At 41.7% G+C, this 57671-nt stretch carries 46 protein-coding genes and 5 pseudogenes (1 of these 51 running past the window's edge); 30 read left to right on the top strand and 21 right to left on the bottom strand.

Annotated features, from left to right (window positions below; all coding sequences use genetic code 11):
- The 4 genes in view from ABLU95_RS25220 to ABLU95_RS25205 are tightly spaced (each overlapping or abutting the next) and all read left to right on the top strand, a layout consistent with a single transcriptional unit that may run on beyond the window.
- On the top strand, window positions 1-398 hold the 3' end of the coding sequence (locus ABLU95_RS25220) for a metallophosphoesterase (RefSeq protein ID WP_154922449.1). Its footprint begins 406 nt before the window's first position; 398 of the gene's 804 nt are visible here — the last part of the coding sequence; its start codon lies off the left edge, out of view; the stop codon is at window positions 396-398.
- Entirely contained in the window at window positions 388-1104 is a 717-nt protein-coding gene (locus ABLU95_RS25215) for a hypothetical protein (RefSeq protein ID WP_348880488.1), read from the top strand. Before ABLU95_RS25220 ends, ABLU95_RS25215 begins: the two co-directional genes overlap by 11 nt.
- Window positions 1091-1591, top strand: coding sequence for a hypothetical protein (locus ABLU95_RS25210; protein WP_042927276.1), 501 nt, complete (start codon window positions 1091-1093; stop codon window positions 1589-1591). The genes ABLU95_RS25215 and ABLU95_RS25210 overlap by 14 nt, the downstream gene beginning before the upstream one ends.
- Entirely contained in the window at window positions 1566-1979 is a 414-nt protein-coding gene (locus ABLU95_RS25205) for a trhZ (protein ID WP_348880487.1), read from the top strand. Before ABLU95_RS25210 ends, ABLU95_RS25205 begins: the two co-directional genes overlap by 26 nt.
- 28 nt (window positions 1980-2007) lie before the next feature.
- Here the strand turns inward: ABLU95_RS25205 and ABLU95_RS25200 are convergent, their stop codons facing one another.
- From ABLU95_RS25200 to ABLU95_RS25155, 10 genes are all read right to left on the bottom strand, one after another.
- Entirely contained in the window at window positions 2008-4725 is a 2718-nt protein-coding gene (locus ABLU95_RS25200; RefSeq protein WP_348880486.1) for a TraC family protein, read from the bottom strand.
- Window positions 4726-4773: 48 nt separating this feature from the next.
- Complete coding sequence (gene traV / locus ABLU95_RS25195) at window positions 4774-5508, bottom strand: type IV conjugative transfer system lipoprotein TraV (RefSeq protein ID WP_072046535.1); 735 nt, start codon at window positions 5506-5508, stop codon at window positions 4774-4776.
- A gap of 9 nt (window positions 5509-5517) precedes the next feature.
- Window positions 5518-6369, bottom strand: coding sequence for a disulfide isomerase (locus tag ABLU95_RS25190; RefSeq protein ID WP_044349324.1), 852 nt, complete (start codon window positions 6367-6369; stop codon window positions 5518-5520).
- Window position 6370: 1 nt separating this feature from the next.
- Complete coding sequence (locus tag ABLU95_RS25185) at window positions 6371-6835, bottom strand: hypothetical protein (RefSeq protein ID WP_044349322.1); 465 nt, start codon at window positions 6833-6835, stop codon at window positions 6371-6373.
- A gap of 2 nt (window positions 6836-6837) precedes the next feature.
- Window positions 6838-8205 (bottom strand): TrbI/VirB10 family protein, encoded by a 1368-nt coding sequence (locus tag ABLU95_RS25180; protein WP_348854463.1) that lies wholly within the window; start codon window positions 8203-8205, stop codon window positions 6838-6840.
- A complete protein-coding gene (locus tag ABLU95_RS25175; protein WP_348880485.1) occupies window positions 8165-8683 on the bottom strand; it encodes a hypothetical protein in 519 nt (172 codons plus the stop codon). Before ABLU95_RS25175 ends, ABLU95_RS25180 begins: the two co-directional genes overlap by 41 nt.
- Entirely contained in the window at window positions 8676-9833 is a 1158-nt protein-coding gene (locus tag ABLU95_RS25170; protein ID WP_348880484.1) for a type-F conjugative transfer system secretin TraK, read from the bottom strand. The genes ABLU95_RS25175 and ABLU95_RS25170 overlap by 8 nt, the downstream gene beginning before the upstream one ends.
- 1 nt (window position 9834) lies before the next feature.
- Entirely contained in the window at window positions 9835-10698 is an 864-nt protein-coding gene (locus ABLU95_RS25165) for a TraE/TraK family type IV conjugative transfer system protein (RefSeq protein WP_348880483.1), read from the bottom strand.
- A gap of 16 nt (window positions 10699-10714) precedes the next feature.
- The gene (locus ABLU95_RS25160) at window positions 10715-11035 is read right to left on the bottom strand and encodes a type IV conjugative transfer system protein TraL (protein ID WP_042927287.1); all 321 of its coding nucleotides are present in this window, start codon (window positions 11033-11035) and stop codon (window positions 10715-10717) included.
- A gap of 81 nt (window positions 11036-11116) precedes the next feature.
- Window positions 11117-11485 (bottom strand): pili assembly chaperone, encoded by a 369-nt coding sequence (locus tag ABLU95_RS25155; RefSeq protein WP_348880482.1) that lies wholly within the window; start codon window positions 11483-11485, stop codon window positions 11117-11119.
- 1359 nt (window positions 11486-12844) lie between these two features.
- Here ABLU95_RS25155 and ABLU95_RS25150 point away from each other — a divergent pair.
- From ABLU95_RS25150 to ABLU95_RS25110, 9 genes are all read left to right on the top strand, one after another.
- Complete coding sequence (locus tag ABLU95_RS25150) at window positions 12845-13624, top strand: hypothetical protein (RefSeq protein ID WP_348880481.1); 780 nt, start codon at window positions 12845-12847, stop codon at window positions 13622-13624.
- A gap of 205 nt (window positions 13625-13829) precedes the next feature.
- Window positions 13830-14414, top strand: a complete 585-nt coding sequence (locus ABLU95_RS25145) for a hypothetical protein (protein WP_348880480.1) — start codon at window positions 13830-13832, stop codon at window positions 14412-14414.
- A 126-nt stretch (window positions 14415-14540) separates the two neighbouring features.
- On the top strand, window positions 14541-15731 hold the full coding sequence (locus ABLU95_RS25140) for a hypothetical protein (RefSeq protein WP_009652508.1): 1191 nt from the start codon (window positions 14541-14543) through the stop codon (window positions 15729-15731).
- Between the two features lie 41 nt (window positions 15732-15772).
- Complete coding sequence (locus ABLU95_RS25135; protein WP_255299947.1) at window positions 15773-15901, top strand: hypothetical protein; 129 nt, start codon at window positions 15773-15775, stop codon at window positions 15899-15901.
- Between the two features lie 251 nt (window positions 15902-16152).
- Complete coding sequence (locus ABLU95_RS25130) at window positions 16153-16611, top strand: YuiA family protein (protein ID WP_348880479.1); 459 nt, start codon at window positions 16153-16155, stop codon at window positions 16609-16611.
- Window positions 16612-16771: 160 nt separating this feature from the next.
- On the top strand, window positions 16772-19210 hold the full coding sequence (locus ABLU95_RS25125) for an Ig-like domain-containing protein (RefSeq protein ID WP_348880478.1): 2439 nt from the start codon (window positions 16772-16774) through the stop codon (window positions 19208-19210).
- Window positions 19211-21654: 2444 nt separating this feature from the next.
- Entirely contained in the window at window positions 21655-22902 is a 1248-nt protein-coding gene (locus ABLU95_RS25120) for a ParA family protein (RefSeq protein WP_348880477.1), read from the top strand.
- A complete protein-coding gene (locus tag ABLU95_RS25115; protein ID WP_348880476.1) occupies window positions 22902-23912 on the top strand; it encodes a ParB family protein in 1011 nt (336 codons plus the stop codon). Before ABLU95_RS25120 ends, ABLU95_RS25115 begins: the two co-directional genes overlap by 1 nt.
- 527 nt (window positions 23913-24439) lie before the next feature.
- Window positions 24440-25462 (top strand): hypothetical protein, encoded by a 1023-nt coding sequence (locus ABLU95_RS25110; RefSeq protein ID WP_348880475.1) that lies wholly within the window; start codon window positions 24440-24442, stop codon window positions 25460-25462.
- A 307-nt stretch (window positions 25463-25769) separates the two neighbouring features.
- Here the strand turns inward: ABLU95_RS25110 and ABLU95_RS25105 are convergent, their stop codons facing one another.
- From ABLU95_RS25105 to ABLU95_RS25090, 4 genes are all read right to left on the bottom strand, one after another.
- On the bottom strand, window positions 25770-28172 hold the full coding sequence (locus ABLU95_RS25105; RefSeq protein ID WP_348854450.1) for an Ig-like domain-containing protein: 2403 nt from the start codon (window positions 28170-28172) through the stop codon (window positions 25770-25772).
- A 137-nt stretch (window positions 28173-28309) separates the two neighbouring features.
- The gene (locus tag ABLU95_RS25100) at window positions 28310-30724 is read right to left on the bottom strand and encodes an Ig-like domain-containing protein (RefSeq protein ID WP_348880474.1); all 2415 of its coding nucleotides are present in this window, start codon (window positions 30722-30724) and stop codon (window positions 28310-28312) included.
- 115 nt (window positions 30725-30839) lie between these two features.
- Window positions 30840-33269, bottom strand: coding sequence for an Ig-like domain-containing protein (locus ABLU95_RS25095; protein ID WP_348880473.1), 2430 nt, complete (start codon window positions 33267-33269; stop codon window positions 30840-30842).
- 174 nt (window positions 33270-33443) lie between these two features.
- Entirely contained in the window at window positions 33444-33863 is a 420-nt protein-coding gene (locus ABLU95_RS25090) for a hypothetical protein (RefSeq protein ID WP_348880472.1), read from the bottom strand.
- A gap of 925 nt (window positions 33864-34788) precedes the next feature.
- On the opposite strand from ABLU95_RS25090, the gene ABLU95_RS25085 reads away from it, so the two are divergent.
- From ABLU95_RS25085 to ABLU95_RS25065, 5 genes are all read left to right on the top strand, one after another.
- Window positions 34789-35487: a hypothetical protein gene (locus ABLU95_RS25085; protein WP_348880471.1), complete on the top strand. Its 699-nt coding sequence runs from the start codon at window positions 34789-34791 to the stop codon at window positions 35485-35487.
- A gap of 10 nt (window positions 35488-35497) precedes the next feature.
- Window positions 35498-35788, top strand: a complete 291-nt coding sequence (locus ABLU95_RS25080) for a hypothetical protein (protein ID WP_348880470.1) — start codon at window positions 35498-35500, stop codon at window positions 35786-35788.
- Window positions 35789-36039: 251 nt separating this feature from the next.
- A complete protein-coding gene (locus ABLU95_RS25075; RefSeq protein ID WP_348880469.1) occupies window positions 36040-36444 on the top strand; it encodes a hypothetical protein in 405 nt (134 codons plus the stop codon).
- Entirely contained in the window at window positions 36441-36986 is a 546-nt protein-coding gene (locus ABLU95_RS25070) for a hypothetical protein (RefSeq protein WP_348880468.1), read from the top strand. Before ABLU95_RS25075 ends, ABLU95_RS25070 begins: the two co-directional genes overlap by 4 nt.
- Before the next feature lie 51 nt (window positions 36987-37037).
- Window positions 37038-37616, top strand: coding sequence for an HNH endonuclease (locus ABLU95_RS25065; RefSeq protein ID WP_348880467.1), 579 nt, complete (start codon window positions 37038-37040; stop codon window positions 37614-37616).
- Here ABLU95_RS25065 and ABLU95_RS25060 read toward each other — a convergent pair.
- The gene (locus tag ABLU95_RS25060; protein ID WP_042927299.1) at window positions 37613-37921 is read right to left on the bottom strand and encodes a hypothetical protein; all 309 of its coding nucleotides are present in this window, start codon (window positions 37919-37921) and stop codon (window positions 37613-37615) included. The two genes, ABLU95_RS25065 and ABLU95_RS25060, sit on opposite strands and share 4 nt — an antisense overlap.
- Before the next feature lie 124 nt (window positions 37922-38045).
- Here ABLU95_RS25060 and ABLU95_RS25055 point away from each other — a divergent pair, with 124 nt between their 5' ends.
- Window positions 38046-38624 (top strand): DNA-binding protein, encoded by a 579-nt coding sequence (locus tag ABLU95_RS25055; RefSeq protein WP_348880466.1) that lies wholly within the window; start codon window positions 38046-38048, stop codon window positions 38622-38624.
- Between the two features lie 15 nt (window positions 38625-38639).
- On the opposite strand, the gene ABLU95_RS25050 is transcribed toward ABLU95_RS25055, so the two are convergent.
- The gene (locus ABLU95_RS25050; RefSeq protein ID WP_009652398.1) at window positions 38640-38999 is read right to left on the bottom strand and encodes a hypothetical protein; all 360 of its coding nucleotides are present in this window, start codon (window positions 38997-38999) and stop codon (window positions 38640-38642) included.
- A 143-nt stretch (window positions 39000-39142) separates the two neighbouring features.
- Here ABLU95_RS25050 and ABLU95_RS25045 point away from each other — a divergent pair, with 143 nt between their 5' ends.
- Window positions 39143-39784, top strand: coding sequence for a DNA-binding protein (locus ABLU95_RS25045; protein WP_348880465.1), 642 nt, complete (start codon window positions 39143-39145; stop codon window positions 39782-39784).
- Between the two features lie 37 nt (window positions 39785-39821).
- Here the strand turns inward: ABLU95_RS25045 and ABLU95_RS25040 are convergent, their stop codons facing one another.
- Complete coding sequence (locus ABLU95_RS25040) at window positions 39822-40529, bottom strand: RES family NAD+ phosphorylase (protein WP_154975275.1); 708 nt, start codon at window positions 40527-40529, stop codon at window positions 39822-39824.
- Between the two features lie 270 nt (window positions 40530-40799).
- Here ABLU95_RS25040 and ABLU95_RS25035 point away from each other — a divergent pair, with 270 nt between their 5' ends.
- The 5 genes and pseudogenes from ABLU95_RS25035 (at window position 40800) to ABLU95_RS25015 (ending at window position 46583) form a co-directional block, all read left to right on the top strand.
- The gene (locus tag ABLU95_RS25035; RefSeq protein WP_348880464.1) at window positions 40800-41243 is read left to right on the top strand and encodes a hypothetical protein; all 444 of its coding nucleotides are present in this window, start codon (window positions 40800-40802) and stop codon (window positions 41241-41243) included.
- A 534-nt stretch (window positions 41244-41777) separates the two neighbouring features.
- Window positions 41778-42212 (top strand): hypothetical protein, encoded by a 435-nt coding sequence (locus tag ABLU95_RS25030; protein ID WP_348880463.1) that lies wholly within the window; start codon window positions 41778-41780, stop codon window positions 42210-42212.
- Between the two features lie 133 nt (window positions 42213-42345).
- A pseudogene (gene dcm / locus ABLU95_RS25025) lies at window positions 42346-43479 on the top strand (DNA (cytosine-5-)-methyltransferase); the annotation flags it as partial.
- A 323-nt stretch (window positions 43480-43802) separates the two neighbouring features.
- Entirely contained in the window at window positions 43803-45242 is a 1440-nt protein-coding gene (locus tag ABLU95_RS25020) for a DNA cytosine methyltransferase (RefSeq protein WP_114267510.1), read from the top strand.
- 87 nt (window positions 45243-45329) lie between these two features.
- The gene (locus ABLU95_RS25015; protein ID WP_114267509.1) at window positions 45330-46583 is read left to right on the top strand and encodes a type II restriction endonuclease; all 1254 of its coding nucleotides are present in this window, start codon (window positions 45330-45332) and stop codon (window positions 46581-46583) included.
- Between the two features lie 159 nt (window positions 46584-46742).
- Here the strand turns inward: ABLU95_RS25015 and ABLU95_RS25010 are convergent.
- The 3 genes and pseudogenes from ABLU95_RS25010 to ABLU95_RS25000 all read right to left on the bottom strand — a co-directional run.
- Window positions 46743-47189: pseudogene (locus ABLU95_RS25010) on the bottom strand (integrase core domain-containing protein); the annotation flags it as partial.
- A gap of 34 nt (window positions 47190-47223) precedes the next feature.
- A pseudogene (locus tag ABLU95_RS25005) lies at window positions 47224-48429 on the bottom strand (IS3 family transposase).
- Between the two features lie 459 nt (window positions 48430-48888).
- Window positions 48889-49803: a hypothetical protein gene (locus tag ABLU95_RS25000; RefSeq protein ID WP_335272418.1), complete on the bottom strand. Its 915-nt coding sequence runs from the start codon at window positions 49801-49803 to the stop codon at window positions 48889-48891.
- A gap of 698 nt (window positions 49804-50501) precedes the next feature.
- On the opposite strand from ABLU95_RS25000, the gene ABLU95_RS24995 reads away from it, so the two are divergent.
- The 5 genes and pseudogenes from ABLU95_RS24995 to ABLU95_RS24975 all read left to right on the top strand — a co-directional run bounded on the left by ABLU95_RS24995 (window position 50502) and on the right by ABLU95_RS24975 (window position 56589).
- Window positions 50502-51863: an FRG domain-containing protein gene (locus ABLU95_RS24995; RefSeq protein ID WP_114267507.1), complete on the top strand. Its 1362-nt coding sequence runs from the start codon at window positions 50502-50504 to the stop codon at window positions 51861-51863.
- A 714-nt stretch (window positions 51864-52577) separates the two neighbouring features.
- Window positions 52578-52992 (top strand): annotated as a pseudogene (locus ABLU95_RS24990) (transposase); the annotation flags it as partial.
- Window positions 52993-54635: 1643 nt separating this feature from the next.
- Entirely contained in the window at window positions 54636-54794 is a 159-nt protein-coding gene (locus ABLU95_RS24985; RefSeq protein ID WP_335272419.1) for a hypothetical protein, read from the top strand.
- Window positions 54795-55466: 672 nt separating this feature from the next.
- Window positions 55467-55805, top strand: a pseudogene (locus ABLU95_RS24980) (transposase); the annotation flags it as partial.
- 166 nt (window positions 55806-55971) lie between these two features.
- Complete coding sequence (locus ABLU95_RS24975) at window positions 55972-56589, top strand: hypothetical protein (RefSeq protein WP_114267506.1); 618 nt, start codon at window positions 55972-55974, stop codon at window positions 56587-56589.
- Between the two features lie 390 nt (window positions 56590-56979).
- Here ABLU95_RS24975 and ABLU95_RS24970 read toward each other — a convergent pair.
- On the bottom strand, window positions 56980-57671 hold a 692-nt coding region (locus ABLU95_RS24970; protein ID WP_348880462.1), incomplete at its 5' end, for a hypothetical protein.

Here is a 57671-nt window from a genome sequence, read left to right as displayed (position 1 = left end):
AAATAGACTACCCATTGGTTATTAATGTAAAAACAAAGCACGGTATTTACATAATTGGTTCGTCTGATATCCCCCAGGATGGAAGGGAATGGAAAGACATAATAGATACCCTAAACAAAATGGACAGTCAAAAACTGCGCATTATGGCAAGTAATATCACCAGGAGTCGCTATTTTCTTGATTCTGGCAAAGTAATAGACAACGTTTCGCTTGTAGTGTTAGGTGCGCACCAGCCTAAAGAAATTGCATATGGACAAAAGTCTAACGCAGTGATTAATAAACAAATCACTTGCCTCTTCCCTAATGACTGGAATGGTTTATCCTCTGCTCCTTTGGATTTTAAAATAAGAATTCTTGATATCACGGATACAGAACTGGGGCGTTTATATGAAGTTTAAAATAGTATCCTGCCTGCTATGCTTACTGATGCCTGCGACTTATGTTCTAGCTGATTCACAAATTTATCTTAGTGCTGATATCCATGTAGAGCAAAATAACAATATGTTAAATTCTAAGGTAGGGTATTTCAAAAGTAAAGATGAAAAAACAAAATTCATAAGAATCACAAATGAAACGGTCATCACACCATTAATGTTAACATTCCCAGACATTGATTTTTCAATTGCCGCAAAAAATGGACATGGTACCATTGCATCAATAGGTAAAAATTTTGTGTGGGTTGAGCCTGGAAGTGACGTAGTTCTCCGTATTAATGAGGGTGTGAAATTTTACGATTTCATTCCTGTAGTTTATATGGTTGGGAAGAAGAAACCTAAAGTTCTAACAGTTGTGACGGGTAAAGAAATAAATGCAGCTAAAGAGTCCATTATTATCACCTATAAGGACTCGCCTGAATTTATTCGAATTACTAATAATGATGTTGTAAACAGTGTATCTAATTTTGATGAAGTCAGTAAAATTAAAAGTGGATTTTCTAATGTAAAAGTTAGCAGGTTTACATCAATAAATCTCGACAAAGAGGTGTATATAATTTCGAGAAATGGGATGTTAGGAGGTTCACAGTATTTCACAAAGAACCTTATTGCCTACCCTAACGAAAATCTTATAATAAAAGCCACCGGGGTGACTCATGTTAAAAAATAGCTTAATTCTATTTGTAACATTGCTACTTTCTGCTTGTCAGCAGCCTTTAGATTGGCACAGGAATCTACCTGCGATAAGCTACACACCTGTTAAAACCATCGATGTACCGGGTAAACTTACAGCTAAATACACGGTTCACGTAGTGAATGCAGGTTTAGAAGTATATGTAATTATAGATAATGGATATAATGAGTTTATGATGATTGATAAACTCGCTTTATATGGGAATCGTTGTGGATATGAATCTCAGAATGAAATTATAGTTCCACCATCATCGGTCAGTACATTTATGGTCCCGAATATCGCATTATTAGGATTGTGCTATACAGATGATATTAAAATGGTTTTTGTAAGCAAAAAGTTCAATGGTTTATCTAGTGAGAACAAAAAAATGGCCGTTCCTGTAGAAGTGGCGATGCGGTTTAAGCTTACTTCAACTAAAAAATATGAGGAGTATGTTAATGTTATTTATAGCCAGTGGGATTAAAAATTCTTGTTTCGCTCTATTCACTTTATTTTTTACAACTGGGATTACATGGGCCTTTTCCTACACTATAGATACGAATCCTCCTGGGGCAATAATCATTAACGTTGTCACAAAACAAAAAATAGGGGTAACTCCTGTGAAAGTAGAAATACCAGATACACAGGAAGGAAGAACATTTGGTATCTCATATAAGGACTACCGGAACGTTGCCCTCATGATATACAAACCAGCTCCAACGCCTGAGAGAGCCTTTACGAATAACCCCCCCGTTGTCGTCACAAGTGCCCTTCCGGGAGAATATCCGTTGGGCGTTAACATTGATGAATTACAGGATAAAGTCATTGTAGAATTGAGGCCGGTAATGTCTGAACGCGTAAATATCCAATGAATAAAGGGGCGTTAGCCCCTATATTCATTTATGCAACTAATTTTTTGGAAAGCCCTAATTGAATTTGTTCCTGTTCATACACTCTGTCGATAGCCTCTGCGTAGGTAAATCCGTCCTCAATAAGATTCCAGATTTTACGCCTGTCAGCAGGGTCTGTAGTAAAGCAAAGTTCCATTTTACGGTCTACATATAGACGTACTATCTGCTGTACGTTTTCGAAACGAATCATGATTTCAGAAAAAACAAATTTTTCAGTTCTTATCAACTTCATTCTTTCATATTCAGATGCTGTTGCAGAGATATATTTGTTCTTTTGCATTGAATCGATCGCTTCCGGAGATTGCTTCATGATGAACTTCCATGGTGAGTTGTTCGCGATTGCAATTCCTATTGGAGACTTGTAGAAGTCTTCAAAACTCTGTGTAATACAGATGCCTGCACAGTTAGTTTTTCGGAAGCGACGCCACGCAGCTTCAAGGAATTTAGTGAAGAATGTGACTGCAGCATCATCACCATTACTTTCACCTATGTATTCCCATGCCTCATCAAGAATAAACAGTCTGCGTCGACCATCTTTCTTAATAAACATAGCGTGTTGTGCAGCTTGAATAATTGACATTAAAACAACCCACTGAAGATGAGGGGTCGGTTTAAGTTCTTCCAGCTCTAATACAATAAACCGGCTATCAAAATCAATTGGTGGTAAGGAAGTTGTAAATCTTTTCCCGTAAATACCTCCTTCACACCATGGACCGAGTTGGACGCCGATATCTTTAATTTCCTGTTTATCTTGCTTTTTGCATTTTTCTGCAAACCCAGTAACAGAAGGAAGATAATTATCTTCCGGGTTTTTTGCTTCTTCAACAATAAGTCGAATCATTTCGGCTTCTTGGTAAGAACTAATATTACCGTTGCTTGATGCCATTAGCTTTATTTGATTCAAGACCATGATTGTCTGAGATATAATGTCTGATTCCTTATTTGATCCTTCTGAATTCCCCGTTACTCCCTCCAATGATTCATCATCGGTGTATTTTTTAACCATGAAAGCGAAAGGGTTAAGAGAAAACTTAGCATCAACACCGAAGTCAATAAACTGAGAGTCTTCAAATTGCTCAGCAAGCCCCTGATATGAACGTCCGATATCAACTACAAACACTTGAGCACCATCGGCAGAAGCATTAAATTTACCGCTTAAATCAAGTGGAGGGGAAAATTTATCGTTTGTAAGCTGTTCTCTAATATCATCAAAATGATACAAAGGATTTATATGTTCACCTGAACACAGATAGTTAAGAATGATATTGTTAGCTGCAAATGATTTTCCCGCTCCCGATGTTGCACCAACGCAGACATTATAAGATGCAGAAGTCTCAAAAATATCAATCATAACCAATTGCCCTTCACGAGTGACAAATGGTATCACCGGGTTTTGTGTGTTGCCTTTCCATGGGCCAAAAATAGGAGCTAAATGAGCTGCCCCCGTATTTGTCATCACATCACCACGATCCATATCTCTGAATGTGGGAGGGTCATTGCAGAGAGGTAAAGCTGACATGACACCGGAAAAGCAAATATAACTATCGTCAACAACAGTGATTTTTTTTTCACTGTAGTAACTTATAAGGCTTTTCGCAGCAACTTTGACTCTATCCAAAGTGTTATCCATAACAATAAATGTCATGTAGGTTCTTAATAATTTTGCTTTGTCTTCTAACTCTCTGGTTAATGCCGAATAATCTTTATCCATATCAGCAAGACGTGGAAGGTATTTCAACACGATCGGGATTTTGGATTGGTTATCTGTGATTGCTTTATAACGCAGATACTCTTTTTGAATTTTCTTTTGATACGGAAACTGAATGCAGAAATTAATTATAAATGGTGAGAATATAGTTTTGCTTCCTGTCATCCAGTCAACAACTAATTCATATATAGCCCCAAAATTCACATACTCAGGGAACTTTGTCATAGACAGGTGTTTAAAATATCGTTGAGCTGTTTCCTCGCCATCAGCAGTAAGTGAAGCGAAATAATCTTCACCGACTTCAAACTTTCTTCCCGGAACGTTTACCTGCTGATTTAATGGCTGAAGTGAGTTCGATTCCAGTCCACCATACTTCCAGCGAGCATCTTTTCCAGGGTTAATAACTTTATCTACGCTGTACAACCACATATCAGCATCACCAGTAACCGGTGATAGACTAAGCCCTTTCAATTTAGCCAGTAAATCTTTATAAATTGCATCCAGCCTAATTGATTCTGATTCATTTGGCACAAAACTATTGATTGGTATTCTGATAGTTATCCAAAGCTCAAAGTTCCTGAGTTTTAAATCATCGGCATGGGTAATTTTTACACCATCAGCAACTTTCAACGGGTCATACTGACTCTTAGAAAGATAATCAAGTGAATATACGGTCAACAGGTCTGCTTTTTCATTGTCGCGACCTCCCATTCGATTACCGCGACGACGCAACCAACGTGAAAGTGACGTATTAACATCAGGCAATGCTACCAACGACATCTGCATAATGGACTCAGCAGGGAAATCCATTTTAAACAAATCAGTCATCAGGTTTTGTTGGTTGTCATACAATCCTGGAGATGGGTTACAAATGAAAAACATGCCCACCGCATTATCTTCCAGTAAAAAATATGGAACGTCTACCATTCTGTCCACTACAGGAATGAAGTGTCCAAGATTTAATCTTTCCAGTTCTTTTGCAAGACGAGAATTGTTCATACGTTTACCTTACATTCCGTGGTGCTATTCATTTCTTCATGGAACGAGCTAGAATGAGCCGGTGACTCCAGCAGCCGTTACACCTTTAGCGCTGCGTTGCTGCTGCTGCATGTTATCGCGAGCACGATCCTGAACTTCCAAAGGTACAATTCGGGCGGGATTTTTCAGTGCTGAATCTCCAGCGACCCATGTTTGTGGTTTGACATTGACATATACATAACCAGGTAGGTTTAACGCGTCGTTATCGTCAGTGTAGGGTGCGATAAGAACACGCATAACTTTGCCTTGTCGCAACACAGCCAGAGGCTCTGGCGCAATCACTGCTTGTTTGGTGCCCTGCACCTGGTACTGACGCTCTTGATAAGCGCTAAGTGTTGGGTTAACAGGTTTACCATCAAATTCTGAATACAACCCTTTACCCGCCGGAACATGTTGCTGAGATACATAGCTTGCGGTTGTAAGTGGTTTAACCGGCTGCGGAGTGCCTGAAAATAACGGTTTTGGCCCAGTATTCACAACAGGTTTCTTAGGATACTGTACGCCCGGAGGAGGTGTTAATGTAGTTGGATACTGACTATCCGCAATATCCTGCTTTCCCACATCACCTTCCTTCTTTAAATATTTGAGATCGTCATGATTGTTGGTTGCTTCCATAATAGCCCTAGGACCCATGCACAGTACCCCCTCCTCAATGCCGGGACAGGAACTTTCAGATTGTCCGATGCAACCAGATAATGTTGATACTGCAGCAACTGATATGATGAGTTTTATGAAAATTTTCATATTTGACCTTTATTTATCAAATGGGTTTTGCAGCAAAGGTTGTAAATTCACTTTCAACCAGGCTTTAAAGTCTGTGGGTATCCCATTTCCTAAAAGCCCATCTTCGCGAACAACAGAGGGTGTACCTTGAACGTTATAAATAGATGCAAGATATAAACCTGTTATGATCGGTTCTACAGAGCAGTCAGTCAGGCTTTCATGTGGAATAAGACGAGTATTAATATCGCTTACTTTACCTAATAATGACTGAAGTATATCGTAATTAGTTACTTTACCGGCTTTAACAGAACACCACATCTGCTTGACTCTCTTTGCAGCCTCTCCTGGACTCGGTAGAATTACAATGTCAAAACGCACATCGTTTTTTATTTCATTCATTTTTCCGATAAATGCAACACAATCCGCACAGTCCAGTGTAATAAATATCACTGCCTGACGTTTTAGTGAAGGGTTCCCAAACTGTATGGTAAAGGAATCCTCAGTTCTGAACGGTGCTTCACTCAACGGTAAAAAGTAACTTTTCCTGATATCAGCAATTGTCTGAATCTGAGTCTTGCGGATTACGTCATAGGCTTTACCTTCGGAAAATGAGTAACGACCTGTTGTTGTAACAATCGTCAAACCACTTCGTTGATCTTCAAATAAGAAAAGTCCACCAGTAGGTAAGTAGATTGCATCCTTCGCCTGGTAGGCCCCTAGCTTGTTTACCAAACCACGTGTCGACTGATTCAGAGCAAGACCGTTATCAGATGCTGAACGGGTTAATGCAGCAGCATCTGCATTGTATTGACCATTCGAGAATGAATATGACGAGTGTAGTAATGCAATCAAAATGAGTAAATTGAAAAGTAACTTTTTCATATTACTGCTTTTCCTCAAACATTTTCGGGTTTATTCCATATTCAGCGAGTTCACTCTCAACGTCTGTGTCGCTAATGTAAGAAATTTCACTTACAGATGACGGTCGGGTAATCACGTAATTCATATCAAGGACAAGTACGTCTCTGGCACGGTAAAGCGCCATTAGCTTACGGATATAGGGTATATAATCGTTATTATTTCCGTTATGTGCTTTCAGATATTGTTCATTTAGTGCTGAAGGGTTCAGCACTGCGATTTTTACGGACTCATTAAATAGGCTGAATCTTCCATCTATTTGCTTCCAGAGAAATACACCAACTCCAGAAATAATTGCAGCCAGAATGATAAATTTCAGCGACTTTTCTGCAAAAGAGTATGATACAGAAAATGTCAGATTTTTTCTCTCTTTGACATCTTGATCAAAGTCCGCGTCATTATGTTCATTTTTATTATTCTGTTCAGTCATAGTCATTTCGCCGCTAAGTTTGTTGGAATGGACGCGCCGCTAAGAACAACAAAAGTAGCGTTGATTCCTGGGGAAAGTTCAACAACCGGCCATTGCTGATCCATGATATGAGTGTACCAATCGACCATTTTATTCAGTCCACCTGATACAGCACCGCTCGCACCGACCGCACTTAACGCACCAATATTTGGTCCCTGATATTGAGCTTGTGAATTGGGGTCGATATTTAGTTGACTAACCTTACTTGGGCTCAAACCTTGAGCAAGCGCACTTAAACCACCGGCAAGAGCACTCCCCATGATTGCATTACCATTTCTGGAAATAAGTGTGCCTTTGATTCCTGCTTTACCATCGATCTCACTGACGGCGTATGCTTCCAGTTTAATATCAAAGCTTTTTCCTTTAGAGTTCACGCAACTAAGGTTCGTCGTTCTGATATAGACTCGCTCTGAAGCCATATCCCCCCGGGCTGTGCCTAAAAGGTTGCAGTCACGCAAATCCATTCTGTAGTTGTTAGGCAGGAACACATCACGTTTTACCCTGAACGTCACTCCAAGTGGTTCTTCTTGCGACGACAGAGATGTCGGGGCCTCAACACCAGTAATCAAGACTCCATACAACTGTGACGTTGCTGGCAAATACTGATCGTCTGAACGTCTTGAGTGTTTTGCGTTGCTATCTATGGGTTTAGTTCCATCACCAGCTAACGCAGGTGAACCTGATTTAACTATTCTCTTTTGGTTAGCATTTGTAATGTTCTTTTCAACAATAGGAGTTACTTCCAGTACACCATTATTGGCCGTGGTAATGCTGTTGCTTGTAATGGTGCGAACCAGTTGATTTCGTTGAGGGGATATCCCCCCAGCAACAGGTATTTCCTGATTGCGATTACCTGCAGCATTACCATTAAGTTGGTATGCTGAATTAGGCTGTTGGCTGTCAGTTGGTTGTTGAATGCCACGACTGTCGAGGCTGCGGTTGCTTGCCGGACCTTTACCATTCTGCATATCTGAAATCTGTTGAGTTAACTGCTTAATCTGGCCTCTAAGCTCAGTAATCTCACCAGAATTCTCAGATTTGTATTTTTCCATCTGCTTTACCTGGTCCAACATACTTTGTTGATCTTTTCGGTTTTGCGTCTGTACTGTCTGCAAAAAACGCTTCTGCCCTTCTTCATCCATATTAACAATCGAAGATGTATCAAGCAGATTAGTGACCGGCTTTATCTTTTTCGTTTTCTTGCTTGAGTCATCCCCCCCCATTAGTGTGAGGGTCACCATTACAAGAGCAGCAAATGCGACGATGAGCAAAAATGCCATACGAATGGCTTTATTTTCTGCCCACAATTCCTTCAGCTTCAATGTTTTCATTACGTTGACCTTTATTACCGGGAGGTAAAAATCTCTTTACCCTCAATGATCTGATCTTTTCATCTATTTGCGGAACAGAGTAAGGAGGCTCAGCCCGTAAATTTTTGAATGTGTTGTTTTCAAGATGCTCATAGAACTGATTTTCGCTCTCCAGTGCAGTTTGAGGTATCTCCTTAATCTGCTCATGAGTTTCTGGTTCGAAATTGCTGATATCGCTCTCAGTGGGTATATTTTGCCCTGATATTAAATGAGCATCACGATCGTCAATCTCATCAGAGAGCAAATTGTCTATGTCATATACTTTGAAAGCATCATAATCAGCTTTTTGGAATTCGAACGATTTGTATTCAGCGGGCACAATTTGTACAAACTGAGAGCGTTCATTTTCAATGTTAGCGATGTAAAAACCCACACCCAAACCAACACTGAACAAAATGGCCAATTTGAACTTAGAAAAGTAACTTTTCTTATCAATCATTGATTAGACTTGGCCGTTTAGTTACGCGAGACTCACGCTCCTGATAAAGCTTGTCACGAAGTATATACAGCTCCGTTTTTTCACCTGGTTGTAGGAATGCTTTATCAAAAATTGCAGTGGCAATTACTCCTGGAGTAATACATTTTTGGTCATCAATAACCGATGGATAAGTCAAGTTATTTTGAACAAGAATTACATCAACAAGTTCACGAGCTCCGACCAAGCGTTGCCCCAGTTTTGCATAAAAGTTAAAACTGCACGGCGTCCGTTCTTTATTTGGTATTACAGAAAGTTTATCAAGCTGAAGCGCGAAGCCGGTAGGAACTTCACCGTTAGCGACTGGGTAAAGAATATCAATTATACGTTGCTTACGGTCATCCTGAGCTATCGATTTCTCATCAAGTTCACCAGACTGTGCTTGCTCTAGAAGTTCCTTGTTCGTATTTTCAGCAATATGGCGATCGCGTTCAATAGCCATATTTTGGGTTAACTGTGTTTGGACACGAATCATAGCTCCAGGAACATCAATTGGTATCAAGGTCAAATTATAAGTGGATGCAGGAACCCCTTCTTCAGATAACATAATCCCAACAGGAGTGTCTTTCACTGTCGTGATAAAAACACTTCCTCCATCAACATAGATGGTTGTATCTTCTGATGGTGCTGTTGTTGAAACACTTACATTTTTGAATGTCGTCTGGATCCTGTTTTGTAAACCCAGAGACACTGGTAAGACAATGTTCCCACCTGGCGGCACAGTGACATTCTGCATAGGCTGATAGCGTTTTTTTGCTTCATTAACAGCTTTTTGTCCTGGACCTTCAGCTGGAGCATTATTCATCAATGTATCTGTCATAGAACGAACTGCAGGAGATGCAGCACTAGCTGGGGAAAGCCCTGGAGCAGCTGGCAACGTTGTAGTCGGCCGGTTAGTATTTATTGGTGGTTGAGTAGCATTATTACTCGTTACCGTACCGGGTACCTGTTTCACTGCATTGGTCACAATATTCATAGCTTCAGAGGAATCAGGTGGTTCATCAAAAGCTTGAGTATTCACTGCCGAAGCAGGAATATTAAATGGTTCATCTGCATGAACAGCTGGAGCAAGCACGTTTAAAGTGATAAGTAATCCTATGAGTTTTCTTTTCATATTATTGGGCTTCTGCTTCATCTTGTGGCTGGATCATGTCGGTATTTTCGGTGAACTCTTTTTCCAATACCTTCCCATTAACGGTTACTTTCTTGATATTAGGTGTGCCGGAGTATTGGTTCAGGTACAGGATTCTTGGGCGACCACTTTTAACACTTAATACCATCTCATACGTCCAACGCTCAGATTGTTCCTTATCTGATACGTTGAGAAATTTGGTTTTACGGGTGCCCCAAACATATAGCACATTGTCACCAGGCAAAAAGTTGACATCTTCCGGAATAAAAGTTTGGTCAACTTTTCTTGCAAGCATCAAATCAGATGCTTTCTTAAGTTCAGCTTCTAAATCTGATTGTTTTGCAGCCGGAAACATTTTTAAAATATAGTTCGTTACGAATGTGACATTTTTTGGGTTAATGTTTCCAAGTGTGGTGGCGATAAACAGACCCCATTGTGTTTTATAGGACTCACTAGCCTTGGCACCTGCTACAGAAACTTCTTCGGTCATATCTGGAGGTATGGCAATCACTTCCGTCGTAGAAAAAAACACCACTTTAACAACAAGAAGTCCAGCAATAACAGTCAACAAACGGTTGTTTAATATTAGTTTCTTGTCCCGTTGAATTAACTGGGAATATGTCAGTTCTGCACCTGTTTTTTTACCTTTTTTAGGTATGTTCAGTTCCTCAGAAACATTGAGTATGCTTTTCCTACGTTGTATTTTATCCGTACTATAGCTTTCGGACTTTTGACCTCTTCCATCATCTTTCTCTTCATCTACTACATTGTCAGTAACCAGCTTCTTAGGTTTAAACGAGAAGAAGCTCGTGACGTAATCTAAAAGTGACTTTTTCTTTTCGTTCATTACTTCTCCGGGAACTTTAGCTGTAAAATCTTCTCATAAAGGGGTCAGAAAAATAGCGACTTTGGAAAACGGATTTACCCGGTAGAAAGCCATTCCACCACAACTTATGTTTTAATCTCCCCCTGATCGCACTCTCCTTAGCTTTGCCGTATGCAATCCAATATCCGATTGCTGCAAATGTTGCTATGGACATACATTCAAAAATATTACCAAATGAAAGCAACCCCATTACGACACCTATTTGCTTCGCATCAAAGAAGAGAATTAACAAAGGGAGATTAATTCTGAATGGAAACCGGTATGTGTAATTATCCATTGTGTCAGTACCATTGCTCATGATGACCCCTATTGTATAGGTAAAAAAAAGGGGACTTTCGTCCCCTCAGTATTGTTTTGCCCGTTTAGCAAAATTTATTTTTTACAGTGCTACACCAGCATCAAGGAAACCAGTGATGATCTTTTCGCCGTTAGCCAAAATCATCATCATCAGGAAGGAAACGAGAGCAAGGCCCGGGTTCGGACGACCGATAGAGAAATAGAAAGCAGAGATCAGCATACATGCTGCCAACGCTTTACCCGGCGCTCCGCTCAGTGCTTCAGACAACTGGGTCCAAATTTCACCCAGAGCACCGTCATCACCGCCAGCCAGCGCAATAGATGAGAACAGAGCTGCACACATCAGTGCGATAAACACCTGGAACATTTTATTGCTAAGCAGATTACGCATACCTTCGGACAGTGTAAATGAAGCTGCTTTCGGGGCCATAGCCATGGATTTGTTGATCATGTTTAACTCCTGAAGACTGAAATTGTTTATGTAATCTGGTGACTAACCAGCCATTTCAGAATACCTAGGAGAGAATTTTTAATTTCAATATATGGATGATATTTTTTATAAAAAAAACAAAAAATGAGATTCGTTTAAAAGTTACTTTTGTAGAAGTAGGAGCAACTTCTTTAGTGTTATAAATTCTGAATTAGAACGCAGCACATAGTCTAAAATGTCGTAACTTTATGAAAGATATGTTATTAATTTGAATTTGTTGGTAATACTGTTCTATCTCATCTGTTTCTTTGACCAAATTTTCAGCTGATAAAAGTCACTTTTACCCATATTATGACTCACCAAAATCACACCAGAGGTCCTTTAGATTCATTCTCAAGCTTCAACTTTACTGTATGCAAAAGTCACTTTTATCAAATTCGTCACTATTCATTCTTCTATGTCATAAAAGAATACTGCCAGGTTAAGACCCTTGCCTTTGAAAAGTTACTTTTGGACACACTTGTCCACAATCTCAACATAGTCGTTAGGAGTGGTGGTTAGTTGAGAGCAGTAAACATAAGGCAAGAGATTGGAACTTCTGTTGTTATGAAATCCAGCTGTCATTGACGAAAGTAACTTTTGTTGGTTGGTTTCGAGTTGAGAAGGTCACCTTAGAGGCCTAACCTATAGAGGCTACTTAACTACAAAATTTGGTGGTTTACCATAATTATGGGAGTAATTGGACTGCAGATGCTTCAAAATGTTACGAAAAATGAAGTAATATTGAAGAAAATATGATATATATAAACCATTGAAATTGATCGTTTAAATCTATTTTTATAGATTTTTAACCTAAATGTATACGGTTGGAACATGTAATCCGGAATATAATCTTCCATCGTTGGTGAAATTTACAACATTACCCTCTTCCATAAATGCGTTTCAAATTGTAAATTTAGGATCATTCTTATGCAGGACGTGAATGGAAAATCATGAAAACGAGGTTACTTGAAGTCGCGGGTTTAAATCTAAAAATATCGCTTTATAACAATGTGTTAGTTCTGAGTTGCAATATTGACGGACATTGTAACTATGAAACCCGCCGTATTATTAGCAACTCTATTCTCTCTGAATCAGAGATTTTTGAAAAGATTGACTCTGAATGGGTCTTTAAAATGTTTTCCAAAAATATAAAACATATCATCAATGTATTAAATTCCAACGTCAGCATCATACCTTTGGTAAGTCATCAGGTATCTTCTAGGAATGAAATGACAGATACAATGTCATGTGTAAAGCTCAATTGAACTACGATTGTTTTAACCTCTAAAGGGATGTTCGGCTTTAAGTGCCATAGTCCCTTTCAGCGATGCTCTACTAATGGAAAAAAATACCCCCTTACCTGATAAATTTTTCCTGATAGGATTGGAACATATTTCAGGTGAGGTAATTATGTGGGTAACGACAGATAACATTTTCATCGTAGATAATCAGCCTAACTCTGATGGTCACATGTATATACATCGCCCATGTCCCAACTGTTTAGGTTCTGGTATCAATTGTCAGGTTTGCTCTGGAATCGGGTCATTACAACCGGCTCTTGAAAAAGTTTATCCCGTTTATGAATGGGCTGCACTACACGGGCTGAAGCTACCTTTCAATCAATCAGTAGAGCAGACTTGCTTGAAACATCATCTGGTTGAACAGTTGGCATTGGTGGAGCAAGATAAAGGTGACTTTTATTCATCTATCTATGCATCACTTAACAAAAGTAACTTTCCTACACGACTCCAATATCGCTATCTTTTGCCTGCAGCCGACAAAACAAAACCAGCTGGCGGTCGGTTAGTTAGGCCTTTTAATGCAAAACTTGGGGTAACGATTTCTGTGAATCTTTTCGTGAAGCATATTGACGTTTTTACGAGGAAATTCTCAACAGAGAAATTTTCATCACTCCTTATGGAAACCCCTGAACACCGGCACTTCATTCTATATGACCCCTACCCTTCGCAGTATAAAGTAGGTGATGTCATCGATGCCAAGATCTATACAACCAAAAGGCTTTGGATCAATAACATGAGCATTTTACTAGTAAAATTTCTCTCAATTTCTGATGTTAAAAGCTCCTCATCTGTAAATCAGTCAGATAATGCTTGTTAAGTATTTAAGGGCTAATTTGGTTATGAATAGTCACAAAAATCTTCAAGAAATCGAGGTGTTGCAGGTATTTTTCAAGAAATACCATAGGGCCTCCCTGAGTTTGGATCATTCAAAGATAGAGATAACGTCCTGCGATATCAGCGCACTTTTGGTTAACGTTAAGAAATGCTCTCGCCCTGATTCGATAAAATTATCAGGCCCTATCATGCATACACGATTTCAACCTCTATGGTTAGCTATCTTGCTTGACTTGAACGTAAGGAAAAATGTTGAGTTAGATGTGTTTGACTTTAATTTTGTAGTTGTGGAACTGATTGAAAAGTCAGAACGTGTTTGCCAGGCCATTGGATTACGAGCAATCAAATATTCGCTTTCCGATGTCTCATATTTTCTATTGCTCTTGATTGAGTTCAGGTTAGAAATTGTTCTCAACAATTGTGTTCGGACCATAGCTATGTTTACAGAGGTAAGACATGAGTTTGAAACAAGCACAATCAGCAAAGGGTATATAGCAATCAACCCTCGCGCTGCCTCGCAACTACATGTTCTAAGCAACAGAACAGCCATTGTCTTATCAACCTTGTTTTTCTCAAAACGGACTAGTCTTTACACCCTGTTGCAAAAGTTACTTTTGAAAAAAGAAGGTCTGATTCTCGCTGATATTGCACCGGCAACAATATCAGATTTGAAACTACTGAATCACCATGGCGTTATATCTTACACAAGAACCAGAAAAAGCATTGAAATTCATGGTGTTAGTGTTTTCATTGAGGGGTTAAACCTTATGTGATTCCTAGAAAAGTTACTTTTAAAAAAATAGTTCTGCATTGCTGATCCTTACAGCAAGCCAAAAATAATTCATACCATATTAATGTAAAGTAATGCTTCTGTAGTTGAACTGGTCATAGGTAGAAGAATGAATAACAACCAACAATCTGCATCCTTTTTTATCACAACAGAACGCCACGGCCGACAGGTCAGAAATTTACGGGAATTTAGTGATGCCAACCCGGATATCTGCCATAAGGCTGTGAATGGACAGCCTTACATGATTGATCCGAGGGCATTGGAGCTCGTACCTAACTGGAACTGCAGGGAGATGGGATTGGGGGAAGAATATTACAAGCTTCCAAAACCTGCGGCGCACATTCAGAACCTTAAAAACGCATTCATCAACGGTGCAGATATCGACCCTATCACTGTCGTCATTGTTGACGGTCGGCCTCGTGTACGTCAGGGAAACTGCCGTACCCGTGCAGCTTTACTTGCTCTCAAGGAAACAGGTCTTCCTATACTGATTCGGTTACGTGAATTCCTAGGTGATGATATTGAGCAGGAATGGCACTCTTTGGATGGTGCAAAAGCCCTTCTTTTATGCCCCGTAGGTCGCGGAATTGCCTATAGCCGTTTGGTTAATGAAGCAGGAATGTCTGTGGAGCAAGTTTCCAAACGTGAAAACATTTCCGATATGGCCGTACGTCAACTCATTTCATTGGCAACAATCAATGATGAGCTCAAAGTACTAATTAGCCAGGATGTGATTTCGTATACTTTGTGTCTGGAATTGATCCGTGATCTTGGCGAAAACGAAGCCCTTGAAAAAATACGTTCAGACCTTAATGACAAGATTAAGGTTCTCTCACCTGATTTATCAGGCGTTGGTTCACTTCCACTTAATGTAACTGACATCATTAAAGCAACCACCGGTACACGTAAAGCAGTCCGGATTACAAAATCTTCGATTGGCATTCAGCCGATCCCACGAAAACTATCTCAAAACCTGGCGGCCAGTATCAAAGAGGTTTCAAACAGATTACGAGCCTCCCTTCCTACGGAGATTGATCTTGAACAAATTGGTCAAAATGAAAAAATAAATATTGAGGTCGACAGGCATTTTGTTGAGCTTATTTTGCAGGCTTATGCCTCTATTCGTGATCATGAAACCAAGCTTGAGCGCAAAACCACAAAGGGTAAACTTTCACAGTCTACTCAATCTACAGCTGATGACACCAATATAACACCGGCCTCCAATGCTCCTTTGAATGAACCACCTTCGAACAATCAGAATAACGAATTTTCGTTACTGAATTTGCATTCTGCTGTATGAAGTCAATTACCCATATTAATTTAATTTTTGAGGATTGAGCTATGTCAGATTTAAAAGATAACGAGATGGAGGGGATACCTCCGTTTCCTGAAAATGGTGAACCTTTAGCAGTCACGGTTCTTCCGGTAATCATGAATAATTTTCCTATTGCTAATCCAGAAGAGAATTAACGGCTGTTGCAATCCTATTCTCTTCTTAAATTATGGGGGTGCGCCCCCATAATTCTATAAATTTCAACTACTTAATCGCGTTATTTTTTATAAACACTGAGTAACTATATTTTTTCTATTATTTCTTAATGTTTATGATAAATACATGAGAATTGCCTCCACCCTGCTCATACATCATTAAAAATAGGGCCTATACAGGGCGTTTTTATTTGATTTAATGGTGTCATATACAACAAGGCGGGGGATTCTAAATGAAAAATTCAAATGAACAATGGTTTTCAGTTGATGGTCAGTTAATTGATAATAAACTTGTTTTTAATATTCATGAATTCAATGGTTCCGCTCGGTACGAAAAAAACTATTTATGTACATATTGTCATGGTTCCGGCCGTCATCGCATCAGTTATGCAAACTCTTCAGGTACATGTACTTCCTGTAAAGGCACTGGAAAACAGGGTACTTTGATCAAAGAGTGTTTCACGTTGCAGGTTCTTTTCAAAAAGAATTATTCAGCTGCCCAAAAGGTTGTTAATTCAATTTCCTGGCGCAAGAACCAAATTGATAATCTATCTGCACTTGAGAAAAAAATCATGTTATCAAGCAGCAAAAATCAATTCCTGAAAAGTCTTACACTTACCATTAAAAGTGGCCGTCATCTTTCCAGTAAGCAAATTGCGGTAGCAGAGCGTATCCTCTCCGAAATCAACTGACCTCCAGAGTTCAAATGTCACTATCAATAGATAGTGACATTTTTTTCTTTTGCCCTCTTATCTCGAAATCAAAAAAAATTCGCATGATATTATTCCCGTATAGACCGATGAGCGTCTTTGGAAAGTAACTTTCGTGGCTTCTCCCATTAAAAGGTTTCCTATGAGTTTTCCACAATTCTTACATCATTCTGCTTTAGCTATGACCGTCTCAATTGCCGCAAGCATGCTATCCATTGCGAATGCCCGGGTATACGAGTATACATTCACAGATATCCATGGGGCTCAAAAAAGTGTCTCTGAAAGTGCGCCGTATCTTAATCCACATGGAAGTTTTAATGTCCTCCTCATTGGTGGCTTAGACCAACAAATTCGCGTATCAGTTTTTCGAGATACGGATACCAATGCTGTCTTTAGCACAACAACCGGCATCATTACTGTTGATGATCGAATTGCCTCCTCAAGCGGCAATTATTTTTACGGCAAGACAGTCACTATTCCTCCTATCAGTGATGGACGTTACACCATAAAATCTGACATTTTGGATTCAAAATCGTCCGTTGTTTCAACAACAAGTCATCTTGTTGTAATCGACACTGTAGGACCTACGTCAGATAACTTTTCAGTACCCTGGATACCAGGATACAACATGGTGGTAACTGGGCAGCGTTGGGAGCTAGGACAAGGACAGGAAGCTGCCATCAATCTTGCAATTAAGAATATCAATGATCTATCTGGTTTTGATAAAGCTATAGTTCAAATTTTAAAACCTGATGGTTCTACACAATCAAGTTATGCAATGACTTATGATGAAGGTTCTAAAGCAGCTACAGCCCCTATAACCAAAGGTGGAGGGGCAATAGCCAAAGCTACTTGGATGCCTGTTTCTGATGCTGATGTAGAGTATCGCTTTAGAGCATTTCTCTATGATAAAGCAGGAAATTTCACTCAGGTACCCGATCAGACATTTCTTTTTGATTCTTCGGCCGGAGAATATGAACTATTTGCAGTTGCTGATCCTAATTCAACAACAAGTGTAGTTCCAGGTATTGCTACAGGTTATATTAAATATACTGCTGGCATGACTGTTAATACCAATCCTGTCACTCTTGTCTATAAAATACCCAAACAAAATTATAGAGCGTATAATAAAGCTGGTTTATCTTTCGGTTCGCTGCTTACAGAAGTTAATGGTTACGTTTATATTAAACAATCCACGCCGGTTGGAACGTCATTTACTATACATAACGGTTACCAGTATGGAGGTGGTAACTCTTCTTATAACATTAAGTTGAGTTCAACGGCTCCAAAATCTCCTTCTATTAAATCCTACGCAACTACTTTTTCTACAATTGGAAGTTTTTCCGCTGGTACAATGAAATTCACCAATAAGGATTTACCTGGTGAATATCAAAGTGCTACTGTCATCGTTGATCCAAGAGATTATGTGCAGTCGTTTTATAATATTACTCAAGGTTATGAAGTTTGCACCATTCCCCAAGGTGAAATATCTTGTACGGGACCATTTTCATATTCTATAAATAAAGGTAATGGGTACTTAGCTCACTATTTTATTGTTCGAAATCCCGATAAGACACTTTCATCAAATCAATTTGAAATTCGTAGTATTTGGAATACAGATTTAATTCCAAAAATCACGGGCTACGATTATAAAGAAGAAAATAAGTCTGTGCTTGTTTATGTTTCTCAGCCTGGAAATGGTAGCTGGCGTGATGTTTTAATGCTCTCAAAGGTAGAGATACTCGATACAATTTCTAATGGAGTACTTCTTACTGGTACAAAAGTTGCCATGTCGGGCGAAGAGTATACCTATGCATTTGATTTATCAGGCATACCCGAAGGTAGCTATAACCTTGCGTTTAGTGCTACTGATACTTTCAATAATACATCTCAACTTCCGTTCCAATCTCTTGTTGTTGACAATACTCCCCCTTCAATTTCTTTTTCTTATGAAGGAAAGCCACTTCTTACAGAAAGCACTGTATATGGACTTGAGAACATATCTATTTCTGTAATAGATGCGCTTAGTAGCTCAGAAATATATCAGATGGTTCTTCAGGGTGGACCTACCTCTGATGATGTAGAATTGGGTTTCGTGAAAAATTCTGATGGTACTTTCACGCCATTATATCCTCGCTTATTTCCATCTCTAGATGCGAACACTGATAAATATACACTTCTAGTGAAAGCTAAAGACAGTGCAGGAAATGTGAGTACTAAGTCTATCCGCTTTGCATATTACCCTAAAAACCTGATTGTTTTGGATCAGTTAAACACCCTTGCAGTCAATAAAGCCCTTTCTTTATCTACGGGAGAACCATTGGCGGTGTTAAAGGCCAGTCAATTGAGAAGAAATGATGGGTCTTTAGCAAAAGGTATTCAGACGGCTCTTGTTACAGTACGCTCTGATGCTTCTTTCCCTCTAAGTATTATAAGTAACATCGTTAACCCTGGAGAAACCAAAGAAATACAAATTGATTTGGGCACAGTTGGAAATGATGTCGTAATTCCAATATTTCCTGGTACAAATGGTATTGTTGGCTCTGCTGGTTTTATTGTTGAGTTCCCACAATTGAAATAAACTCTTTTAGGGCCAGTCTTTTCGATGGCCCTAACTTTTGACGGCAAAGGTTAGGATGTATATTCGTTTAACATACAATACTTCATTTCTCTTACTTTTTTCTGTTTCTTTTCCCCCTCCCCTATTCCCGTGATTTCTTTCGATAGCATCGAAAGTCAGCGTATTTCTGTTCCCCGGAAGACCGTACATAACTCCGTCGCTCTCAACCTTCACACTTATATCTTAGCTGTATCATGTTACCTCATAGGTAATAAAATACCCTGTATTTCGCATCCCCCGGAGTCTCAGGTGCTTTCTGATGTCTCTCTGGAACAAAGCAACCCCCTTGTTCGCAGTGCTGATTCTGGTGCCTCATCAGATTCCTAGTACCTTGCTGGAAGAAAACAACCCCGTTGTTCGCAGAAACCAATGGGCCTTCATACTCTTACCGTAGCCTCGCAGGTATAAATTCAACCCCCCTTCTTCTCAGATCGGATTCGTGAGCGATATAGGCTTCAAGGGTCTTTGCATGACTAAAAACAACCCCGTTGTTCGCATTTACCCAACAGGTTCTCTTACGCGTCCTGATGCCTATCAGGAGCAATACAACCCCGTAGCTTGCAGATAGTCGCCCTGGTTCTCATACATCGTCCTGATGTCTGTCAGCAACAATGCAACTCCTTTGTACGAAGATAGCCACTTTGAACACTGCGGTTTTCTGATGATTCGCTGGTCAAAAACAACTATGTTGTCGCAGTCATGAACATAGATACTCAGCAGATTCCTCATACCCGGCCGGTTCAAACTTCCCCACTGTTCGCACAAACCTATCAGGTTCTCTTATTCGTCCTGATGTCTCTCATGTAAAAAACAACCCCGTTGTTCGCAGAAAACACTTTGGGGTCTTATCGGATCCCTCTTGCCTCTCAGGAACAAAACAACCCCGTTTTTCGCAGTTACCCCAAAAAGTTCTCTTACGCGTCCTGATGCCTATCAGGAGCAATACAACCCTGTAGCTTGCAGATAGTCGGCCTGGTTCTCATATTCGTACTCATGCCTGGCAGCAACAATGCAACCTCTTTGTACGCAGATAGCAAACTTTGATCTCTACGGTTTTCGGCTGATTTGCAGGTCAAAAACAACTATGTTGTCGCAGTCATGAACAGGGATAATCAGCAGATTCCTCATACCCGGCCGGTTCAAACTTCCCTACTGTTCGCACAAACCCATCAGGTTCTCTTACGCGTCCTGATGTCTTTCATGTAATAAACAACCCCGTTGTTCGCAGGTAGCCCACCAGGTTCTCTTACGCGTCCTGATGCCTCTCAGGAACAAAGCAACCCGTTGTTCGCAGCCATCCAACTGGGCTCTCATTGGCTTCCTGATGCCTCTCAGGAACAAAACAACCCCATTGTTCGCAGCTATCTAACTAGTCTCTCATTGGCTTCTTGATGCCTCTGAGGAATAAAAACAACCCCATTGTTCGCAGGTAGCCCACCAGGTTCTCTTACGCTTCCTGATGCCTATCAGGAGAAATACAACCACGTAACTTGCAGATATTCGGCCTTGTTCTCATACTCATCTTGATACCTGTCAGCAACAATGCAGCCCATTTGTACACAGATAGTTAACTTTGATCTCTGCGGCTTTCTGATAATTCCTGGGTTAAAAAACAACTATGTTGTCGAAGTCACAAACAGGGGAACCCAGCAGATTCCTCATATCCGGCAGGTTCAAACTTCACCACTGTTCGCACAAACCTATCAGGATCTCTTACGCGTCCTGATGTCTCTGATGTGTAAAACAACCTCGTTGTTCGCAGCTATCCAACTGCGCTATCATAGGCTTCCTGATGCCTCTCAGGAATAAAACAACCCCGTTGTTCGCGGCTATCCACTGGGCTCTCAATGGCTTCCTTATGCCTCTCAGGAATAAAACAACCCCATTGTTCGCAGCTATCCAACTGGGCTCTCATTGGTTTCCTGATGCCTCTCAGATACAAAACAACCCCGTTGTTCGCAGCCACATTCCGGTAGACCCATCCACTTACTGAAGTACCAAAGGCACAGACAACCTCGATGTTTGCAGCAAGAATTCCTGCTGCTGATGTTCATAGCTAACGGTGTAAACTGTGGATATGAGAGAAGGGGAGGGGAGGGGAGGGGAGGGGAGGCGGATTTCATCGTCATAGTTAATGCCAGTCTAACACGAATATTGAAAAAGTAAGCTGTAGATATAGGCCGATAGCGATAGAATTCACCAAATCGATTTTTTTTCGCTTTGAATCATTTTTTTATTGTATATCAATATGTTGCAGTTTTTATGCTACATAGAGTAAACAAATGACTTGTGCGCGAAATCTCGATTTGAGCGCTTAATGTGGTAAAAGTGCATTGCAATGCACTTTTACCTTGTAATGTGCTCAATCCTCATTAATAATGTAAAAACTAACCTAAGGAGAGACTATGAGCATATTAAATGATATTCGTGCGATCGGCCTGAAAATGAAAAACGAACAAGCAAGTCTTAAGGAGATTATCCTTGAGTCGAGCCAAGTTGACGTTTCAGATGAGCAAGTCGATGGATTAGACCGTCTTATCTATAATCACTGTTTAAATAAAAAAACTCTCTCTGATTTTTTTGGTAAATCAAGAAATACATTTAGTAGAATTCTTTCCGAACTGCATGAAAAAAATGTAATTGGTGAACCTATTTTCCAAAACAAGAGTCACCTGTATACCCGTTGGGATGTGCAAAAAATAATGGATGCAATGGGCACACCTCAATACCGTGACATGTATTTGCCGCGAGTCATCGTGACTGAAAACCATAAAGGTGGAACCGGTAAAAGTACAACAACAGCAACACTCGCTACCTCAGCTGCTTTGGATCTTTATCTAAATGCCAAAATATGTGTCATTGACCTAGACCCACAAGGTTCATTAGGAAATAACCTGATCCATTCCACTAGCGAAGATAGTGTATATCTAACTATTACTGACGTTTTGCTTAGCGAAATTGAAGATAACGATTTCACTCAATATATAAAGCAGGGATACACGGAAGCTGAGATTATTGGAACGATGGCATTTTCTACGCATCTTCCCAACATGGATGTAATAACAGCGTTCCCGACTGATGACCGATTTACTGATAAATATTGGAGTCTGGATAAAGAAACAAGACACAAGCTGCTTACTCGTTTTCGCGATGTTGTTATACCTGTATTAAAAGAAAAATATGATCTTATATTTATTGACACTCCACCACAAGACTCTCCAATCATTTGGTCAACAAATGAAGCTGCTGATGCAATACTTGTTCCGATTACACCACGAGAATATGATTTTGCATCAACTACAAACTATATGATTACTATTTCTGACCGACTTGAACAATTGCCTTCTAAGGGTGAGAACATTAAATGGCTAAATGTACTAGCTGTGAATGTTGATGATAGAAGCCAACATGAAATTCGTACTTTAAATAAACTGGTAAGAACAGTACGTGATAGATTCATGACTACCAACATTAAACACTCAGAAGCTTTTGTAGCAGCTGCCGAAAAAGGTCGAACAGTACTCGATATCAAAAAATCAGAAGAGCTCTGTTCTTCAAAGCAGTATGATATAGCTGAAATGTCAGTTCAGTCGGTATATCAACAACTTATCAATGAGATTAAAAGTTTCTCAGTTAGGGAGGGCAGTGAATAATGAGCGAAGTTGAACGCGGTACAAGCAAAGACAAATACTTAACCGGAAACGGTAAACGTACAGTTGTCGATCAAAAAAGCGGGCTTCCGCCTCTAAGAACTCCCCCTACGCAAAAGCGACTCTTTACTCTGGCGAATGGGCGCAAAGTTGAAGCTCGCTACGTAGTAGTCCCAGGATCAGAAGTATCTGATAAAACGCTCGTTCATGAGCTAAACCCTCGAAATCAAGAGGCAGTTGATGATCTTTCTACAAGAGATATACTTCCCCTAATTAAAGAAAGTGGGGTAACGACTGAAGCTATTGCTGTATGTCGGGATGGTAAATATTACCTGGTTGAAGGTAGTCGCCGTCGATACTGCTGCATCAAATGTTCTGCAGACCTGCCTTTATGGACATTCGATGAAGAAATTAGCCGTGAAGATGCCGCTTGTATTGTAAATGCAGCACAAACAGCAAAGCGATTCTCATATCGTGAAATGGGTATGAAATACCTTGAAATCATGGAGAATAAAAAGTTCAAAACCAATGATGAACTTGCTTCCTATCTTAACATTGGCATTGAATCGATAAGAAAAAGAATTCAGGCCGCTAAAGTAGACAAAGAACTTATTAGAATTTTCCCCGATTGTGAAGGGATACCTAATACTTACTATAGTAAATTGGCTAAAATTGAAAAAACCGCCAAAAATAATAGTATCCCTCTTACGGAACTAACATCCGAAGTTGGGGCAGAAGACAATAAAATAAACAACATTAATGATATTGAGGAAGTTCAGAAGTCTATATTAACAGGTTTGCTTTCAGTGCTTAGTATTCTTTGTAATGATGCACAAAAACCTTCTAAATGGACAGTGTCAGATATTGCAGAATTTGAAGATAAGGATACTTACGCTAGGATTAAGAAAAGTACTGACGGTCAAAAGGTGAGTTTTGAGTTTAAGCGTATAAATCAATCAACAATAAATGAGATAGAACGTTTAATTAAAGTCAGTATTAACAAAGCAAAATAGAATTAATATGTATAGTCATGGCTCTTTCCCTTTTAAACAGGGGTCATGACTTTCTCATTTGATCTCACCAAATACAACCCCATTGTTCGCAGTTAGGCCTAAGAAATCCCGCTCGCTTACTGTTGCTTGGCAAGAACAAGACAACCCCGTTGTTCGCAGTTTGGCTTCGGGAGTCTCGGTCGTCTCCTGTAGCCCTGCAGGATGAAGACAACCCCATTGTTCCCAGTCAGCCTCGGGATTCACACCCGCTTACTGATGCCCTGCAGGTTGTAAAACAACCCCGTTGTTCGCAGTCAGGGACAGGGGGGTTAGCTGTTTCCCGATGCCCCGCGTCCCCAAAAAAACCCCTTAAACTCGTTCTGAACACCAGTAAAGGCGGGTTCTTTCTTATACACCTAGTGAATTGTTTTTCACTATAAATTTGGGTGTTATTTGGGAATTTTTTATATTCATGCTGATAAGATTAGGAATGGTAGCTGGTTTGGATTATATGGGCTTTCGTTTGCAATTAACTGAACAGGAAGGATATGGAAGACTTATATTTGCTGTTTGCTAAAGACAGAAATGGCATGTTATACGATACCCACCATGCACGGTTAACCTCTGACATTACCTTTTATTGCACACAATGCGGAAGTCGCATTTACTACCAAAATGAAATTGAAACTGATAACTTCAAACAGAGACATTTTTTTAAGCACGTTATGGCGGATGAAAAAGATATAAGCATATGCGAAGTTAACTATCTCAATGAAGCGATTAAAGATATAGCCCATAGCATCCTATGCAGTGAATCTAGCATTTTTGTTAGTCCAATTTTTACTAAGGGCGTAATTCAAGCTCCAGATAAGATATTCGCCCCTCATAATGTCATTATCTCACATGATGATCTCATAGGTTCCCAAAGCGTGGATTTCAAATGGACAAGTTCTAAGGGGAAATGTATGGGGTTAGTTTTCGTTGACCACAATGAGGTAATTGAAAACAAAATGTATGACGTCAACGATTCCAAGGCATTCATTGCAGAAATAAACTTGGCAATACTTAAAAGTCACCTACGTTCCATGATCAAATCAAATCATGGGGTAGATGGTGGTTTAATCAAAGCAATAAAAAAATTATTATTCAATAAAAACACACATAGCCGGTGGATTAGTTGGGACGGGAAAAAATCAAATTTAAGAATATCTCCAGCATACTTTACTACCTTCAACAACTACGGATATGACAGTTATAAAAGTGTAGTTTCTTTGGAATACTTGTTTCATAATGAAAATGATTATATTAACAATAATACAAAGTCAACTTTGAGGATAACAGGAAGAAAGTTTGATTTTCAGGTTAAAGAAATAATTTATCAGTTCAGCCTAGAACGAGGAAGTTGCTCAGATACGTTTTATGTCGTCATCTATGAGAAAGAATGCGTTTTACTTGATTATGTACTCAATTCAGTTCCAGTTAATGACGACACATACAACCATATTAAAAAGTTGTGCATAAAACTCATTCGTATATATGAATCTGCCATGCGTGGTTTAAGCCTGACTTGAAAGGGCTGCGCCCAGCCTACTCACGAATAACCTTGGCAATTTCCGGCCAAAAGTAACGTTTATCCCTTTCAACGGGGAAGGGGGGTTCAAAACAATGAACGGATCTGATCATGTCGAAATACGACACTGATCATTTCTGGAAACCTCCCAGCAAAGCTGGTATCTATCGTCCTGATGTGGTGATGAACGATGATTGAAAGTTACTTTCTGTTATGTGGTGATGATTTGGGGCAAACGACCCTAATCAGGTATTAACCTAATCAGGGCTCATCTGTCGGACAGATTAAAAATTCCATTTGTTCCGTTACTACTGGATTTGTGGGAATTCGATAATAAAATTGCTTTCCCCGGTAGAGCCATCTTCTGCTGTAAAAATTGGGACAGTTGAGTTTTCACCGTTCCCAAGGTCTATCTGAATTTCTTTTGTCTCACCGGGTTGAATAACGTTTCCAAGAATATTGATCGCATAATCTGCGTCTTTCCTGAGCGTGATATTGGCCGTTTGTACGCCTTGCGCCAGTGAGCCATCGTTACGGCGCAGCTGACCGGTACGCATAACGGCCAACGGTGTGTTATCACTGGTTTTGAGTGCCTTCACTACGCCCAATGTTTTCAGCTTCTCAAGGGTAACCAGGTTTTTTGGGTAGTAAGCGAACTGAATGCTTTTTTGTGTCGTGTTGCCTTTCGCGTCGGTAGCAAACGCGGTCAGTGTATATTTGTCCGTATCTGAATCCAGGCTAGGGAAGAGACGAGGGTAATCAGGGGTATAACTACCGTCCTTATTCTGGTTAAAACCTAAGATAACGCTGTCCGATGCCGGTCCGCCTTTAAGCTCAAGCCGAACAAGGCTCGGTGCGGTTAACGCATCATTTAGCGTTATGCTGATGTTCTCAAGCCCGTAAACGATGGCTCCCGGGGAGAGGCTCGTATTTTCATAGTTAAAATTAACCACCGGAGGCGTCTTGTCGTTAATCAGGTCAATGAATGGCGACGATGTTTCATTGTTAAAGGTGTCCTTTGCCTGGAAGCCCAGATTATATTTCCCTTCGGCAAGTTTGCTCAGATCAAAACTATATGTGTAATCCTCTCCAGCAAGGGAAGTCTGGGTTCCTGTCAGCAATTGACCGCCGGTTTCGGAATCCACCAGAACTGCTGATTTGAGTTGTAACAGATCTCGGAACTTACCGCGCTCAGGTTGCGTTACAAATAACAGTACGGTTTTGTTTTCTTCCTGGTAACTATATCCAGTTATTCTGGGTAGCAGATCAGTGTTCCAGTGGTGTCTTTTTTCTATACTGACTGATGAAAATGTTTTATCCATATCTGTCAATCTGAATGAGTAGGTCGTAATACCATTACCTGATTTTGGAATAGACCAGGATACCGCACCGATGCACTCTGTCTCACCAGCCGGTACCTGACAAATCTCTGTATTTCCACTCATCGCCCTCTGATCATAATTTCGTGGAGACGCGGTTATCCTTACGGAGCTGAATTTAACGGGCAAATCTTTGGTATTCCAAAGATAGCTTCCTGAATTCATTTCTCCTTGCTTATCCGATCTTAACCATGCTCCTGGTGCTGCCGGGCTGACTGGAGCCTCACTGCCTAAATTGATATCATATGAGAGTGAGCCGCCACCCCATTGATATCCGTTGTGGATGGTGTACGTGACTTTATAGGCGGTCTTAGCTGATACATAGCTGTAGCCATTCGCTTCGGAAATAATCGTTCCGAATTTTAAACCAGCCTTATTGTATTCCCTGCGGTTATTCGATGGCACCCGGTACACCAGTGTCAAAGGGTTCTGGTTTACGGTCATTCCCGGCTTATATGCTATGTAACCTTCACTAAAGCCTGGAACCACGCTCGTTTTCGAAGTTGGGTCATAAACAGCAAACAAGGTGTATTCGCCAAGGTCAGAGTCAAAAATGAACTTCTGGTCTGGCAAAACTTTACGGTTTCCCGCTTTATCATAGAGCGTCACACGGAAGCGATATTCCACATCAGCGTTTGATACAGGCATCCATGATGACCGACTCATATTCCCTTTTGTCCACGGTACAGAAAGGGATGCTGACCCACTGTCATACACCATATCGGTAATGGAATAGACCGTGTCATCAGGTTTAATCACCTGAATTGTCGCTTTATCAAAACCAGTTGCAGCTTTGACATTATTAACATTCAAGTAAAGCTTTGCTTCAGCCCCCTGACCCAGTTCCCAACGTTCGCCGGTTAACACCATATCGTATCCGGGATTTTGGTCTATGCTCAGGTTATCTGATGAAGGGCCTACAGTATCGATAATAAAATTGTGAGAGGTACTGTCGACAACCGTGTTTTGAGTATTCAGGATATCAGAGGTTATGACATAACTACCGTCACTCAGCGGGGGAAGTATCAGTGTTTTTCCGTAAAACTCTTCACCTGTAGAAGCCTTGATACGGTCATTGACCGTCACGCTATCCGTAGTGAAACTATATACACCAACATTGTCTTTCTTTACCGTTACCTGAATTTTTCTGTCTAGGCCGGATATGAGCTTTACTTGAATTTTTTCGTTGGTATTAAGAACACCAGAATCCGCGCTGATTGACTTATCCGTTCCGTAGATATCTTTGATCTCATATTCATAGACACGAGCATATGAAGGGAGTGAAAGGGTAGTCAGTATTAGCGTAGTCAGTAAATTAATTTTAATTTTCATATCAAATTAGTCCAGAGAATTACAGAAGGTTATGCCTTGGCGAAAGTTACTTTCTTTTCTGATTGCATGGTTTTAACAAAGCCATATGGCAAGGAACCCCACCAGCCCCCTGTTGCAGAGGCGGTGGCCGTCGATAGTTAGTTAAGTTGTGGGAACTCGATGATGAAGTTACTTTGTCCTGTAGTACCGTTAACTGCCGGAAAAATCGGTACTGTAGAATTTGCGCCAGTTCCGAGGTCTAGCTGTATTTCTTTGGTTTCCCCTGGTTGGATCACCGTCCCCAGAATGTTGATGGCATATTCAGCATCGCTTCTGACCGTGATATTGGCCGTCTGTATACCTTGGGCCAGAGAGCCATCGTTACGGCGCAGCTGACCGGTACGCATAACGGCCAGCGGTGTGTTATCACTAGATTTGAGCGCTTTTACCACGCCTAGCGTTTTCAGCTTTTCAAGCGTCACGAGATTTTTCGGGTAGTAGGCGAACTGAATGCTTTTCTGGGACGTATTCCCTTTAGCATCTGTGGCATATGCAGTGAGAGTGTATTTATCCGTCGATGCATCCAGAGTTGGGAACAACCTTGGGTAATCAGGAGTATAGCTCCCGTCAGCATTCAGGTTAAAGCCGAGGACCACGCTATCAGATGCCGGTCCCCCTTTGAGTTCCAGGCGGTCAAGAACTGGCTTAGTCAGCACATCGTTAAGGTTAACGGCGATATTTTCCAGTCCGTAGACTGTGGTACCGGAAGGGAGCGGGGCATTTTCGTAGTTAAAGCTGATTTCAGGAGGCGTCATATCATGCACGAGCGTGATGAATGGAGATGTTGCCTCATTTTCGAAAGTGTCTTTTGCAAGGAAGCCTAAATTGTATCTTCCTTCCGCCAGCTTACTCAGATCAAACGTATAGGTGTAATCTTCACCCGCTAGGGCCGTGCGTGTGCCTGTGAGTACAACTGTATTTGTACCTTTGTCCAGAATACTTGCAGATTTAAGAAGAAGCTGGTCTCCAAATTTCCCATTACCCGGCTGAGTAACAAACAAAAGTACGGTTTTCTTATCCTCTTGGTAGTCATAACCGGTTATTCTTGGAAGTAAATCTGTATTCCAGTGGTTTCGCCTCTCTGTATTTCCGGAAGTCAGGCTCATATCTAGATTAGTGGTCCTGAAGTTGTAGGTAACTGTCCCATTGCCACTTTTTGGTATACTCCAGCCTACAGTTCCGGTGCATTCAGTCTCACCTACGGGAATATTACAAACCTTCGAGCTAACTGAATTGGATGTGGCTATGACTTGTTGAATATAACTACGAGCTGTAGAACGTGCAGTTGCAGTAAGGAATTTGACGGGTAAGTCAGAGGTTTTCCATAAATAATGGAAAGCATTTACCGTGCCTGCCTTATCGGAGGTCAGCCAGACATTAGGAGTTGATGGGCTTGGCGATGCATCGGGCCCCAATTTAATATTGTACGTGACGTATGCTCCCCCCCAGCGGTACCCGTTGTGGATGACGACCTGAGTTTGATAGGGGGTTGTTACTGAAACATAGCTATATCCATTTGCCTCAGAGATAATCTGACCGAACTTCAAACCAGACTTACGATATTCTCTCCGGTTTGTTGAAGGTATACGATAAACAATCGTGATAGGGTTCTGGTTCACGGTCATACCAGCTTTGTATTCAACATACCCTTTGCTAAAACCGGGAACGACACTTGATGTTGCTTCGGGGTCATATACGGCGAATAAGGTATATTCCCCTAAGTCAGAGTCAAAAAGGAATCGCTGATCAGGTAGAACTGTGCGGGAGCCAGCTCTATCATAGAGTGTCACACGAAAGCGGTATTCCACATCGGCATTCGAAACAGGCATCCAGGATGATTTAACCGCTCCTCCTTGGGTCCATGCAACAGATAGCGACGATGAGCCACTGTCGTAAACCATATCGGATATGGAGTGAACAGTATTGTCGGGATTGATAACTTGAATAGTCGCTTTATCAAAACCGGCAGCGGCTTTTACGTTTTTCACGTTCAGGTAAAGTTTTGCGTCAGCACCTTGTCCAAGTTCCCACAAATCGCCTGTCAGCACCATGTCATAACCGGGGCGTTGATCAATTCTCAGGTTATCTGCCGATGGTCCAGCTGTATCAATAAGGAAGGACTGTTCAGTCGAGTCAACGGTAGTGCCTTGAGTGTTAAGAATTTCGGATGTGATTGTGTACAGGCCATCACTCAACGGAGGGAGAGTCAATTTTTTCCCATAGAACTCCTCGCCACTTGATGATTTAATACGGTCTTCTACATTGATGCTTTCAGTGGTCGAACTGTAGACAGCTTCTCCATTTTTCTTCACCGTTACCCGAATTTTTCTGTCGAGACCTGAAATCAAACTTATTTGAATTTTATCGTTTGTGTTCAGTTTGCCAAACTCAGCACTGACAGATTTATTTATACCGTATATATCTTTTATAGTGTATTCATAGACCCTCGAATACGATGAGAAAGAAAGGGTCATGAGAATAAACGTTGTCAGCATTTTTATCTTGGTTTTCATATCAAATCTTTCCGGGCAAACTTGAAAAAATAGTGTGTTAGAAAGTAACTTTTCGCTTTTTACAATCTATATGCTTGTATCGGTCCACCAGCTAGGTGACTGTATCCGAAAGTTTTTACTTGATTTGCGGGAACTCGACAATGAAGTTGCTTTGCCCCGTTGAGTCATTCGCGGCCGGGAAGATCGGGATTGCAGAATTTTCGCCAACCCCAAGATCAATCTGAATCTCCCTGGTATCACCGGGCTGGATAATTGTGTCCAGAATATTTATTGCATAGTCAGCATCTGCCCTTAAAGTCACATTGGCGGTCTGTACGCCCTGAGCAAGCGAACCATCATCTTTACGTAACTGTGAGGTACGCATTACAGCCAGAGGAGTGTTATCGCTTGTTTTTAGAGCTTTGCCAACACCCAATGTTTTCAATTTTTCTAGAGTGACAAGGTTATTAGGGTAATAAGCAAACCTTACAGATTTAAATGTAGTATTTCCGTATGAATCAGAAGCATAAACCTCAAGTGTGTATTTGTCTGAACTTTCGTCTAACGAAGGAAATATCCGTGGGTATAATAGTGTATAAGTGCCATCACCATTATTTGTAAAACCCAGTTCAACTTCATCAGAAGTGGGGCCTCCTCTGAGGACGATTTTGGTAACTGATGAACTGCTGAGGAGGTCCGCCACACTAATTTTTATGTGCTCAAGTCCATAGACCGTACTATCGTTTATTAGTGGAGAACCTTCGAGTTTAAATTCAATTTCCGGAGGCGTTTTGTCGATTATAAGGTCTCGGAAAGGTAATGTAGTAATATTTTCTGCAGTATCTTGAGCAGTAAATCCTAGGTCATAGCGACCTTCATCAAGCGAATTTAGGTCAAAACTAAACGTGTAATCGTCGCCGGACATAGCGATCTGCTTTCCAGAAAGAATGATGTTGCCGTTATTACGATTAACAAGTGAAGTCTTAGCTAACTTCAGAAATTCTCTCCAGGAGCCATTACCTGGCTGCGTTACAAAAAGGTTGACGATTTTGTCTTCTTCTGAATAATTATACCCTGTGATCACAGGAAGCCAGTCAGTATTCCACATAGATCTCAGTTCAAGATAGTTTGAACGAAACGAAGAGGATGTGGAACGAACAAAAAACTGGTGAGTTAAAGCACCGTGGCCTGGATTTATTTTATAATTGAATGGACCAGTACAGGAAGATTCTCCAACTGGGATCTGACAAACTATTTTTGAGTCAGTGTTATTATACAGGTATTGCACATATGGTCTGGGCTCAACATTGATCGTCATACTTGTATATTCACCAGGAATGAATCTGGCAGGCCACAGCATATTAACTGCTGATGCGCCGTTCGCACTAAGAATTCCATAAGTACTGAAATCCCATGATGCGGTATTAATTTTAGGAGTGAGAGGAGCTTTGTCACTCAAGACCACATTATATGAACTGTTTCCACCTCCCCATTGATAGGCATTGTGAATGGTAAAGGCTGTTCCAACTGGCGTTGTTACTTTTATATATGAATAACCATCGAATTCCGTTAACAATGAACCGAACTGTAGACCAGCTTTATTGTTGGGACGATAATTAGATGAGGGTAATTTGTAGATAAACGTTACAGGGTTAGTATTTACAGCTAAGCCCGGTTTGTAAGATATATAACCCGACGAAAACCCCGGAACAACACTTTGAGGGTAATCCGGATCATACACTGCGAACAAACTATGTTCACCCGGCGTAGAGTCAAAGATGAACTTTTGCTCGGCAAGTTCGCTGGAGTTTCCAGCTTTATCATATAAAGTTACATGGAATCTATAAATGGTATCCGCATCTGACAATGGCATCCAGTCACTTTTTTGCGAGTATCCTTTTGTAATCGGGGCTGAAAGAGAAGAAGATTGTTCTTCATATGTCATTTTGTAGGACGAAAATACGGTACCATCAGGATTAATAACCTGAATAATTCCATAATCGAGCCCTGATAAATCTTTAATATTTTGTATGGAAACATAAATTGTTCGTTCTTGTCCACGACCTAATTCCCATAATTCACCAGTATTTACCATTCCATATCCGGGTATCCACGGAACAGAGAGTTTATCAGACATAGGACCTGAAGTGTCGACCAAAAAGGAATGAGAGGTGGTCGATACGACCTTTCCTTTAACATCTAAAATTTCAGAAATTACAGTGTATTTTCCGTCACTTAGTGGTGGTATCGTAACTTTTAGCCCATAAAAACTTGTACCGTTTGCGGATGTTACGCGGTTGTCTACAGTGATCTCTGGAGTGAGTGTGCTGTAGACAGAAATATCCTGGCTATTTAGAATTTTAATTTGGATTTTCTGATCAAGACCAGCGATAAGAACAAGATCTAATTTCCCTTCAGGGTTTAGAGCTGTATCATTCGTAGTACTTAAGATGGATTTTTGTGAACCATTAATATCCTTGAAAGCATATTCATAGACCCTAGCATGACCTGACATGGCAAATCCTGCAAGGAGTAGGGTTGACATAAATTTTGCTTTTTTTACCATTTCAATTTATTCCAAAAAAGAGCGTTCTAAGCCTGCCAGCGGGATAAAAGTTACTTTTCCCATATGGCCCACAGAGCTATCCTTACCTTAAAAAGTCACTTTTCCCATATGGTTCACAGAGCTATCCTTCTCTTCAAAAGTTACTTTTCTCCAAAACGACTCTGGTTCGTTGGCTTACAGAGGTGTATCAGTAGCGCTATCTATGGTGACGGCCATAGGTCTGGAACCACTGGTATCATCCACATCAACGGTAATATCTTTCCAACGCCAAGGGTCGGCCACCCAGTCAATAAGCTCTTTAATGGACAGTCTGTGCTTGACCACGATTCTTTTAATGTCGCCATTGTCAAACCAGTTAATCCGGTTCACATGCTGTTTGATGTAGTACACATCCCATGAGCCTTGGCCCAGAAATTCCTTAACCCACTGTCGTTTTTGTTCTCGCCAGTCAGAGGGCAGTACGTCAGCACGAAAAAGACTATCTGTTATCTGATAGATATCTGAAAACCCGACCTCGCTATCCGGGATCATTTCCAAGTACAGGTTTCCGGCAACCGGATGTTTCGCACTAATAACCACGTTTTTTGAGCTCATCAAAGGTTCCCTTTTCCGTATGAATAGGCCTGATGCCAATAATCCAGTTATATCAAAATCAGGATCGAAAATTTCTGAATAACAGGACGAAAAAAAGCCATGGCGAAAAAAAATGCGACAGAAAAATAGGGTCTTCCAGGAGCTATCTAAATTGCTATTGTCAAAAGACTAATCCATACGGAGAAGTCAAAATGACACCTGCATTCAGGTTTGGTAATGAGAAAAATGTATACACAGCAAGAAGAAAGCGGCTTCGCAGAAGAGGAAGGCTGATTCACAGCCCTAATGACAGTTTCATTACTAACAGAATTCTTGATCAGCTAATTGATGAGGTTATGTATCAAGAGGCATTCAGAGAAAAATCCATCTTTGAACGTTAAAAAAAACGCTCAACTGCAAGAATGAGTCTCGTGGCGGGAAAATCTCAAAATTCGTTATGTTAGATTAAATCCAGCATTTAAGGCCAGTGCCCTGCAAGGTTAAAGGGAAGGGCGGTAGCGTCTTAAAAATTCGTACACTTTGCGCACTGAGGAGAGTATGTCTACTACTACCATAACGCGAAGATTCAATATTCTGGTAGCTGGGTACTTCACAATTATTTCCTGTTGCCAAATTGTGGTATTCCCGCACTCTCAACCCATTTTTCTGGTACTGGTGACCATGGGAATTGCACTACGTCTTTTTACCCTTCAACAGCATCAAAAGAACATCAGGTTTCTGGTTTTTTCCCTTTTCTCGCATCATCTGGCGCTTGGCATTCTTTCTGTTGTTCAGTTTTATGTCAGTATCAGGTTTCGCAGAGATATTTATCTTGAGTACCAGCTGGTTTACGCACCTTTTCTTAATGGAATAGGGTATGTCTATTTCAACGTATGGAGACGGCGAGCATAACTATCATCAAACCTCAATGACTAAGGGTATCTGAATGTTATTTTCAAAACCAAAAATCCGTCCACTGACATTTTCACCCGAAGAGATTGTGTGTCTTCAGAGCGGCAACAAAACGCAATTCAGACGACCAGTCAAAGGGGGGCGTTATTTCTCAGAAAGTATGGACGCAGGAAAGAACCCCGGGGCAATACATCCGGTATTAAAATGTCCATATGGGCAAACCGGCGACAGGATCTGGGTAAGGGAAGCGGCCAGATCGGAATGGCAAAGAACGCTTGAATCTCCCTTCCTGGTTCAGACGGGGGTACAGTACCGCGCTGATAAGGAATACCGTGAGATCACCGCAGAAACGAAGCACAAAATGTTCCCAGCTAAAGCACGGACAACTCAGGGGGATTTGGCCTGGGCAACGCCAGTTGGTATGCCTCGATGGGCAAGCCGGTACCTGCTTGAAATATCCGGTTCCCGGTTAGAGAAGCTTGCTGATATCAGTCATGAGGATGCGTATGAAGAAGGAATATTGACTGAAGTATGGGATCAAACCGTTGTCGCCCGAAATTATGATACCCCTGACTCATTCTTTCAGTTCTGGTCTGAAGAGATGGACCACTATGTTGAAATGAATGAGCTGTATCGCCGATCTTATCAAAGTTTATGGAACCAGATTTATGGGGGGGACAGTTGGGCATCAAACCCACTCGTTTGGGTTGTAACATTTAAATTAATTGATTGAAGGTTATGTTATGAGCAATATTTTTAAATTAGGCGTTGTGCCTTTAGTTGTTTTAGGTGGATATAGCTTGCTGTTTTATCCAGGCCATGAAGATATACCAGAAAAACAAGCCCGCCATTGGGTAAACGACTGCCGGTTGGTAGAAAAAAATATTGATAATGGTTTTTTTTCTTCCGAGCAAAATCGGCTTCAGTGCGGTGATGTCGTTGAAAATGTAAACGCAGCTGATTATGACCATGTTATGAATGGCAATAAGAGTATAACCATAGCAGAGTTAATCAAGGAAATATTCAGTGAATAGGTAACTTACAGAGTGAGTATGCAGGCCTTCATTTGTCGATAGCTGATTACCCTCTTTCTATCGAATTATGGGAAGACAATTCGCTCCATACTCAATACCTACCGGATAAATTTAATGGTACTCGAAAATCACGATAAAGTTATGAATTCAGGACCAATCAGGAAGGATGGGTTGGCGCACAAACCAACATATATTTGTTCAAACGACAAAGTTTTGAACAATGCAATAGAAGTACTGCAAGGAGACAGGCAATGACAGCTTACTATCTTGAAGGGAATAATATCGCCTGGCTTAATGGTGTATGCTTATTCCTTATTGTTATCGGGTTTTTGTGCACGCTGACTAAATTCATTCTCCCTAAAAAAATTTCTCTGCGAATGAATATAGATTATATCTTGGCTTTTGGCGTTATGATAGCTTTGGCTGCGATCGTCACGGCTGTCATTTTTACCAGTAGATCATTTACGATGGATGAGCTTGAAGCAGGGAGACACTGGAAAAAAGACTGTAAACTTCTGGAGGTGAACATACCTACAGGAACCTTTTCCGAACCAGTTAATAAACAAGACTGCGGTGGCGTTATCATTAATGTCCCTAAGCTTCAGTATGACGAATACATCCGGCAATGGGAATTATACGAAGGAAAAGAAAGATGATTCCAAAAATTAGAAGGGGCAGTATGAATGCAGAAGGTGATTTAAAGAAACTGACTAAGCTTAAAATGAAAAAGCTTTGGTGGATTATATTTACATGTTTACGTATAGAGGATAATACTCCCCCTCCTTTATGGGCTGCTACAGTTGTCGCTCCGATGCTATTATCTTTATTTTTATTTTGTCTGACACGGTCAGGTTTAATTGCACTAATTTCATGGGGGGTGGGGGTTATTGTTGTTATTTGTTTTTATCGCTATCTAATGCTCCCTAAAACCTGGGCTGGCATACTTGACAGGCAATTACTGGAATATATCGAAAAATATAATGGCCGCGATAATGTTGATTTTTTTACTGGAACTAATGATGTCCCACTTGAGAATCTCATTAACGACGGCGAAGCTAGTGTTAATAACATAAAACACTGGTGTCATGATGAGAGATGGGATCTGAGAATGAGAATGCTAAATGAATTTGGCATTAAGCCAGAACAAAAAGCGGATGTTGTCGTTAATCTTAAAAGCTTTAGCGGAACGAAAGACTGAAGCTACTGTAAGTAAAAACTGTAATTCCAAAAGTTACTTTCTGGAGTAGTCATGGCTGAAAGAGTAATCAAAAGGGGCGGGGAGTTGGTTGAGCTGCCCTCCCACAAAAACATCGTAGATAAAGATGATTTGCCAGGTAAAGCCACCAAACCTAAAACTAAGATCACAAAATCACAGCGAGCTGAACTTAGGCTTAAATTTGCAGGCCGTTGTGCGTATTGCGCATGTGAGCTGAAAGAGACTGGTTGGCATGCTGATCATGTTGAGCCCGTACGTCGTGATTTTGACATAGTCCGGGCCCCTCAGGGGAGTCGGGTTTCTCATTTTGTCCGTTCTAACGGACGTGTATTTCACCCGGAGCGGCATGAGCTCGACAACCTGTATCCCTCATGCTCTCACTGTAACCTGTTTAAATCGACGTATACGATTGAAGGATTCAGAAAACAGATTGCCCACCAGCCCGAACGCGCTCAAGCCTATTCTGTCAATTTCCGCACCGCCCAACGATTTGGGCTAGTGACGGTCATAGAGAGACCGGTTGTGTTCTGGTTTGAGGTCTATGATGCCACAGCAGCCCTGGAACCCCAGCTTTCATACTTTCTGGAGCACAGGGAGGCTTACCAGCGTTAAGGTTTGCTGTCTTTTCTTGAGCTGCTGTCGGCTTCTTTAATCCGTTCATCAGCTTGCTTACCGGTATAAATACATATCGCACTGTTGTAATTATTTAAAGCAATCTCGCTTTTGAAATCACAAAAATATGCCGGGTGTTTTGTCGCAATGATATCGCCTTTCTGGCATTTTCCCTCCAGACCTTCTACCAGACTGTCATTATCGGTGCCCATACATGCTTCGCCGGTTGGGGTGATACCTTCCTCCTTACAGCCTGAAAGAATGCCTGTGGCACAGACCAACATTATCAGCAATTTTTTTTGCATTGTTCCCGTTCCCTGTTATATATGATTTTTTAAGTCTAGGCATTATCGGGCATGATGCACCTACCAGTAATCGTATCGCGTCTGTCCGGCTTTATGCCTCAACATGGTGAAAACGGATAAACGTATGCCATCTCAGATACCACTTGACCCAAAACTTCCGGCCAATTTTGATGACACCCCTAACAGTGAACGAAGCAAAAAACAGTTGGATGAATGGTGGGATCATCCTTATGGGATCACTAAACCAGACGGCTCAATTACGGTCAGGTGTCTCAACGGTGGAGCGTGGGACCGCTCATCGGTGCTTGGAAATGCAGGAACTTACGAAGAGGCTTGTGTCCTAGCCCACGACGCCCAGGCAAAATGGATTTTTACACGTCAGCAACCCATTTTCATGTATTCTAACGAACCTCCCTTCAGGCTGGTGGTACAGTCTCAGCGACCGGACTATGAAGAAAGCATCGTTGCTGAGTTCAATACTATTGATGAAATGAATTTGTTCTCGTTAAAGCAGAAAAAACCCGAACTGCTTGAGCTACCTCCGACCATTGAAACAAAAGGCATGGATATTGAGGCCTTGACCTGGTACGGGAACGAGCTTGATCTGGCTGCATCGAGACTTGAGGCAGCACTTAAGACCGTTTCTGTTTTGCGTGACGAGGTCAGTATGACCTTTCTAAGGAAAAAAGGAGACGCCAGTTAGCGGAGGATTGTGGGGTTACCGGCGTTTATCCATAGTGTCCACTATCAGGCCTATATAAGCAGACCTCGAATCTTCGCAGTCGGTTTGCCTTGCATAGGCTTTTTTTATTGCTCCATCGGAGAGGGGATGCTTCATATTGAGAAATAGCATGACCACTAACACATCAATAGAACGGGCGGATGCAAAGTACTCATAGATGTAATCGGTCGTCGTTTTTTTAAAATCCACACCAACTGAACCGAGGTCAATCAGTCCTGCGATTATTTCTCCCGCCTCACCATTCCTTACGGTACGCTTTAACAGGTTTAGTTTACGTTTCTGTGCTTCCTCCCTGTCTCGTTGAGACTGCAGATACTCGGCAAGGCTTTTAAACATAACGGCTTATCCTGTTTATTCTCATCACACCGATCATACGGACATTCCGTGATAGTTGGAACCTGGCTAATTCCTGATGCTAGTCCCTATGTTTGACCATTCCGCGAAACGGATATATAATAATCGTCAAATGGAGGTGGCTTATGTACAAAAACACCACAGCGGAAAAACTACCAGACACTACTGGTAACCTGACAGATTTTCAGCTTAATTTACTGAAAAGAATAAACAATATTGCACTGTCTCTGATGCCTGAGTTTGAGGACAAATCTCAGGCCATGGAAGCGATCACACTGGATGATGGCTCATTGATGCAGTTGCTATACTCTGTGCAAATGCAGCAGAAAACGCGCGCATCTGAGTATGAAATGCGTAAGGTTCATCGCCGTCGTGAAAATCTGGAAGCTTTTTACAGAAGCCTTCAGGAAATGGGCGGCACCCTTAAAGTCAATGATGTGGCTGACATACTGGGGATTACCCGACAGGCAGTGAACATCCGGGTGAAGAAGAATCAGCTTCTGGCCTTTAAGCAAAACGGTGACTTTATGTTTCCGGTCTTCCAGTTTACTGATAAAGGTCTGAGACCTGGATTTAAAGACATCATGGACGCATTCGATGAAGATACCCATCCGGTGTTGCGGCTGGAGGTTTTCAAAGCACCGATTGCGGTCAGCGATGAGCAAACCAAAACACCCGTCCAGATCCTGACTGATGGCGCAACTGAAGATGAACTGGCTCTGGCCGTTCGGGCCGCACGACTATTCGGCAGCCATGTTGCCAGCTGAGATTAAGAGAAAAGGGGCATACCGCGCCCCTTTTTAATTACTTCGGTTCGGGCATAATTCTGAAGTTTAGTAATTCCTCAAACATCTCTTCGCCGGTCATGAACGTGCCATGCCAACCTACAGGAAAAATCCCTGTATCTGTCTCCCTGAAAGATGCATAAGGTACCATCCCCCCGGGAGTATCAGTGAAAGCTGGTGGCTTACCAGGCATTTCCCAGAAAGCATAACAACGCTTGTAGCGATAGTGCCTTCCAGAATAAGAGATCCCATCAAAATCACTTCCAAAATGCGTATGCAAATACGACATAAGCCATTGTGTGAAGGTATAGTTTTCGTTTTCAACGCTGTCAGGTGGAATGTGAAGCAGCTGGCATAAACCAACAATATCGATCACTTTTACCGTTCTGTTGACATCTATCGAGCACATATAATGCTGATGTAAGACTTTCTCTGGGTAGTTAACAGGACCACCCAAATGAAGTAAACGTCCGTATGCTTCCGCCGCTGCCGTTAATGATGAGTCTGCTGCGTACCACACGGCAATCGAACCACCAGGTGGGTTGTAGCGTCCACAATCTTTAAGCGCTGGCGCACTGAACTGTACTGCACTTGCATAACGCTTCTTCTGGTGACGTTTCAAAACAGCCGGAGCCGGATTGATTGTCACTGTCGGAATACGTCCTACCTTTTGTAACGCTACAATTCCCTGCGTCACTTTATCTTCTTCAAAAATCCATTTATCCATAAAACACCTCCTTACAACAGATTAGGCCATAGGCTTTCTCCATTCTCATTTATAAAATGTCCCTGAAGTATCGTCATTCAAGGACGAATAAGACCTGCGGTCTCGCTTATATTATATCCCAAAAAAACCATATGTTTCATATAAATATGGTTTATCTTCCAGATGAATTTAGAGTATAAATAGTAGCTTGCATTGTACCTAATTTAAGGTACAATGAATATTGAAAGGGAAGGCTACCGAGCCGCCCAATAACTGCCTCAGGAGGCGTTTATGTCAACTATCCCTCAATTAGCTGAGCTGGGTTTTACCTCAGATGTTATACCTGTGATCAATACCCCAGCGCCCAATATGACTCGCGGATTTGAGCGCTTTCATATCAGCTATAACAGTTCATCTGCCGGGTATGGCTGCGATACAACCGCTCTGGTTCTGGATGGCCGTGTCTTTTTCGTACTGAACGGGGACCATGCCTGTGATATGACCAAAGCTGCCGCAGCACGCGGTATCGATGGTTGCATTGACGTCTTTATAGACCGTATCGAGTCGGCTAGTCGACACAGCGAGCATAAAATGGCAATTGGTCTGACAAACGATGAGTTCGGATTGATGCCGACCGCGCTCGCTGTCATCGGAGAAGAGAACATCCTCCGCCTTCTGTCTGCTGTGACAGGAAACGCTCGGGACTTTACAGCGTACGGTATTAATCAGGATTAACCATTCTCAGCTCCTACTGACCCATAACTTATGAGGCTTGTATGAAACTTGAAGATTTAACAGGTGACGACCGTGCTCTGGTTGTAGTCGCTCTCCAGGCTCTTCACCGGGAGCGAGCTAACGCATATTATGCAGCCTTCACCGCCTGCCAGCTCTCAGGCAAGAAACCACCAGCTGAAGCCCTTTTTGGCGTTGACGAAAGTATTTCGGCAATACGCAGGATTGGAGCTCACCCGCAGAGATGAAATCAACCAATGAGAAAGACGATAGTAGGGCATTACTCATCAGTGCAGGTCAGTTGTTGTTTGGTGAGCGCTGGCAAACGGAACTCGCCAGAGCCCTTGGCCTGTCAGACGGCAGGCGCATCCGTCAGTGGCTTTCTGGTGACAGACCAATTCCAGTTGGAATATGGGATGACCTGAGTGGTCTACTGAATGACCGAAGTTCCGAAATAGCTCTGATAGCTAAACACATTCAAGACAGGACGAATGAGAACGTATAGGTTCATTGAGCTGACAGTAGGGAGGGGGGAAAGTGACGCAACAATTCTCGCCTCCGCGTGAAGTCGTGGAGATGTCTCGGCGTATTTTTGAAAATCTAATCTCCAGTAGCCTCAATACTTCTGATACCACAGGAACCTGTATGTATGGTTCGATTCTGGTTTCCATGCTCCTGGAGAAATTTTCAGGTGTCAGGACACGCATCGCCGGTGGAGATGGTGTTGATGATGGTGGAATTCTTACTCCCGCCGGTATGAAGGGGCATTATTGGGTTGTTGCCAACGTACATGGAATGCTTTTTGTTGTCGATATCACGGCAGATCAGTTTGGCATGGACAAAATCGTATACAAAGGGCTAAAGGAAGCTCCAGAGTATATTGAGGGCCACCAAATCACCATTGATGACCATGTTCATGAGACCCTTCATCAGATTATAGAGAGTCACCGTTCAGAATATAACCAACCGTGAGTCCTATAAGAAAGGACAAACAATGGGAGTCCTGGCTCGGCAGAGCTCTTTGTACTGGTTAAAAACACAGATATCATTCCCCCTGGGTTATATGAGTGATAGACTATCACTCATATAACCTTTGGAGGTAAGAATGTCTGAATTTGAATCCCTTGCAGAAGAGCTGGTAGAAGAAGCAAGAAATGAAGAGGCCAAGCAACAGCAACGGGACCTGACACTGATAGGTAAAGTCTTGGAAATTTATGATCAGAAGTTCGTTGCAGAGCTTCTCCGTAAGCTGGGTAATTCAGACTGGACCAGGGAAACGCTAAATCGCTGGATTAATGGTAAATGTGGACCTCGTTCGCTCACCGTAACCGAAGCGTCTCTGCTCGAAAAGATGCTCCCTCAGCCGCCTGCTAACCACCCCGATTATGCTTTTCGCTTCATAGATCTCTTCGCCGGTATCGGCGGCATCCGTCATGGATTTGAGGCCATTGGCGGCAAGTGTGTTTTCACCAGTGAATGGAACAGCTATTCAGTCAAGACTTATAAGGCGAACTGGTACTGTGACCCCGATGAGCATATTTTTAATTCGGACATCCGGGATGTCACGCTCAGTCATAAAGATGATGTCAGCGAAGAATCCGCCTACGCCAATATCGACAAATCGATACCCGATCATGATGTCCTGTTAGCTGGGTTTCCATGCCAGCCTTTCAGCCTTGCCGGTGTCAGTAAGAAAAACTCTCTGGGCCGCAAACATGGTTTTGAGTGCGATACTCAGGGAACGCTATTTTTTGATGTCGCCCGCATTATCATGGCGAAAAAGCCAGCCATCTTTGTCCTTGAAAACGTCAAGAACCTCAAGAGCCACGACAAAGGCAAAACATTCCGCGTCATTATGGATACCCTGAATGAACTCGGTTACGACGTTGCCGACGCTGAAGCAACAGGTGCCGATGATCCAAAAGTTATAGATGGTAAACATTTCATCCCGCAACACCGGGAGCGTATTGTTCTGGTGGGGTTCAGACGTGACCTGAATTTAAGCCAGGGATTTAGTCTTGGTGATATTTCTTCTCTGTTCCCGGAAAGAAAGGTCCTGTTCAGAGAGCTTCTTGATAGTGAAGTAGAAGACAAATATACACTAACACCAAAGCTGTGGGACTATCTCTATCAGTACGCAAAAAAACACCAGCAAAAAGGAAATGGATTCGGATTTGGCCTGGTTAAACCTGATAATGATAACGCTATTTCTCGAACAATATCAGCAAGATACCATAAAGTACCTGTAGATAAGAGAAAAAGTCAACTTGCAACTTGTTCTTTTAACAGTAATTTTTCATAAACATAAAATGTCCATTTTTTGTATAAAAATGACATCTTCTTATCTATAGCCTCCTTGAGCTTTTGTGTCAAACCTGCCACTTACTCTAAATTGTTTACCACTCCATAACGTCGTCATCAGTAACACGTGTAGTGGCCAACTAAATCCATATCCTTTTATGACTAAGTTTTTAGTTTTATATACTGTATACATACACAGCCTGTTGTGTTAGGGTTACATCTGTGATTTTATATCACACATTCAACCCAGATGGAGTAAGTATGAAAGAGTTACAACCGGTTATTAATGAACTTATTGCACAATCTCGGGACGCTGAAAAGTGTAAACAAGAAGAAGAATTGTGTCTTTTGAAAAAAGTTCTGGAGATCTATGATCAAAAGGTTGTGGCGGAAGTACTACGAGCGGTGAGTGGTAGTGACTGGACGCGTGAAACAATCAATCGGTGGGTGAATGGCAAGCTAACTAATAAGCGATTGGTTGAGGTTGAAATTAAGATGCTTAAGAGCCTGTTACCTTCGCCGCCTGCACATTACGACCATAGTCGTTTTCGTTTTATTGATCTTTTTGCTGGTATAGGCGGGATACGTAGCGGTTTTGAAGACATTGGCGGAAAATGTGTATTCACCAGCGAGTGGAATGACTATGCCATCAGAACTTATAAAGCTAATTGGTACTGTGATGAAAATGATCATATTTTTAACTCAGATATTCGAGATGTGACTCTTAGTAATCAGGAAGATATTACTGAGGAACAAGCTTACACCCATATTGATAATAGTATTCCTGATCATGATGTCCTGCTGGCCGGATTTCCTTGCCAACCCTTTAGCCTTGCAGGTGTCAGTAAAAAGAATTCATTAGGACGTAAGCACGGGTTTGAATGCGATACGCAGGGAACTCTCTTTTTTGATGTTGCACGCATTATCATGGCAAAAAAGCCTGCTGTTTTTGTCTTGGAGAATGTGAAAAACCTGAAGAGTCACGATAAAGGTAAAACTTTTCGTGTCATCATGGATACTTTAAATGAACTAGGATATGACGTCGCAGATGCTGATTCTATGGGGGCTGATGACCCCAAAATTATTGATGGAAAACATTTTCTTCCCCAACATCGCGAACGTATTGTATTAGTGGGATTTAGGCGTGATTTAAAACTCGCAGAAGGTTTCACTCTTAGGGACATAGCTAAAGAATTTCCAGAACGGCGGCCTGCACTTAAAGATTTGCTCGATACGGAAGTTAATGACAAGTACATTTTAACGCCGAAACTTTGGGATTATCTTTATAAGTATGCTAAAAAACATAAAGAAAAGGGAAACGGGTTTGGCTTTGGTCTTGTAAATACTATAGATAAAACAACGTGTTGTAGGACTCTCAGTGCTAGGTATCACAAAGATGGATCAGAAATTTTAATTGACCGCGGATGGGATATGAGTGTTGGTGAAAAGGAATTTAATGATCCCGAGAACATGGCTCGTCGTCCACGTAGGTTGACCCCTAGAGAATGTGCTCGACTAATGGGATTTGAGAAGCCTGGAAAAGAAACCTTTCGGATCCCTGTATCTGATACGCAAGCATATCGACAGTTTGGAAACTCAGTCATTGTACCAGTTTTTGCTGCAGTAGCACGTTTATTAGATTCAAGAATCGCTCGCGCTGTCGAAATCCGAAAGTCAAAGAAACTAAGCAAAGCAAGTTGATTTTTTAAAAAAAAGCGCTCTGTAGCGCTTTTTTATACATTGGATCCCTTCAATTTAGAAGGAATCAACGAAGTATTGGTGAACACAATGGATAGCAGACTCAGCGAGCATTTTATTTTTGCAGCAGGAAAATCGCTTAGTGCGGTTGATGCTGTACCCTCCAGATCGAACCAGCATGAGATAGGGGGGTTGGTTAGAGTAGGTTTTGGAAAAGCAATAGGCAGTGTTTCATCTGGAGAAAAGCTACAGATTCCATGTTTGATGGTTTGGTTATCTGATGATGACAGTCATCTGATAAATACTACAGTAACATGGTATGATGCAAGAGCTGGGAAGGCGGACCGTGCCCCTGAATATCGACTTTATTATCCAAGTAATGAAGTTACGGACCGAATTGGTGAAGGCGATTTTCTACTAACTGCCCTTCGGCATAACAACGAGTTGGTAATCTGTTTTGCACCCAAAGATAGTCAAGTCGAATGGCAGTTACGGTCATTATTTGGACTTTCTTCAAGCAATATTACTGATCATCATTTCCATGGTGCCGAGTTGTCTGATAAAATGTTGTTGCTACCTATAAGAATACTCCTTGAAGAAATTGGGATTATCTTCGAGCCGGTACTAGATCCCCAAGATGTAACTTTGGAGTGGTTACTTTCTCGATATCCGGATGGTTTTCCTACATCCAAAGTTTTTTCAGAATTAGCCCGTGAGCGAGTCGGTCGCCATTCTGTTGGTGCACCCGATGAAACTCTAATGGCTTGGCTGGAAGAAGAAGAGATGCTTTTTCGTGTAATGGAGAGGCATATTATCAGACAGCAACTTCAGACTGGATTTGAAGACGAGAAAGATGATGTTGAAGCCTTTATTAAATATTCTTTGAGTGTTCACAATCGTCGTAAAAGTCGTGTGGGTTTTGCATTTGAGAATCACCTCGAAACTATTTTTATGGAACATGGTCTGTCTTTTGAAAAAGGCAGTCGCTGTAATGTCACTGAGAATAATTCAAAACCTGATTTTTTATTTCCATCATTTGCTGCCTACCATAATCAAGGATATCAGCAAGATAAACTACTCATTCTCGCTGCTAAAACTTCATGCAAAGACCGCTGGCGCCAAGTTTTAGCAGAGGCGGCTCGTATTCCAAAAAAACATCTGATCACGTTACAATCTTTAATAAGCATCAACCAATTAGAGGAAATGAGATATCATCAATTACAGTTAGTTATTCCATCTCCAGTGCTGGCGCTTTATTCCCCTAACAGTCAAAATTTCTTAATACCACTATCGGAGTTTATTACCGTCGTCAAAGAAACTACATATTGTGAACAAAAAGTGTAATTTCATCTATGGACTCAATTACCTTAAGTGATAATCTCCAAATAATATATTACTAGGAATAGGCATTTGTTCTTTGTGACCTCTGCCCAAATTCGATACCGTCTTGAACCAAAGGAGCTATTCACCTTGACCCTGGCCCAAATTCAGTGCAGTGCTAAATCAGAGATCTTCGTCTTTCCGGAGACTTCGGATGAATTCAGCCGGAGTCATGTCATTTAATGATGAATTCGTTCTCTCATGATTATATTCCCTGCGCCAGTTGTCGAGTTCGTCCTGCGCATCTTCCAGCGAGAGAAACCAGTGAATGTTCAGGCATTTATCCCGCAGACTGTCATTAAATGATTCAATAAGGGGTTATCCGTTGGTATTCCGGGGCGGGAGAAGTCCATTGTGACACCGTGCTCATACGCCTATTTATCCAGACTTTTCGAAATAAACTCGCTGCCGTTATCTGTCTGAATACGTACCGGCAGGCGTTTGCCCAGCACCCAATCTTTCCATCACACCGACCTCATCCTCACCTTTCAGCGACTTTCCGGCATGGATCGTTACACACTCCCGACTAAAATTATCCACTACAGTCAGCGCCCGGAAACGTCGTCCGTGATCTTGAACCGGTATCTCCGGACAGTTTTTTTTCTTAAGTTAACGATGCCCGCTGTCGCCGGAACTCTCTCGGAGAGTGATATCCCAGCGCGCTGTGCGGATGGTTTTCATTGTCATGCGTGAACGGTGCTGCAAGGTTTTGCAGTGCTAGTCTCACATCCGGTTTTGGCATGAACTCGATTTAGTCTTCCTTCATCGTTTTACGAACCGTTCGGCCATGCCTTTGCGCTGCGAGCCGCTCACTGCCGTTGTGCAGGGTTCCAGATTCAGCTCTCTGGAGAACCTCCACGTTTCATGCGCGGTATAAGCTGAAACGTTATTCGTCAGCAACTGCACTGGTGTGTCCGGCAACCTGTCGGCGAAGTGCTTTTCCACCGACTTCGTCATCACATCCTGCATCGTCGAACTGTAGTAGCCTCCCGTGCTTGCTGCCCAGTCAATGGCCTCACGGTCGCAGCAGTCCAGCGCGAACGTTACCCCCAGTTTTTCGCCGTTGTTGCAGCCGAACTCAAAGCCGTCTGAACACCAGCGCATATCGCTTTCTGCTACCGCGATTTTGCCTTTGTTCTCACGCTTCAGCTGCTCTTTTTTTTCATTCAATAACAAAAGGTTATGCTCAAACATTATCCTGTAAAGCCGTTTGGCATTTACCAGCGACACCCCTTCCGCGCGACGGTGCTTACGGAGGAAGCCCCATACACGCCGATAGCCGTAGCTGAGCATGTCGCTGATGATGTTTAGGATATCCAACAGTATTTCGGCGTCTGCTTCTTCATTAGGTAGGTGACGGTGCCTATCCTGCCAGTCGGCAGAACGGTTAATGCGCAGTGACAGCTGCGCACGCGACACGCTCATGGCGCGGTAGACCAGTGCTATTCCCCTTCCTTTGGCAACAAGGGTGCGTGCGCTATCCATTTTCGCGACTGGCCGTGCTCCACCGCTTCTTTCAGGAGCTCAACTTCAATCGTCTTCTTGCCCAGAAGGCGTTGGAGCTCCCGAACCCGCTTCAGCGCTACTGTGAGCTCAGAGGCAGGCTCGATTCTTCTCCGGCAGCAACGGCGGTGATGCTGCGTCCCTGATACTGCTTCTTCCATTTGAACAGCAGGCTGGGCTGAATACCGTGCGGACCAGCGACGTGGGAGACATTCATACCTGGCTCTATCGTCTGCTGGATAATAGCGATTTCCTCCTGAGGAGTCTTACGTTTACGGGCTTCTTGCCCTAACAGGCTGCCGGTCATCTCAAAATTGGCGTTAGTGTTAGACGTATATTCAAGCCTATCTCTTATCTTAAGATACAGCTCCTGTCTGGTATTTCAGGGGACTACATCACTTTGCTTCAGTTGTGTTAGCTAATTACCACATACGTTTAGCTACAAATGAAGGGTGGGGGGAGACAGAAACTATCAAAACTGCAACTGGCTACGCCGGGCCACTGAGCCACAATTGACTTCAGCTGGTGCCGATATGCCTCAAAGCGGAAATCAGAGGGCCTGAAGTACTCAGCCCCTCATGAAAGGAGGCATTATTCAACTGGTTCAGATCGTTAACTTATTAGCATAAAGTAAGAGGATATCCTCCTAAAACCTCAGAACATACGCCAGCGGTAAGATCAACAGCAAGATAGGGATATTAAATTTCCCGAACCGTGGGGCTTCAAAATATGCAACACGGAGATTGTAGCTCAAGAACAAAAAATGTCAATGTGGCAATGTTTTTAGTAAAAGATATATCAAGCTGAACATGCGCTGATATAGATATTCTATATGATTACTTTCTTGAATTTTGATCTGTTTCATTTCGGTATGGCGAATAAAATAATTATTTCCAATATCTGTAAGTTCTTTTGCTTCAATTTCTAAAATCGATCTGAATTCCGATGCCTGAGCAGCCGCATCTAGTAATCTCTTAGTAGACTCTTTTTTGTCAGCTGGATAAGATATGCTTTTCAGACGCTCCCAAAAATCCCAAATCTCTTTAAGTCCATCATAACGAATTGTGACATCATAGTTTATTATTTTTTCATTCGCGCGCTTGAGAATACTGCGTAACTCTTTTTCTTCAGGAATGCTAATGCTTTCCATCATTTGCTTCAGTTCCGGACTTAACATTCGGATGATATCACCTGATACAAGGAGTTCGTAAGCAAGGCTGTTTCTGGCAAATATTGTGTTTATTTTTTCCCTAAATTCTTCTCTACCAGCTTCAATTTGAAAATCGTGAAAGTGGTAATGCCCAAAATAGCTGTGATAGTCCCCTTTAACAGGTATGGCTACATGTTTATAGCAAAACTGAATTAAATCCATTACATCCAGATAATTTGGAACAAAAGGTACCATCTCTCTGGCCCATGATAATGATTCCTTTGTTTCAATTTCTGTTACCAATGGCCAGTCAAGGTTTGGGATTTCAGCCAGTAATGCGGCTTTTAGATCTTTGACCCCAGTGCCAACACACCCCTGCCCATCAGGACATTCTTCAGGAAAGTCCTTACCGAAGTAACCATTATTAGTCAAAATATTAATGTATGAAACAAGCCCAGCCCAGACTTTCGTCGTCACTTCGTTACTTATCCGTTGAGCCGGACCTCTTTCTATGTCACTAAAATATTTCATATTCGCTCCGGAAGATTTCTTGATCTAACAAATTTATGCCTTAATTTGTTCTCGGGCAAGCATCAATCCATTGAATTGTAGGATTCAGGCCTAAAAAATAACTAATCAGAAAAGCCGGACGCCAGCAACAGCGTCATTTTAAGCTTAAGCAGATACTTCGGTAGCTTCGCCTAGCGGTTGGCAACCTAGCGAATGGCGTAATATGAAAATCTATCTGCGGCGCGGCTATGCGGCTGACAGCACTGTGTGAGATTGATAAATTTCGGAGGAAGAACTACTCAATTTATCAATCTCTCAATTGGGTCAGTGGGTTAGGGTATAACGATATGACAAGGGAGAGGGCTGGAAGCTAGCGGATAACTCCCACCTAGCTAGATCGGTTTGTCGTGGAAACCCAGTTAGGCTGGATGAATACCACCCTGTAAGCTTTGCCGGTAGTCGCTGGCTAGCGACATCGTGAGACTACATATAGAACTAAAAAAAGATACCAATAAAAATCATCTTTAGACTAAAATTACTAATAAAAACAAAGTATTGCATGATTATTTGCAATGTTAGATGAACAGCCTATAAAGTCAAATCCGGGAAGAAAGGCAAAGAAAGCCACGTGGCAACGCTATACTTGGCTATCATTGATATTTATGTATTTTTTTAGTATAAAAGTGTGTTTCATTAGCTTTAGTTGAAAGGATTTATTCATGTTTAATCTAATAGTCGCTGGAGATATGTATGATTTCATCAAACAAGAAAGCGGCAATGAAAGTTTTCCGGTTTCACGTTTACTTGAATCAACACCAGAAGATATTAGAAATAAATTATTGCCTCTTACTGATAACTCTCTTAGGTATCTTTCGTCACTACCTGTTTTATTTATGACGGAGCCGGAAAAAGAGTCATGTGATGATTTTACAAAGGCTGAGTTTTCAGAGATAAGAATTGGGGGGATCAGTAATTTAAAGGTTGGGAAGTCAAGGAGGGATATAGTTATTGAATTCGAGTTTATAATTCATGAAAACCTCGGGAAATGCAAGTTGAATAATGATAATGATTATTCTAATGATCTTTCCCTAGGTGGTTTTGGTCTACATCGAACGCACTGGTCAATAAAAAAACTTGATATTGATGAAGCTTTGGAATTACTTGGTGTAAAAAAACGCCCCCCACTATTTAAATCTAAAAAAACCAATCCACCCAAAAAAAACAAAAATAAAGACACCACAATTTCTGATGTAAAAGAATACCTTGATATTATTTTGAAGCATGCATTTGATGAGGATGAAGAGGTATTTTACCGTGGTCATTCCGATCATCGTTATGAATTGGAACCATCGTTGTACCGTAAAAGTTCAGAGGGGATCTTTCGTTACAGGCAACATGAATCAGAAATGATTACAGAACTGTTAACCGTTCAACCCTATGAATTCACTAACGATAGATATATGCTCGATAAACTTGTTAGAATGCAACACTACGGCCTTCCAACACGTTTATTAGATGTGACTACAAATCCACTTATTGCACTCTACTTCGCATGTTCCAGTAAAAAGATAGAGAATGGAAATGAAGTCGATGGTAATGTAATAATTATTACCACTAAAAAAAATCAAATTAAGTTCTTTGACTCTGATACGGTCAGTTGTATTGCAAATCTTTCTCGTTTACCTGAACATTTAAAAAAACAATTAGATTTCACCCTCAACAAGCATAAGTTCAATAAAACTGATGCTTGCATGCAACTTTTACATCTAATAAAGGATGAAAAGTCATATTTCAAAGATGTCATTGAACCTTCTGATTTACGACGTCTACTTGTTGTTAAGGGAAGGATGACAAACCCAAGAATTAACTCTCAGTCGGGCGCATTCTTAATTTTTGGTGAAGATGCTGTTCTTCCTGAAACTGGTTTCAGTGAGATAAGAATACAAAAACTATGCATACAAAACAAAAGCGGTTTAATGAAAGAGCTTGCACGCTTTGGTATTACCGAAAGTACAGTTTATCCAGGCATTGAAAAAGCGGCTGGTGAAATCGCAAAAAAATATGATATGTCAAATAAATAACGATTGATAACTCCTCTTTGAATGTTATTGTTTAAAAAACTGTAACTTAGAGCGCGAACACTCAAAATCATATAAGTAACTTCGCGCATTGATGCTTTACCTCTCATTGTGCGAGATCAATTCCTGATGTGGTTCCATCTTCTTAGCTGTTACAACCCCTGTCATGTCTTGGCGGTTTTTAAAGATCCGCTTTGTGGCTAAATTAAGATGTCCGCTTGTAGGTTAAGATTCAGCTTTCGCCGAAGGCTTCCAGGTTCTTGGTCTGGAGTTGCTGCAGGGCTTCCAGCATCTCGTCCTGGTTCAGGCTTCTTTGTGATTTCTTGCCGGGATGTTTGGGCTGGGTTTATGGAGAAATTGGGATACTCCACATCCTCATCATGTTACGTTCCCAACAACGCGCGAGGAGTAAGGTGCTCAATAGGTAATTACCTGCAACAAAGGCTAAACAACCGGGAAAGTAAAACTGACCATCAGCAGGTGCAACTGGATAAGTTCCGCTAGGTGAATTTTGGCAGCTGTTCAGTAAAGATATCCCGCCATATCGAATAGGCGGAAGTCTATCTGAGTCGGCAGCAAAAAAGAAATCGACACTCTTATCGGTCGTTGAATGCCCTTGCCGTGAATCACCAGCTGCAGCAGACCCCCAACCACGTATTACATTCCCGGAATTGCTCTCCCGTGAGGAAAAGCGACTGATACCTGCAGAGGAGCGCTGTCCGGACTTCTACGATGCTGACGGAGGAGGCCCTGAAGTGTATCGGCAAGCTGTATACCGGTGAAGCGAAGATAGATAAATGCCGGCTGAGCAACGCCTTGTTGAACGTAATCAATAAGCTAAACCACAGCTGAAAGATCTTGAAATCAGGTTGCGTGTAAAGATGAAATCGCTGTCGTTACAATCGGAACTGGCGAAGATATTAACTTATGCCCTGAACCAGTTGCTGGCACTGACGTAATATGGCTGAGCCGAAGCCAATGAGCGAGGAGCGCTTCTGTACAGTCAGAACGTTATGTGTAAACTTAACGGCTTAGATCCAGAAAACAACCTTCATCATGTGCTTGACGCTATATGCCAGTCCATCGGGTGAGTGGACTGCTCCCACTGTGCGTAGCATCGCCAATTCAATAACTTGTCCTACTCGATAAGGTTTTCGCTGTACACTTACGACATTTTGAATGTTTACATCATAAAATATTTTTGATGAATCCCTCTATGCGGGGGTCGTAAACGTAGCTTGTATCGCCATAGCCATCCTCCGGGCGCCCAATGATATTTCGTTGAGCTCTGTCTGGAATTCTCATGCTTACCAGTCAATATAATCAGGAAAGCTTTCAAGCCGGCCGCTGCCACTTCAGAAGAGGGTAAGTTCAGCTACCGAATCATAACCCTCGACGTGATGAAATACGTCCAGTCTCCAAAACGTACCATGTACAAGCTTGACGATGGTGCAATACAGCTGCTCCAGCGAGCCGTTGATGCTGCCAGCACAACATCAGAATTTGACTAGCCCGCCATCCGAGGTAAGTAATGCCTGGAAGAACATTAACAAAGACTTGCAGCCTGATATTGAAACCACTTAGTACTTGCGACGATAGCGGTTGGATAAATACCGCTGGATGGCTTATCATAAATCACTAGCCGGATAGGTTATTTTACCGGTTTATTATAGGTATTATTATACTTATATTTCACCTTTAAATGAGTGGTTATATTATGATTAGAATGTGTTATGAAAACATGTCTTCGCCAGCATCGCGCAATAGACTAACATTAGAACTCCCTATATCTGAGGACAGAGGTAAAGTTTTTATCAGTGACTTTGACAGAGGGATTTCGACGCTTTCATAAGACATTAAAGATAAGCATTTTCATTATGCCTTATATGGTGAAAAGGAGGGGGGTATATCAATCTCGTTAGAGATCGCATGATCGAGCATACTCTTTACGGGGTTAAGGGAGATACCAGTGAAAATAGTGATCCTTACAAATTCTCACCTATTTTTTGCTCATTGTGAGAGGGGCGAATACTCATTATCGACTGCAATAAGACTTTTAAAAAAAAGCCACTAAGGCTTGATGAACTCACCTTTGAATAGAGTTACCCATGGCACGCTCTTCTTATGCTCGAAGGGTATGTTAACTCTTCGGTGTCACACTTCAGGATACCTACGAAGTATTCCGCTTAAGGGCTTGCTTCTTTGTTTTTTTTACCCAGCAATATCGATAATAAAAACCACGTGGAGTAAATCCGACAAAATAACGGTATGCTGCATGGTCAGCCAATATAGTAGTTTAATTATCTTGTTGGGTATTTTTCTAATGCTTTGAGAGAAAAGGAATATCAGATATTAAAGGAAGTGGCTCATCCTTGAGCTCACGGGTAGAACAGTGGACTTTGTTATGGCAGAGCAAAGTCACTAACTAGTATAGATAACATTCTGGATTTAACAAGTGTAACGGATAAATGACTTTACAATTCTGACTTATAACGAACAGGTATGATTGAGGAAGCCGTATTAAGATAAAGTATCTAATTCGTTTCAATATATCCGAAATATACTCCATTGAATATGGTAACTAACTGACCCACCTGAGTATTGTAATATATTGCAGACCATCTGATTGCTCTATCACTAACATTACAATTTTGACTGTGGTAATGTGACGTCTTATGTTTAAAGATGATTGTACGATGTCTTACGATTAAGCATGTCATCAATAGAAATTACAGTAATGGTTTTGTAGTAGATATGACGTTTCTCGGAGATTTAATGAGTAATTTATTCTTATTATTCAGCATGTGGCCAGTTTTCATGGTGTTATTTGTTGGGCTTTCGCTTGCTTTTTACGGCGTGTTGATGCGTAAAACTGCAATCTTCTGCTTCCTTACGGGCATCATCGTTGGTTTAGCTGGTTGGTTTTATGGATAATCATTAGTGCAGCAAATATGTGAACATGAAGATATATTTTCGCGAGTCAACGTCGGTTTTCTCGATTATCTTCAGAGAGATAGAGCTTTTTATCATACTGTGATGTCGGGTTTTTGAAACCTTACATTGTTCACACTGGGTGAATGTTGCTGCCTGATTTTTATCATTCTCAAGCGGGCAGTGAACGTCGAAATCTTGGGGGCGGCTTCGCAAACCGGCGGTTGTAATCAGCTATGAACTCTTCGGCAAAGGCGTTTGCGGCATGGGGTGTACTGATACCACAGAGCCGCTTCACTTTGATGAGGCGGTCCTGCCAACGTCAGGTGAGCCCACTCCCAATACTTGTCAAAGCTAAGTTCAGATGTCTGGGACAGGACAAAGTTCAAATGTCCGCTATGTGCCAGGATATAGTCATTCACACTCTGAGAGTTACACTTTTAAGTGATTCAGGGTATGCGCTTATTGGTTACGAATATTGTGCCAGAATCATGTGATTTGATGATTGCCGCTTTGCTTTCGAGCCAGTCAGTGCTCCACGTTCACTAACGAATACTCAGGGCATGCAGAAAAACTGCTGACTATATTTCTTTCGAAGAGCGTGGAATGCATACCAATCCCCGATAAAAAAGAGTTGGTGATGACTGCGAAGATCAGTTTGCTGTTCATGTTGGTCTGGACTGGGCGGATAAAAAACACGATGTCTGCGTTAGGTTTAAAAACGGTGATCGCATATTCCATGTGATTGAACATAGGCCTGAGGCACTTGATATCTGGCTCAATGAGTTACACCAGAGGGCGTAAGGCAGGATTGCTATTGCCGTTGAGCTGAAGAAAGGCCCGGTTGTGTATGCCCTACAGAAGTACCCATTTGTCACTGTTTTTCCAGTACACGTGTTTTCACTGGCCCGCTACCTACAGGCTTTCTGGCCCGGCGGTGCGAAGGATGATCTGCAGGATGCTGCGCTGGCATTAGACCTGATGCTACGTTATTCCCACAAGATAAAAGCCATTTAAGCTGACAAGCCGGATAGGTCCGCTTATTATAAAGCGTATGGTTCTCCTGGATGGAATACTTACACTCCTGCTGGCTTCGCTTCCTAGGAGAAACTACACTTAGCAGCATTTATAGTGCTTTAAATACGCTCAGTACAGCATATAGCTGGAGTAATGAAAAATAATGAAAAGTCGCTTTGAAAACGCCTTCCAAGAAGCAGCATCCGCTGCAAACCGAGCAGTCAGTGCTGTAATGCAGAAGTATTCGTCCGGGTTAGTCACGGATGAAGACGACATCACTGGGGCACTTATCGGCCGGTTGGACGCAGCTTTTGACAGAAATATTGGTGGTATCACATGGTCTTCATCCATTCTCAGGCATCGTAAGGGTGTCGCGGCACAAGAGAAGAAGGCCGGTGCAGACATGCTGATCCATGTCACAATTGACACACCTTCACTCACCTATTCAAAGGGAGCTTTGATTCAGTCAAAGAGAATTGATGAGGGTATTGCGATGACAGCACATGGTCACAGAGAACTGGTGGGTCAGTGCGAAAAAATGCTGAATATCACTCCGGCTTCGTTCATTTTCAACTATACGAAGTCAGGAATGCGCTGCGCTTCCGCAATGAGGATTGCTGGGGAACTTAGCCCAATGTTAAACGACTCGTGCAACCTTACTTCATATCGGTTCTTCTTGGAGTTGTTCCGATGTACCATTGGAGATCGCAACATTACATCGGCTAAGTTTGATGATCTCCAGATACCTCAGGGCATCGCCATCATAGGAACGCAAGGATAAGGACAGCTCCGTAACAGACCTTGAGGTGATGTATCCCCAAGTCGAAGGGCGGCATACTGTCAAAGACAGTTTGAGTAGTTTCCGTAATTCTTTACTAATACTAGGCCGAGGAAAGAATTGCTGTTCGTGCCCGATTTTCGTCACATTTTTTCCAATTTTATGAGCGGCCCGCTAGATTAGTACCCTTGAGAAATTACTTGCGACGAGTGGAATGCCCATCAGGTCTACTGATAAAAATCATTGAATGACTGCTCCTCGCTCGCAACGGACCTTCAGTTCAGTCAGTCATGTCCGCAGTGTGCCAGAAGCGGACGTTTAAATACAGAGTTGATAATGATAGCTATGCAATATTCAAATTAAGGCCTTAGCATATATTGATATATATCGAGTCTAAGAATTTTTATTTAATCCAAAATCATGAACTTTTAGCTTTAATTTTTCAACTAAGTCTTCGTCGCGCACACCAAACATTAAATTAGACCAGTCTCCGGTAATGGCGCAAATCTTCTCATAGTGTTCTTGATTGGCAGGTATATTCATCGTAAGACGCCACTCGATAAACTCGTTATTATTAGAGGCGCATGTTAGTTTTTTAATATAGCTCTTCATACCCATTTCCAGTCCTGAACGTGTTAGTGTATTATCTCTCATACATATCTTGTGCTCAAGGCATGCAGACTCAATGCTCGCCAATCTAAAAGCATGTGATGGGTAATTAGCATTTTGACTATCATTCATCATAGGGCGTTTAAAACTCAACGCCCAAAAAAATGAAGCCACGACATATATGCATATACCGAGATTTATACTGCTCAGCGTGCCAGCATCAACGCCTTCATATTCTGAATCGGGAAAAAAACATTCCTGTAATTCTAAAAGCATGAATTGAAATGCATAAGAATCTGCGATAATTTCACGAGCGTGTGCATCAAGTTTTTTTGCTTCATCCGCTTCATCCGCTTCATCCGCTTTATCCGCTTCATCCGCTTCATCCGCTTCATCCGCTTCATCCGCTTCATCCGCTTCATCTACTGCTTCTACTGCTTCTACTGCTTCTACTGCTTCTACTGCTTCTACTGCTT

This window comes from Klebsiella sp. GG_Kp146, from assembly GCF_040061975.1.
Lineage (GTDB): Bacteria > Pseudomonadota > Gammaproteobacteria > Enterobacterales > Enterobacteriaceae > Klebsiella > Klebsiella quasipneumoniae.
Note: the sequence above shows the minus strand (reverse complement) of the source record. Positions and strands in the feature narration are given on the sequence as shown.

Excerpts from the sequence above, each read along its gene's own strand:
- ABLU95_RS25020 (WP_114267510.1), top strand. The coding sequence starts at position 43,803 with ATGAAAGAGTTACAACCGGTTATTAATGAACTTATTGCACAATCTCGG.
- ABLU95_RS25090 (WP_348880472.1), bottom strand. The coding sequence starts at position 33,863 with ATGAGCTCAAAAAACGTGGTTATTAGTGCGAAACATCCGGTTGCCGGA.
- ABLU95_RS25095 (WP_348880473.1), bottom strand. The coding sequence starts at position 33,269 with ATGGTAAAAAAAGCAAAATTTATGTCAACCCTACTCCTTGCAGGATTT.
- ABLU95_RS25210 (WP_042927276.1), top strand. The coding sequence starts at position 1,091 with ATGTTAAAAAATAGCTTAATTCTATTTGTAACATTGCTACTTTCTGCT.
- ABLU95_RS25145 (WP_348880480.1), top strand. The coding sequence starts at position 13,830 with ATGCATACACGATTTCAACCTCTATGGTTAGCTATCTTGCTTGACTTG.
- ABLU95_RS25175 (WP_348880485.1), bottom strand. The coding sequence starts at position 8,683 with ATGATTGATAAGAAAAGTTACTTTTCTAAGTTCAAATTGGCCATTTTG.
- ABLU95_RS25180 (WP_348854463.1), bottom strand. The coding sequence starts at position 8,205 with ATGAAAACATTGAAGCTGAAGGAATTGTGGGCAGAAAATAAAGCCATT.
- ABLU95_RS24995 (WP_114267507.1), top strand. The coding sequence starts at position 50,502 with ATGTTTAATCTAATAGTCGCTGGAGATATGTATGATTTCATCAAACAA.
- ABLU95_RS25015 (WP_114267509.1), top strand. The coding sequence starts at position 45,330 with ATGGATAGCAGACTCAGCGAGCATTTTATTTTTGCAGCAGGAAAATCG.
- ABLU95_RS24985 (WP_335272419.1), top strand. The coding sequence starts at position 54,636 with ATGAGTAATTTATTCTTATTATTCAGCATGTGGCCAGTTTTCATGGTG.
- ABLU95_RS25200 (WP_348880486.1), bottom strand. The coding sequence starts at position 4,725 with ATGAACAATTCTCGTCTTGCAAAAGAACTGGAAAGATTAAATCTTGGA.
- ABLU95_RS25125 (WP_348880478.1), top strand. The coding sequence starts at position 16,772 with ATGAGTTTTCCACAATTCTTACATCATTCTGCTTTAGCTATGACCGTC.
- ABLU95_RS25205 (WP_348880487.1), top strand. The coding sequence starts at position 1,566 with ATGTTATTTATAGCCAGTGGGATTAAAAATTCTTGTTTCGCTCTATTC.
- ABLU95_RS25170 (WP_348880484.1), bottom strand. The coding sequence starts at position 9,833 with ATGAAAAGAAAACTCATAGGATTACTTATCACTTTAAACGTGCTTGCT.
- ABLU95_RS25165 (WP_348880483.1), bottom strand. The coding sequence starts at position 10,698 with ATGAACGAAAAGAAAAAGTCACTTTTAGATTACGTCACGAGCTTCTTC.
- ABLU95_RS25035 (WP_348880464.1), top strand. The coding sequence starts at position 40,800 with ATGTCAACTATCCCTCAATTAGCTGAGCTGGGTTTTACCTCAGATGTT.
- ABLU95_RS25050 (WP_009652398.1), bottom strand. The coding sequence starts at position 38,999 with ATGTTTAAAAGCCTTGCCGAGTATCTGCAGTCTCAACGAGACAGGGAG.
- ABLU95_RS25060 (WP_042927299.1), bottom strand. The coding sequence starts at position 37,921 with ATGCAAAAAAAATTGCTGATAATGTTGGTCTGTGCCACAGGCATTCTT.
- ABLU95_RS25110 (WP_348880475.1), top strand. The coding sequence starts at position 24,440 with ATGGAAGACTTATATTTGCTGTTTGCTAAAGACAGAAATGGCATGTTA.
- ABLU95_RS25120 (WP_348880477.1), top strand. The coding sequence starts at position 21,655 with ATGAGCATATTAAATGATATTCGTGCGATCGGCCTGAAAATGAAAAAC.
- traV (WP_072046535.1), bottom strand. The coding sequence starts at position 5,508 with ATGAAAATTTTCATAAAACTCATCATATCAGTTGCTGCAGTATCAACA.
- ABLU95_RS25100 (WP_348880474.1), bottom strand. The coding sequence starts at position 30,724 with ATGAAAACCAAGATAAAAATGCTGACAACGTTTATTCTCATGACCCTT.
- ABLU95_RS25075 (WP_348880469.1), top strand. The coding sequence starts at position 36,040 with ATGACAGCTTACTATCTTGAAGGGAATAATATCGCCTGGCTTAATGGT.
- ABLU95_RS24975 (WP_114267506.1), top strand. The coding sequence starts at position 55,972 with ATGAAAAGTCGCTTTGAAAACGCCTTCCAAGAAGCAGCATCCGCTGCA.
- ABLU95_RS25045 (WP_348880465.1), top strand. The coding sequence starts at position 39,143 with ATGTACAAAAACACCACAGCGGAAAAACTACCAGACACTACTGGTAAC.
- ABLU95_RS25070 (WP_348880468.1), top strand. The coding sequence starts at position 36,441 with ATGATTCCAAAAATTAGAAGGGGCAGTATGAATGCAGAAGGTGATTTA.
- ABLU95_RS25160 (WP_042927287.1), bottom strand. The coding sequence starts at position 11,035 with ATGAGCAATGGTACTGACACAATGGATAATTACACATACCGGTTTCCA.
- ABLU95_RS25000 (WP_335272418.1), bottom strand. The coding sequence starts at position 49,803 with ATGAAATATTTTAGTGACATAGAAAGAGGTCCGGCTCAACGGATAAGT.
- ABLU95_RS25040 (WP_154975275.1), bottom strand. The coding sequence starts at position 40,529 with ATGGATAAATGGATTTTTGAAGAAGATAAAGTGACGCAGGGAATTGTA.
- ABLU95_RS25190 (WP_044349324.1), bottom strand. The coding sequence starts at position 6,369 with ATGAAAAAGTTACTTTTCAATTTACTCATTTTGATTGCATTACTACAC.
- ABLU95_RS25135 (WP_255299947.1), top strand. The coding sequence starts at position 15,773 with ATGTCAGATTTAAAAGATAACGAGATGGAGGGGATACCTCCGTTTCCT.
- ABLU95_RS25130 (WP_348880479.1), top strand. The coding sequence starts at position 16,153 with ATGAAAAATTCAAATGAACAATGGTTTTCAGTTGATGGTCAGTTAATT.
- ABLU95_RS25185 (WP_044349322.1), bottom strand. The coding sequence starts at position 6,835 with ATGACTGAACAGAATAATAAAAATGAACATAATGACGCGGACTTTGAT.
- ABLU95_RS25140 (WP_009652508.1), top strand. The coding sequence starts at position 14,541 with ATGAATAACAACCAACAATCTGCATCCTTTTTTATCACAACAGAACGC.
- ABLU95_RS25080 (WP_348880470.1), top strand. The coding sequence starts at position 35,498 with ATGAGCAATATTTTTAAATTAGGCGTTGTGCCTTTAGTTGTTTTAGGT.
- ABLU95_RS25105 (WP_348854450.1), bottom strand. The coding sequence starts at position 28,172 with ATGAAAATTAAAATTAATTTACTGACTACGCTAATACTGACTACCCTT.
- ABLU95_RS25055 (WP_348880466.1), top strand. The coding sequence starts at position 38,046 with ATGCCATCTCAGATACCACTTGACCCAAAACTTCCGGCCAATTTTGAT.
- ABLU95_RS25115 (WP_348880476.1), top strand. The coding sequence starts at position 22,902 with ATGAGCGAAGTTGAACGCGGTACAAGCAAAGACAAATACTTAACCGGA.
- ABLU95_RS25150 (WP_348880481.1), top strand. The coding sequence starts at position 12,845 with ATGGAAAAAAATACCCCCTTACCTGATAAATTTTTCCTGATAGGATTG.
- ABLU95_RS25065 (WP_348880467.1), top strand. The coding sequence starts at position 37,038 with ATGGCTGAAAGAGTAATCAAAAGGGGCGGGGAGTTGGTTGAGCTGCCC.
- ABLU95_RS25215 (WP_348880488.1), top strand. The coding sequence starts at position 388 with ATGAAGTTTAAAATAGTATCCTGCCTGCTATGCTTACTGATGCCTGCG.
- ABLU95_RS25085 (WP_348880471.1), top strand. The coding sequence starts at position 34,789 with ATGTTATTTTCAAAACCAAAAATCCGTCCACTGACATTTTCACCCGAA.
- ABLU95_RS25155 (WP_348880482.1), bottom strand. The coding sequence starts at position 11,485 with ATGATCAACAAATCCATGGCTATGGCCCCGAAAGCAGCTTCATTTACA.